42 protein-coding genes, 9 tRNA genes, 1 rRNA gene, 1 other RNA gene, 1 pseudogene, 1 riboswitch and 1 other annotated feature are annotated in these 51,889 nt (G+C 31.6%); of the genes and pseudogenes, 45 read left to right on the top strand and 9 right to left on the bottom strand.

The window, feature by feature from the left end:
- Positions 1–180: 180 nt before the first annotated feature.
- The 18 genes and pseudogenes from rrf to KPL50_RS21835 all read left to right on the top strand — a co-directional run bounded on the left by rrf (position 181) and on the right by KPL50_RS21835 (position 15,033).
- Positions 181–297: ribosomal RNA gene (gene rrf / locus KPL50_RS21920) — 5S ribosomal RNA — on the top strand.
- A 7-nt stretch (positions 298–304) separates the two neighbouring features.
- Positions 305–381 (top strand) — tRNA-Ile (locus tag KPL50_RS21915).
- Between the two features lie 3 nt (positions 382–384).
- Positions 385–460 (top strand) — tRNA-Ala (locus KPL50_RS21910).
- A gap of 136 nt (positions 461–596) precedes the next feature.
- Positions 597–1,091, top strand: coding sequence for an HDIG domain-containing metalloprotein (locus KPL50_RS21905; RefSeq protein WP_216300662.1), 495 nt, complete (start codon positions 597–599; stop codon positions 1,089–1,091).
- Positions 1,092–1,206: 115 nt separating this feature from the next.
- Entirely contained in the window at positions 1,207–1,722 is a 516-nt protein-coding gene (locus tag KPL50_RS21900) for a transcription repressor NadR (RefSeq protein ID WP_216300661.1), read from the top strand.
- Positions 1,723–1,787: 65 nt separating this feature from the next.
- A complete protein-coding gene (locus KPL50_RS21895) occupies positions 1,788–2,951 on the top strand; it encodes a DUF362 domain-containing protein (RefSeq protein ID WP_216300660.1) in 1,164 nt (387 codons plus the stop codon).
- A 5-nt stretch (positions 2,952–2,956) separates the two neighbouring features.
- Entirely contained in the window at positions 2,957–5,665 is a 2,709-nt protein-coding gene (locus tag KPL50_RS21890; protein WP_216300664.1) for a UPF0182 family protein, read from the top strand.
- A 268-nt stretch (positions 5,666–5,933) separates the two neighbouring features.
- Positions 5,934–8,153, top strand: a complete 2,220-nt coding sequence (locus KPL50_RS21885) for an ATP-binding protein (RefSeq protein ID WP_216300659.1) — start codon at positions 5,934–5,936, stop codon at positions 8,151–8,153.
- A 91-nt stretch (positions 8,154–8,244) separates the two neighbouring features.
- A complete protein-coding gene (locus KPL50_RS21880; RefSeq protein WP_216300658.1) occupies positions 8,245–9,642 on the top strand; it encodes an NAD(P)/FAD-dependent oxidoreductase in 1,398 nt (465 codons plus the stop codon).
- A 46-nt stretch (positions 9,643–9,688) separates the two neighbouring features.
- A pseudogene (locus tag KPL50_RS21875) lies at positions 9,689–9,937 on the top strand (DUF1667 domain-containing protein); the annotation flags it as partial.
- A 119-nt stretch (positions 9,938–10,056) separates the two neighbouring features.
- Positions 10,057–10,258, top strand: a binding site (T-box leader).
- Positions 10,259–10,362: 104 nt separating this feature from the next.
- Positions 10,363–11,646 (top strand): serine--tRNA ligase, encoded by a 1,284-nt coding sequence (gene serS / locus KPL50_RS21870; RefSeq protein WP_216300656.1) that lies wholly within the window; start codon positions 10,363–10,365, stop codon positions 11,644–11,646.
- Between the two features lie 240 nt (positions 11,647–11,886).
- Positions 11,887–11,977 (top strand) — tRNA-Ser (locus tag KPL50_RS21865).
- Between the two features lie 31 nt (positions 11,978–12,008).
- Positions 12,009–12,099, top strand: a tRNA-Ser gene (locus tag KPL50_RS21860).
- Between the two features lie 119 nt (positions 12,100–12,218).
- Positions 12,219–12,309: transfer RNA gene (locus KPL50_RS21855), tRNA-Ser, on the top strand.
- 30 nt (positions 12,310–12,339) lie between these two features.
- A tRNA-Ser gene (locus KPL50_RS21850) sits at positions 12,340–12,430 on the top strand.
- A 156-nt stretch (positions 12,431–12,586) separates the two neighbouring features.
- Positions 12,587–13,132 (top strand): GNAT family N-acetyltransferase, encoded by a 546-nt coding sequence (locus KPL50_RS21845; protein WP_216300655.1) that lies wholly within the window; start codon positions 12,587–12,589, stop codon positions 13,130–13,132.
- Positions 13,133–13,170: 38 nt separating this feature from the next.
- Positions 13,171–13,247, top strand: a tRNA-Arg gene (locus KPL50_RS21840).
- A 514-nt stretch (positions 13,248–13,761) separates the two neighbouring features.
- Positions 13,762–15,033, top strand: coding sequence for a RidA family protein (locus tag KPL50_RS21835; RefSeq protein ID WP_216300654.1), 1,272 nt, complete (start codon positions 13,762–13,764; stop codon positions 15,031–15,033).
- Between the two features lie 219 nt (positions 15,034–15,252).
- On the opposite strand, the gene KPL50_RS21830 is transcribed toward KPL50_RS21835, so the two are convergent.
- Positions 15,253–16,215 carry an alpha/beta hydrolase gene (locus KPL50_RS21830; RefSeq protein ID WP_216300653.1) on the bottom strand — a complete coding sequence of 321 codons (963 nt, stop codon included), beginning with the start codon at positions 16,213–16,215 and terminating at the stop codon, positions 15,253–15,255.
- A gap of 324 nt (positions 16,216–16,539) precedes the next feature.
- Positions 16,540–17,352: an alpha/beta fold hydrolase gene (locus KPL50_RS21825; RefSeq protein ID WP_216300652.1), complete on the bottom strand. Its 813-nt coding sequence runs from the start codon at positions 17,350–17,352 to the stop codon at positions 16,540–16,542.
- A gap of 191 nt (positions 17,353–17,543) precedes the next feature.
- On the opposite strand from KPL50_RS21825, the gene KPL50_RS21820 reads away from it, so the two are divergent.
- The 3 genes from KPL50_RS21820 to KPL50_RS21810 all read left to right on the top strand — a co-directional run bounded on the left by KPL50_RS21820 (position 17,544) and on the right by KPL50_RS21810 (position 19,636).
- On the top strand, positions 17,544–17,741 hold the full coding sequence (locus KPL50_RS21820; protein ID WP_216300651.1) for a hypothetical protein: 198 nt from the start codon (positions 17,544–17,546) through the stop codon (positions 17,739–17,741).
- A gap of 238 nt (positions 17,742–17,979) precedes the next feature.
- Entirely contained in the window at positions 17,980–18,843 is an 864-nt protein-coding gene (locus KPL50_RS21815; RefSeq protein WP_216300650.1) for a DegV family protein, read from the top strand.
- Between the two features lie 46 nt (positions 18,844–18,889).
- A complete protein-coding gene (locus KPL50_RS21810; protein ID WP_216300649.1) occupies positions 18,890–19,636 on the top strand; it encodes a lipoprotein in 747 nt (248 codons plus the stop codon).
- Between the two features lie 283 nt (positions 19,637–19,919).
- Here KPL50_RS21810 and KPL50_RS21805 read toward each other — a convergent pair whose 3' ends face one another.
- A complete protein-coding gene (locus KPL50_RS21805) occupies positions 19,920–21,197 on the bottom strand; it encodes an FAD-dependent oxidoreductase (RefSeq protein WP_216300648.1) in 1,278 nt (425 codons plus the stop codon).
- A gap of 681 nt (positions 21,198–21,878) precedes the next feature.
- Between KPL50_RS21805 and KPL50_RS21800 the strand changes: the two genes are divergently transcribed.
- Positions 21,879–23,318: a cell wall-binding repeat-containing protein gene (locus KPL50_RS21800; RefSeq protein WP_216300647.1), complete on the top strand. Its 1,440-nt coding sequence runs from the start codon at positions 21,879–21,881 to the stop codon at positions 23,316–23,318.
- A 151-nt stretch (positions 23,319–23,469) separates the two neighbouring features.
- Here KPL50_RS21800 and KPL50_RS21795 read toward each other — a convergent pair whose 3' ends face one another.
- The gene (locus tag KPL50_RS21795; RefSeq protein ID WP_216300646.1) at positions 23,470–23,637 is read right to left on the bottom strand and encodes a hypothetical protein; all 168 of its coding nucleotides are present in this window, start codon (positions 23,635–23,637) and stop codon (positions 23,470–23,472) included.
- Positions 23,638–23,964: 327 nt separating this feature from the next.
- On the opposite strand from KPL50_RS21795, the gene KPL50_RS21790 reads away from it, so the two are divergent.
- Positions 23,965–24,669: a phosphatase PAP2 family protein gene (locus KPL50_RS21790; RefSeq protein WP_216300645.1), complete on the top strand. Its 705-nt coding sequence runs from the start codon at positions 23,965–23,967 to the stop codon at positions 24,667–24,669.
- Between the two features lie 123 nt (positions 24,670–24,792).
- Here the strand turns inward: KPL50_RS21790 and thiC are convergent, their stop codons facing one another.
- A complete protein-coding gene (thiC, locus tag KPL50_RS21785; protein WP_216300644.1) occupies positions 24,793–26,106 on the bottom strand; it encodes a phosphomethylpyrimidine synthase ThiC in 1,314 nt (437 codons plus the stop codon).
- A gap of 70 nt (positions 26,107–26,176) precedes the next feature.
- Positions 26,177–26,285, bottom strand: a riboswitch (TPP riboswitch).
- Positions 26,286–26,441: 156 nt separating this feature from the next.
- On the opposite strand from thiC, the gene pdxS reads away from it, so the two are divergent.
- The 3 genes from pdxS (at position 26,442) to KPL50_RS21770 (ending at position 30,393) form a co-directional block, all read left to right on the top strand.
- Positions 26,442–27,311 carry a pyridoxal 5'-phosphate synthase lyase subunit PdxS gene (gene pdxS / locus KPL50_RS21780; RefSeq protein ID WP_216300643.1) on the top strand — a complete coding sequence of 290 codons (870 nt, stop codon included), beginning with the start codon at positions 26,442–26,444 and terminating at the stop codon, positions 27,309–27,311.
- Between the two features lie 4 nt (positions 27,312–27,315).
- On the top strand, positions 27,316–27,882 hold the full coding sequence (gene pdxT, locus KPL50_RS21775; RefSeq protein WP_216300642.1) for a pyridoxal 5'-phosphate synthase glutaminase subunit PdxT: 567 nt from the start codon (positions 27,316–27,318) through the stop codon (positions 27,880–27,882).
- Between the two features lie 243 nt (positions 27,883–28,125).
- Positions 28,126–30,393, top strand: coding sequence for a methyl-accepting chemotaxis protein (locus tag KPL50_RS21770; RefSeq protein ID WP_216300641.1), 2,268 nt, complete (start codon positions 28,126–28,128; stop codon positions 30,391–30,393).
- 20 nt (positions 30,394–30,413) lie between these two features.
- Here KPL50_RS21770 and KPL50_RS21765 read toward each other — a convergent pair whose 3' ends face one another.
- The 4 genes from KPL50_RS21765 to KPL50_RS21750 all read right to left on the bottom strand — a co-directional run bounded on the left by KPL50_RS21765 (position 30,414) and on the right by KPL50_RS21750 (position 34,839).
- Positions 30,414–31,298: a phosphatidylserine decarboxylase gene (locus KPL50_RS21765; protein ID WP_216300640.1), complete on the bottom strand. Its 885-nt coding sequence runs from the start codon at positions 31,296–31,298 to the stop codon at positions 30,414–30,416.
- 21 nt (positions 31,299–31,319) lie between these two features.
- Positions 31,320–32,921: an AarF/ABC1/UbiB kinase family protein gene (locus KPL50_RS21760; protein WP_216300639.1), complete on the bottom strand. Its 1,602-nt coding sequence runs from the start codon at positions 32,919–32,921 to the stop codon at positions 31,320–31,322.
- Between the two features lie 102 nt (positions 32,922–33,023).
- Positions 33,024–33,338 (bottom strand): phasin family protein, encoded by a 315-nt coding sequence (locus KPL50_RS21755; protein ID WP_216300638.1) that lies wholly within the window; start codon positions 33,336–33,338, stop codon positions 33,024–33,026.
- A 112-nt stretch (positions 33,339–33,450) separates the two neighbouring features.
- Entirely contained in the window at positions 33,451–34,839 is a 1,389-nt protein-coding gene (locus KPL50_RS21750) for a pyruvate carboxylase subunit B (RefSeq protein WP_216300637.1), read from the bottom strand.
- Between the two features lie 209 nt (positions 34,840–35,048).
- Between KPL50_RS21750 and KPL50_RS21745 the strand changes: the two genes are divergently transcribed.
- The 19 genes from KPL50_RS21745 (at position 35,049) to KPL50_RS21655 (ending at position 51,193) form a co-directional block, all read left to right on the top strand.
- Positions 35,049–35,125, top strand: a tRNA-Arg gene (locus tag KPL50_RS21745).
- Positions 35,126–35,317: 192 nt separating this feature from the next.
- The gene (locus KPL50_RS21740) at positions 35,318–35,992 is read left to right on the top strand and encodes a response regulator transcription factor (RefSeq protein WP_216300636.1); all 675 of its coding nucleotides are present in this window, start codon (positions 35,318–35,320) and stop codon (positions 35,990–35,992) included.
- Positions 35,993–36,042: 50 nt separating this feature from the next.
- Positions 36,043–37,020: a HAMP domain-containing sensor histidine kinase gene (locus tag KPL50_RS21735; RefSeq protein ID WP_216300635.1), complete on the top strand. Its 978-nt coding sequence runs from the start codon at positions 36,043–36,045 to the stop codon at positions 37,018–37,020.
- 279 nt (positions 37,021–37,299) lie between these two features.
- Entirely contained in the window at positions 37,300–38,070 is a 771-nt protein-coding gene (locus KPL50_RS21730) for an ABC transporter ATP-binding protein (RefSeq protein ID WP_216300634.1), read from the top strand.
- Positions 38,071–38,092: 22 nt separating this feature from the next.
- On the top strand, positions 38,093–40,021 hold the full coding sequence (locus KPL50_RS21725) for an ABC transporter permease (RefSeq protein WP_216300633.1): 1,929 nt from the start codon (positions 38,093–38,095) through the stop codon (positions 40,019–40,021).
- A 69-nt stretch (positions 40,022–40,090) separates the two neighbouring features.
- Positions 40,091–41,584, top strand: a complete 1,494-nt coding sequence (locus tag KPL50_RS21720; RefSeq protein ID WP_216300632.1) for a serine hydrolase — start codon at positions 40,091–40,093, stop codon at positions 41,582–41,584.
- A gap of 187 nt (positions 41,585–41,771) precedes the next feature.
- Entirely contained in the window at positions 41,772–42,212 is a 441-nt protein-coding gene (locus KPL50_RS21715) for a nucleoside deaminase (protein ID WP_375372955.1), read from the top strand.
- A gap of 20 nt (positions 42,213–42,232) precedes the next feature.
- Complete coding sequence (locus KPL50_RS21710; RefSeq protein ID WP_216300631.1) at positions 42,233–42,448, top strand: (2Fe-2S)-binding protein; 216 nt, start codon at positions 42,233–42,235, stop codon at positions 42,446–42,448.
- Positions 42,449–42,720: 272 nt separating this feature from the next.
- Positions 42,721–43,482 carry a DeoR/GlpR family DNA-binding transcription regulator gene (locus KPL50_RS21705; RefSeq protein WP_216300630.1) on the top strand — a complete coding sequence of 254 codons (762 nt, stop codon included), beginning with the start codon at positions 42,721–42,723 and terminating at the stop codon, positions 43,480–43,482.
- 16 nt (positions 43,483–43,498) lie between these two features.
- On the top strand, positions 43,499–44,437 hold the full coding sequence (gene pfkB, locus KPL50_RS21700; protein ID WP_216300629.1) for a 1-phosphofructokinase: 939 nt from the start codon (positions 43,499–43,501) through the stop codon (positions 44,435–44,437).
- Between the two features lie 204 nt (positions 44,438–44,641).
- Positions 44,642–44,908, top strand: a complete 267-nt coding sequence (locus KPL50_RS21695; protein ID WP_216300628.1) for an HPr family phosphocarrier protein — start codon at positions 44,642–44,644, stop codon at positions 44,906–44,908.
- 129 nt (positions 44,909–45,037) lie between these two features.
- Entirely contained in the window at positions 45,038–46,750 is a 1,713-nt protein-coding gene (gene ptsP / locus KPL50_RS21690) for a phosphoenolpyruvate--protein phosphotransferase (protein ID WP_216300627.1), read from the top strand.
- 246 nt (positions 46,751–46,996) lie between these two features.
- Positions 46,997–47,086, top strand: a tRNA-Ser gene (locus tag KPL50_RS21685).
- 3 nt (positions 47,087–47,089) lie between these two features.
- Positions 47,090–47,355, top strand: an RNA gene (gene ffs, locus KPL50_RS21680) — signal recognition particle sRNA large type.
- A gap of 290 nt (positions 47,356–47,645) precedes the next feature.
- Positions 47,646–49,262: a DNA polymerase III subunit gamma/tau gene (gene dnaX / locus KPL50_RS21675; protein ID WP_216300626.1), complete on the top strand. Its 1,617-nt coding sequence runs from the start codon at positions 47,646–47,648 to the stop codon at positions 49,260–49,262.
- 246 nt (positions 49,263–49,508) lie between these two features.
- On the top strand, positions 49,509–49,847 hold the full coding sequence (locus KPL50_RS21670; RefSeq protein ID WP_216300625.1) for a YbaB/EbfC family nucleoid-associated protein: 339 nt from the start codon (positions 49,509–49,511) through the stop codon (positions 49,845–49,847).
- Positions 49,848–49,889: 42 nt separating this feature from the next.
- The gene (gene recR, locus KPL50_RS21665; RefSeq protein WP_216300624.1) at positions 49,890–50,486 is read left to right on the top strand and encodes a recombination mediator RecR; all 597 of its coding nucleotides are present in this window, start codon (positions 49,890–49,892) and stop codon (positions 50,484–50,486) included.
- A 61-nt stretch (positions 50,487–50,547) separates the two neighbouring features.
- Entirely contained in the window at positions 50,548–50,826 is a 279-nt protein-coding gene (locus KPL50_RS21660; protein WP_216300623.1) for a DUF2508 family protein, read from the top strand.
- Positions 50,827–50,929: 103 nt separating this feature from the next.
- Entirely contained in the window at positions 50,930–51,193 is a 264-nt protein-coding gene (locus KPL50_RS21655) for a pro-sigmaK processing inhibitor BofA family protein (RefSeq protein WP_216300622.1), read from the top strand.
- Positions 51,194–51,889: the final 696 nt, after the last annotated feature.

Raw genomic sequence — 51,889 nt, 5'->3', positions numbered from 1 at the left:
TTAGAGGTGTAAGCATGGTAACATGTTCAGCTGACTAATACTAATAAGTCGAGGGCTTGACCTTAATATATATGAAGCGAAAAATTTCACTGTGCAATTTTGAGAGAATATCTCATAAAGTGTATTGACAAGTTAACTATAGCTTGATATACTCTTATAGTAAGGTTAATACCTTATAAATCTGGTGATTATGGCATGAAGGTAACACCCGTTCCCATACCGAACACGAAGGTTAAGCTTCAATGCGCTAATGGTACTGCAGGGGTGACCTTGTGGGAGAGTAGGTCGTCGCCAGGTCTTGTATGGATCTTTAGCTCAGTTGGTTAGAGCTACCGGCTCATAACCGGTCGGTCCGGGGTTCGAATCCCTGAAGGTCCACCATACGGGGATATAGCTCAGCTGGGAGAGCACCTGCCTTGCACGCAGGGGGTCAAGGGTTCGATTCCCTTTATCTCCACCAAAAAACAGTCCAATACGGACTGTTTTTTATTTTGCCATTAATTTTAAATTTAATTTTTTATGGATTTATTATATAAAAAGCATTACAATATAAAAGTAATAATTTATGATAATATAAATGTGAAAGGGGTTTGATGATGTCACTTTATAGAGTAAAACAGTTTTATAGGTCAATGGTTTCTAAAATTAATGATGAAGATATAGATTTTCTTAAAACGTATTTAGAAACTTATGAATTACAATTATTCCATCAACTACCTAATTATGAGCAAAAACACTGTATAAATGTAGCTATGGATGTAAAATCCACTTGTAATCAAAGAGCGTTACAATCAAAATATTTGATAAAAGTGGCGCTGTTACATGATATAGGTAAAATATATAGTAATATGAATCCGATAGATAAATCTATAATGGTTATAATGCATAATATAACAAATGGAAAAATTGAATTACATAAGAAGAATAAAAATGTTAATATGTACTATAATCATGGCGATATAGGATATAATTTATTAAGAAAGTATGGGTATGATGATAGGTTTTTGTTTTTAGTTAAAAATCATCATAATAGTAATATAACACAAGACACAGAATTGGAATTATTAAAAGAATGTGATAATAGAAATTAAGAAACTAGCAAATAGTTTCTTTTTTTATTATCATATTTTAGTACTTTAAAAAAGTATTTCTAATAATATATGAAAAGTGATAGAATATAATTAATATAAAAATTAGGAGGATAAAATGAATTCAAAGGAAAGAAGAGAATATATTAAAAACTTACTAATTAAAAGTAACACTACATATAAAGGGCAGTTCTTAGCAGAGGAATTGGGTGTAACAAGACAAGTTATAGTAAAAGATATTGCAATCACGAGAGCAGAGGGAGTAAATATAATTGCAACTCCAGAAGGGTATTTAATACCTAATGAAGAAAGTAATTATATAAAAAGAGTAATAGCGGTGGCACATAGCCGAGAAGATATATATAGTGAGCTTGAATGTATTGTTAAATTCGGTGGAGTAGTAGAGGATGTAACAGTAGAACACTCTTTATACGGCGAAATAAGAGCGATGCTCATGATAAAAACTTTAATAGATATTGAAAAATTTACAAATAAATTTAAAGAATTTAATGCGCAACCACTATCTGCATTAACTAATGGAGTACATTTGCATACCATAAAAGCAGATAATGAGGAAATTATAGAATGTATTATAAAAGAACTAAAGGATAAAAATTACTTAATTTCCGATTAATATACTTGTAGATAATATTATTTAAATTAAGCCTCAAATTAAATTATAACACAAGGAGGTAAATAATGGAAAATGTTGCACTTTTAAAATGTATGGAATATGATGTTGATTTAATAGAAAAAAAGTTACGACAGGGCTTTGAATTACTGGGTGGACATGAGTTTTTAACGAAATTAATAGCAAAGGATAGTAAGGTGCTTTTAAAGCCTAATATGTTAAGTATTGAAAATAAAGAATCCCCGGTAGTAACTCATTATGCTGTTTTTGAAGCAGTTATTAGAATTATAAAGGAATATTCTAATGATATCAGCTTTGGGGATTCGCCTGGTTTCGGAGATTCAAGAAAGGCAGCGGAACGCTCAGGTCTTATGGAAGTCGCTGATAGATATGGAGTTAAATTTGAAGATTTTAAGGAATCCGTGCATGTTAAATTAGACAATTCTATTTTATGTAAATCATGGAATATAGCTAAAGCTGCTTATGATGCAGACGTTGTAATATCCTTACCAAAACTGAAAACACATGCTATGGCATATTATACAGGGGCTGTAAAAAATCAGTTTGGCTGTATACCAGGAACACAAAAGGTAACTTGGCATACAAGAATGCCTGATGCAAATAATTTTTGCAAAATGCTACTAGATTTAAATACAGCTGTTGGAACTAAATTTGCTATATTAGACGGTATAATTGCTATGGAAGGTAATGGACCTAAAAGTGGAAATCCACATAAAATGAATACTTTAATTATGGGGGAATGTTTAACGGCGGTTGATTCTGTAGCAGTTAGGCTTATAGGCTATGATAACCCCTTGGATACACCTGTTTTAAAGCAGGCATATGATAGTAAATGGGGAGCAGTACTTCCAGGTGATATAAATATTTTTGGAGAAGAATTGGAAGCTATGAAAGCTAAAAATTTTGTACTTTGTAGAAAGGGCGGTAATTTCTACTTTATAAATCCAAGAGTAACTAATTTTCTAAGAGGAATGATAGCACCAAATCCCACACTTATTAAAGATAAATGTATAGGGTGTGGTAGGTGTGCTGAGGTATGTCCAGAAAATCCACGAGCAATTGAGATGATTAAAAAAGGAGACATATTAAATCCTAAATGGAATATGAATGAATGTATAAGATGTTTTTGTTGTCAGGAATTATGCCCAGTTGGTGCTATTGAAACAACATACTCAAATTTAGGTAAATTACTAAAATTAGATAAGAGGTGATTCTTATAAGAAAGAAGAAAACCATAGCTATTATATTGCTAATAATAATAGCTATCATAGCTTTTTTAGGTAATATAGTTAACTTACTTATAAATATACAATGGTTTAATGAAGTCAATTATTTATCAGTATATTTTACTCAATTAACATCAACTTTAAAATTAATGGTACCTACATTTGTAGTGTGCTATATTGCAATATGGACATATTATAAATTCTTTAAAAGTAGTATTGCAAGATATAAAAAGGTAGTTGAAGTGAATAAAAACAAAGAAAATTTGGAGCACAAAATTATTGTTTTAATAAATATTATAGTTTCTTCTATAATATCCATAAGCTTTGCATCAAATTATTGGTATAAAATACTCCAGTTTGCAAATGCTACAAGCTTTAACTCAGTGGACCCATTATTTAGAAAAGATATTTCCTTTTATATCTTCAAACTTCCATTAATTGAATCATTATATAGAACATTCATAAACTTATTAGCGTTGCTTGTAATAATTACGGTAATAACATATCTAATCCTAACTGCAAAGGATCATTTATTAAATTCTAATAAAAAAAATAAATTCTCTAAATTTAAAAATTTTAAAAGTGGAATAACTAAATTTGCAGGAAGACAACTTGCTATCGTATCTTCACTAATATTATTGCTAGTATCTTTGGGATACATGATAAAATCATGGAATTTAGTGTACTCACCAAGAGGAATGGTTTTTGGAGCCAGCTATACAGATGTACATGTAACGTTAAGGTTTTATCAAATAATAGCAGCGGCATCGTTTATAGCAGCAATAATCACCTTTATAAGCCTTATAACATATAAATCAAAACCAATGATTATATCTATTATTGTAATTATTACATTAATTTTTGGAGAAAATATAGTATCAACTTCAGTTCAAAAATTTAAAGTTCAATCAAATGAAAAAACTTTAGAAAAACCATATATTCAATATAATATAGATAATACAAGAAAAGCTTTTAATGTTGATAATATGCAAGAGGTACCATTTGAAATAAAAAATGATTTAACTAAAGAGGATATTGTTTCAAATAAAGATACTATAGATAATATAAAAATAAATTCTTTTAAACCAGCATTAGAATTTTATAATCAATTTCAGTACATGAGGTTTTACTATGGTTTTAACGATATAGATATTGATAGATACAAGATCAATGGTAAATATACTCAAGTATTTATTGCACCAAGAGAAATTAATTTAGATTCATTACAGGGCAATTCAAACACTTGGCAAAATAGACATCTAGTTTACACTCATGGATACGGCGTGGTTATGAGTAAAGTAAATTCCGTAACAAGTGAAGGGCAACCAGACTTTGTAATTAACAATATACCCTTAGAGAATAAAACTACTATAAAATTAGATAATCCTAGGATATATTTTGGTGAAAGGACAAATGATTATAGTATAGTTGATACAAAAATTGGAGAGTTAGATTACCCTAAGGGTGGAGAAAATCAAATGAATAATTACGAAGGAAGTGCGGGCATAAAGATGAGCATTGCAAACAAAATTTTGTTTGCAATAAGTAAAAAGAGTACTAAGTTTGTATTATCCAATGATATAACTGCCAGTAGTAAAATACTAATCAATAGGAATATAGTTGAAAGAGTAAATAAAATTGCTCCATTTTTAACATTTGATAGCGATCCATATATTGTAATAAACGATGGGAAACTATACTGGATTATAGATGCTTATACAACTTCAGATAAGTATCCGTTTTCACAACCACAAAATGGTGTAAATTATATTAGAAACTCAATTAAAGTTGTTATTGATGCGGTAGATGGAACCCCTAAATTTTATATAGTCGATAAAAATGATCCTATAGCAAATAGCTATTCAAAGATATTTCCAGAACTATTTGTGGATGCAGAGTCAATTCCAAGTGGTATAAAAGAACATTTTAGATATCCAGAAGGGTTATTTAATTTACAATGTAATACACTAAATAGATACCATGTAACTGATCCTGGTGTATTTTATAGCGGAGATGACGTATGGTCTGTAGCAACAAATCAAGGGAAGGTTGATGCTAAAAGCCAGATAAATGAGGCCTCTTACGTTATAATGAAATTACCAAACCAAAGCAAGGAAGAAATGATTTTACTTGAATACTTCAACACTAAAGGCCGAGATAACATGGTATCATTACTGGGAGCAAGGATGGATGGAGGTAATTATGGGAAAATAGTTTTATATAAATTCCCAACAAAACAGGTATATAGTCCTGTACAATTTAAACAAAAGATGAATCAGGACACAATAATATCGAAAGAATTATCGCTTTGGAATACACAAGGTTCAGAGGTTCAATTTGGAGAAACCACAATTATACCAATTAAAAATTCACTGCTATATGTAGAACCTATGTATTTGAGGGCTAAAGGGGAAAAAAGTATACCAGAGATGAAAAAGATTGTAGTGTCTTATGGTGAAAAAATAATTTTAGCGGATAATATAGAGTCAGCACTTTTGCAGATATTTAATTATACCGATAAAAATAATATATCAAAGCCAGAAGATAATTCAAATGTAGATACAGAAGCATATGAAAATATAAAAATAGCTAAAGGTTTATATAACAAGTCATTAGAAGCTCAAAAGAATGGTAATTGGGCCGAATATGGAATGTATATAAAGCAACTAGGAGATATACTAGATAAAATTATCAAGTAAAATATACCTAAATTTATTTGACATAATGGAACTATATTAAATAAATTATTCGTTTTTTACGTGATTTATTTAACACTATATCAGCATATAATGTTAACTTAGGGCATATACACTTGTATGTCCTTATTTTTATGGTATAATTTCATTTATTTTATGTATAAATGTATAGAACATAAAAATATCGTATAAAACAAAGGAAATTGAAATAAAATGTCGAATAACATTATATAAAGAGAGTATAGGAATATGAAGGTATGAGGGGTATATTATGAAATATATAAATAACAATTTGTATAGGGATGGTAAAAATTCATTATGTATAGGTACAGATGTTTTAAATATCAATAATTTACCTAAGATAATTAAAAAAAATATTTCCAATGCTCTTCTAAATGGAGAAAAAATTATATTTTTTACAGATGACATTTTTTATAAAGATATTGAAAAAAACTTTATAAGCCAGGAGCAGTGCATAAGGCATAATATAAATACAGGAAAATTTGAAATAAAAACATGTAATATTACTGTATTTGATTATGACAATAAAGAGTTTTTAGACATTATTGATATGATTTCTGATGTTAAACAGAAATTGATAATAATATGGTATTTTAAAAATGTAAGCAAAAGAGCTTACAAATTAGAAGCCATAATTAAGTGCGTTGAAAAAATAATAGAATGTTCAAATGATAATGTTTCTAATATGGTTTACATTGATAATAGTGTGCATAACTTTAATAATTTATATGGATTTGCTAATTTATTTGAAAGATTAATTATTATAGATAGAAATAGAGAAATGGAATTTAAAAATAAAGATGAAATAGAAAAAGCAATATGGATGCTTCAGTCTAATTCACAATTAAAATATCAGAATAAAAATTTAGTTTTATTTAATGATGTTTTTTCTAATATACCTAAAAGTACAGATGAGAATGAATTTAAGAAAATTATAATGACTAAAATTAAGGATGTATGTGATGTTGATTTTTGTATTTTACACAGTTCCTTTAAAGAACAAGAAAACATAACAGCTATAGATAGTTATTATGGCATCACGAAAAAGCATAAGTACTACTTAATTAACGACGCGGAAATAATTCAGTACCTTAATAAATTCAATCAAATTGCATTAAATGATAATATAGATATATTGTTGAATGTAAGTGAAATAATTGACCCAAAATTAGTAGCTAAATTCAAATTAATAGGGATAGTCAGCTATCTGGCTATTCCAGTAGGGTACTATGATATAGCTAAGGGAGTAATATGGATAGGTAGATATGAAAAAAATAGAGAATTATCTAAATATAATATAGATCACTTAAGATCAATATGTAAAACGGCTTTTTATTTGATTCAGGATCAAAAAAGGTTTTCTGATATGCAGAATAGACTAGTACAAAACGAAAGACTAAAAGCTATGGGTGAAATGGCTGCAGGAATAACCCATGATATTAATAATATACTTACACCAATTTTAGGTTCTGTTCAACTTTTAAAGGATACAATTCAGGAAAAGGAAAATTTCAAGTTACTTAGTGTTATAGAAATTTGTGCCTATGATGGAATGAATATAACTAACAAGGTTAAAAGATTAACCAAAAAATATAATGATGATGGTATTCAGATATTTAGTATAGATGGTGCAATTTCAGACGCAATAGATTTAACTAAAAGTAAGTGGTTAACTGAAAGTGTTTTTAAAGGGATAAAAATTAACATAATTAAATCATTGAAATCTAATGAAACAGTACAAGGAAATATAACAGAAATAAGAGAAGTATTTATAAACATAATAGCAAATGCAATAGATGCTATGCCTAGTGGTGGTAAAATAGAGGTTATTACAAAAAACAAGGCAAGTGTGGTTATTATAGAAATAAGAGATAATGGAGTTGGAATGAGTAGTGAAATTCAAAATAGGATATTAGAACCATTTTTCACAACCAAAGGTAATAATGGTTCAGGGCTTGGATTGAGTATTTCACATAATATAATACTTTCACATAAAGGTAGCATGAAAATTGAAAGTGAAGAAAATGTAGGAACCTCTTTTATTGTTAAATTGCCTATATGTGAAAATATAATTAAGGGTTATGAGGAAGTTTCAAGGAATGTAATTAATTTTAAGGGGAATATTCTTATTATTGATGATCAAGAGCAAATAAGAAATGTTGTTTCTAGTATGATAAAATCAATTGCAAAATGTAAAATAAAAACCTGTGGATGTGAAGGGTTAGATTCAGAATTTAAAAGGAGAAAATATGATATAATTGTTTGTGATTTTACTATGCCGAGTATTAATGGATTACAAGTTGCACAAAAAATTAAAGAAATAAATAAGGATACATATTTTTGCCTGATGACAGGTTGGGTTGGATCTTTTGACGGTCAAGAAATGAACAATGTTGATTTTGTTTTAAATAAGCCTATAAATAAAGATAGTTTAAAGCAAATGTTTTTTGATTATAATACAAACTTTTAATTTTTTTCACACATATGGTGCCTCTTATTAAAAAAAGGGATATAATAATAGAGTAAAGTAATAAAGTTTTGTTTTACGTTGGAGGATTACGATGGATTATGATGTACTTATTCTGGGTGGAGGTATAATAGGTTGTGCGGTGGCTTATGAAATCTCAAAATATAATCTTAATATAGCTGTAATTGAAAAAGATTATGATATAGCTGATGATGTAGCGTTAATAAACACTGCTATGATATATGATGGTGTTGAAAGTGAAGATACCTTAACTGCAAGGCTTGAACGTATGGGAAATAAAATGATGGATACTATAACAGCTAAATTTAATGTTCCATTTAAAAGGTGTGGTTCCCTAATAATTGCTCAAACCGATGAAGAGGCTGCAATGATTGAAAAGACATATAAAAGAGCAATAGATCGCGGCACAAAAGATGTATTAATTTTAGAATCTAAATACATATATGAAATGGAGCCAAATTTAAACGTTCATATAAAAAAAGGACTATATTCTAAAAATACAGGTGTGATTTGCCCATTTGACTTAGCCTTAGCTTATGGTGAAGTAGCCTTTGATAATGGTGTGAAATTTAAATTAGAAGAAGAAGTAATAGACATTCAAGAGATATCAAAAGGTTTCAGAGTTATTACTAATAAAAACAAATTTACCTGCAAAATGGTAATAAATACAACTCCTTCAGAGAATTACAGTATAGTAGATGAAAAAAAACTTGATGTAAATAATAATGAAGGAATATTAAAATATATACTTCTAGATAACAATGAAAAACAGCGATTCTCTCATGCATTGTTTATGTTTAACGCTAAGGGTGAGCGGATTTACACACTTCCAACCATGGAGGGAGATACCGTTGCAGCTATTAGTACAAAAGAGAATGTTAGTTATGATGAAGTAGTAGATAGGGTATCTAAAATAACAAGCGGTGTAGATAATATGGATGTTAAAATGTTTTTGGATTGGCCTTTTTTTGATGAACCTATGGTAATCGATGATAGTGGTATTGATAATGGACTTATTCAAATTAAAGGAAAACACTACGGGCAAATAACAATGACACCTGCTATAGCAAATATCGTATGTGAGAGTGTAGTTAGCAATATGCAATGTAAGCTGAAAAAAGATTTTAATGACAAGCGAAGAGAGTCTTATAAATTTAGAGAAATGTCTGATGAAGAAAGAAAAAGTATTATTAAAGTAGATAAAAAATATGGTAAAGTAATATGTGCATGTGAAAAAGTAACTGAAGGGGAAATAGTGGATGCTATACGGAGACCTCTAGGTGCGAGAACAGTAGAAGGAGTTAAAAGAAGAACTGGTGCTGCCTTTGGAAATTGTCAAGGGGCTCATTGCTTAAATAAAATTGTTTCTATTTTAGCAAGAGAAACAAACAAAAAAATGACGGAAATAGTTAAGGACTCAAAAAATTCTAATATTGTACTATATAGAATAAAAGAATTTGATAGTATGTAGGAGATGAGTTTGTTTGATAGAAGAAAATACTTATGATTTAAATAAAAATGATGAAATATTAACAACTTTGGTTAGAATAAAAGGTTCTAATTTATGCAATGTAGTTTCAGTAAAAAGTAGTAAGCCTATTAATAAGAAATTATGGATTGAATGTTCAAAAGCATTAAGTAGAATACACGTAGGACCACCTTTAAGAATAGGGGATGTAGTATGTAAGAATATACTTAATACAGGAATTGATATTATATGCACAAAAAATATTGAAGTAAATAGTATTGAAGAAAACAATCAATAAAGAAACTTTACTATAAAGTGACGTTCTAACTGGTCATGTTAAATATATATTGACTTTATAAAAAGTGTGATGTAAAATTATCCTTAAAATAATAGCGTAAGATTATAATTTAATAATGTATAAAACCTATGATGAGAATAGTAACAAAATATAGCGTTTAAGAGAGTCAGTGTTTGGTGTAAACTGATACCTTATATTTTGTGAATCCACCTTCGAGGGACTGTGAAAAGCAGTACGGTACAACCGTTATATTTGTTAAAGAGGATTAAATATTTATATTTAATCAAGTAGGGTGGCAACGCGGAGTCTTTCGTCCCTTTTTCATGGGGATGAAGACTCTTTTTTTATACTCAAAATTAGCTTAAGTATCACAATTAAGACTTGTGAATCAAAATAGTAAATAATAATAATAAGGAGGAATATTTATGTTAGATTTAAAAAGAATAAGAAATAATCCTGAAGAGATAAAAGCATTAATGGCAGATAGAGGGGAAAATTTTGATATATCAATAATTGATGAAGTTGTATCTCTTGATAAAAGAAGAAGAGATGTGTTGATGGAGGTTGAAGAACTAAAAAACAGAAGAAATACTGAATCTGCACTAATACCAAAACTTAAAAAAGATGGGCAAAATGTAGATGAAATTATGATTGAAATGAAAAAACTTTCAGATGAAATTAAAAATTTCGATATTGAGCTATCTGGGATAGATGAAAAAATTAAAAATATTATGTTAAGAATTCCAAACATTCCAAATGAAAATGTACCACAAGGTGATACAGAGGAAGATAATGTTGAAGTAAGAAGATGGGGACAGCCCAAAAACTTCGATTTTGAAACTAAAGCTCATTGGGATTTAGGAATAGACAATGATATTTTAGATTTTGAAAGAGGGGGAAAGATTACAGGTTCGAGATTTACAGTATATAAAGGGCAGGGAGCAAGACTTGAAAGAGCACTAATAAGTTACTTTTTAGATTGCCATGTAGATAAAAATGGATATACTGAAATATTACCTCCATACATGGTTAATAGGCAAAGTATGATAGGAACGGGTCAATTACCCAAATTCGAAGAAGATGCCTTTAAAGTGGCTGATACAGACTATTTTTTAATACCTACAGCTGAAGTACCCGTTACAAACATTTATAGAGATGAGATATTAAGTGGGCAAGAGTTACCTATAATGCACGTAGCCTATAGTGCGTGTTTTAGATCAGAAGCGGGATCTGCAGGAAGAGATACTAGAGGACTTATAAGGCAACATCAGTTTAATAAAGTGGAACTTCTTAAATTTACAAAGCCTGAGGATTCCTATGTAGAGCTTGAAAAGCTACTTTTAGATGCAGAGTCAGTATTACAAGGACTACAGCTACCATATAGAATAGTTAAGATATGTAAGGGTGATTTAGGATTTACAGCATCTTTTAAATATGATATTGAAGTTTGGATGCCAAGTTATAATAAGTATGTTGAAATATCAAGTTGTAGTAATTTTGAGGACTACCAAGCAAGGCGTGCAAATATAAGGTACAAAGAAGATAAAAAAGATAAGCCTAAGTATATCCACACACTAAATGGATCAGGAGTAGCAGTAGGAAGGGCCTTAGCTTCAGTGCTTGAAAATTATCAAAACGCGGATGGATCAGTAACTATTCCAGAGGCATTAGTGAAATATATGGGCGGAAAAACTATAATTTCAAAATAAATGGTTTATTTAATATACACATCAAAGAAAGTATAATTAAGTAGCTTCAATATTTATAACTTAGACATCTTTCTAAAAATAACTAGTTTATTTTTGGAGAGGTGTCTAAGTTTTTTATTTATTATAAAATGAAAAACTGAACATTTTATAATATTGTAATCTACAATATTGTAAAACAAACCACAATTATGTTGACAGAGAATATTTATGCTGATATAATAAAACTTGTCGCAAAGACTTGGAGGAATGGTCGAGTTGGTTTAAGGCACCAGTCTTGAAAACTGGCGTACGTGTGAGCGTACCGTGGGTTCGAACCCCACTTCCTCCTCCATTTTTTTTATAATCACATAAAATTAAGCCGTGGAGAAATACTCAAGTGGCTAAAGAGGCGCCCCTGCTAAGGGTGTAGACTGGGTAACCGGTGCGAGGGTTCAAATCCCTCTTTCTCCGCCAGAAACATCTAACGTTTGTTAGATGTTTTTTATTTTTTAAATGATAAAAGCAATATAATTCAACAAATACATTGACAGGCTATATATATGCTGATATAATAAAACTTGTCGTTAGGACATGGAGGAATGGTCGAGTTGGTTTAAGGCACCAGTCTTGAAAACTGGCGTACGTGTGAGCGTACCGTGGGTTCGAACCCCACTTCCTCCTCCATTTTTTTATAACTACATAAAATTAAGCCGTGGAGAAATACTCAAGTGGCTAAAGAGGCGCCCCTGCTAAGGGTGTAGACTGGGTAACCGGTGCGAGGGTTCAAATCCCTCTTTCTCCGCCAGAAACATCTAACATTTGTTAGGTGTTTTTTTTATTTTTACTCTTAAATTTTAGCATAATAAATTACAAAACAAGCTCACAATTTATTGAATTAAAGCTAAATAAAAGGTATAATTATGGTATTAAATAATATTAAAATTATAAATGAGGGGAAGATATGCTAAAAGGTAATAAAGTATTATTGAGAAGTGTTGAACGGCGAGATTTAAATATATTTTATGATATTTGGTGTGATGAAGATGTTAGAAAACTTGACGGAAATTTTATATTACCTCCATCTAAAGAAGATATATTAAACAATTTTAATAAATTTGTTAATATTGATAAAAAATATATCAGCATTGTAAATGAAAAAGGTGTAGTTGTAGGCTATATAACTTATAAAGAAATTAGTGGATGTAAGAATGTATACGTATTAGCAATAGCTATAGGTCAAAACTTCTGGAATAGAGGATATGGACAAGACTCTATAAAGACATTACTTAAATATTTATTCATGGATATGGCTGCACATAGAGTAGAACTAGAAGTACTAGATTTTAATTTAAGAGCAATTCAGTGTTATAAAAAATGTGGTTTTTTAGAAGAAGGAAAGAAGAGAAAGACTTGTTTTTCCTATGGAAATTATAGAGATGTAATCATTATGGGAATTCTTAGAGATGAATTTATAAATGGTAGTTTGCAAATAAATCTTTACTCCTAACATATTATATGTTAGTATTGTAATGATGTTTATCCTATGCGTTGGTAGCTCAGTTGGATAGAGTAGCTGGCTACGAACCAGTTGGTCGCAGGTTCGACTCCTGTCCGACGCACCATAGAAGCCCAGTAACTGTAATGGTTACTGGGCTATGTTTTTTTGAAAGACATACAAAAAAGAAATATACAGAAACCATATAGCAACATGAATGAAAATGAGTAAAAAAAATTGCGTTCTTACCCGGGTAAATCTTAGGTATACGTTATAGAAATGAGTTTTGAAATAACAGCCTTTACAGTGATGTAAAGCTGAAATCTAAGAAGTCAGCAGAGGTCATAGTAGCAGGAGGTTCTTTAAAACAATACTCATGATATAAATATTTATGAAGCGTTTACTTGAAATGGTTTAAAAAAACAGTTCTTCGTTAATATAGGGTTAAGAGAGTTGGATATATAAGATTATTAGCATTGGGGATTCTATGCGCAAACCCCTTTAAGTTTTTCTCGTGATTTCTCTTTATTTTTAAAATAATAATAGTACCTATTGACATTAGAGCTAGTCCAAGGTTTATAATTTACTTAGGTGAATTTTAATGATTCTATCAATAAATATTACAAAAGGGGAATACTATTATGATCGGCTATAACGCAGTATTAGCAAGAAATACGGAAAATGCTCCAAAAGGTATCGGTCCATATTCACAAACTGTAGCTTACTCTCATTACAATAATCTTTCAGCTCAATTACCTATCGATCCAAAATCTGGTAAATTGGTAGCTGGTGGTGTAAAAGAGCAGGCGAAGCAGTGTTTTAAAAATATCAAGGCAATTGTAGACAGCATCTACCATGTTATGAACGATGTTGTTAGAATCACTATATTTGTTAAGAATATCAAAGATATTGACGCTGTAGACGAAGTTTATAAAACATTCTTCACAAGCTATGTTCCTACACGTACGATAGTTGCAGTTGAAGCTTTGCCTATGGATGCTTTGGTGCAGATTGAAGCACTTGTTTCAAACGGTGAAGGTACAATTCCAAACGCACCACAAGCAGGAGACCTCATAAAGCTTACAAATAACACGGCAAATGCGCCAACAAGTGATCTATCTACACAAGTTGTAGCTTTTTCTCATTACAATAATATTTCAGCTCAATTACCTATTGATCCAAAGTCTGGTAGATTGGTAGTCGGCGGTGTAAAAGAGCAGACTGGACAGTGCTTAAAGAATATCAAGGCAATTTTAGAAAGTATCGATGTTCCTTTTGACGATATTGTTAAAATTAACATCTTCCTTAAAAACTTCTCGGATATTGAAGCCGTAAACGAAGTTTATACAACATTTTTCCCAGACTCAGCTATCGCAAGAGCTGTAGCATATGTACCTGCACGGACAACAGTTGCAGTTTCAGCGCTGCCTATGGATGCTTTGGTGCAAATTGAAGCAGTGGTGTCACACGGAGATGGTACACCACCACAACTTGTTGAAGACAGGCACGGACTAATTATAGAAGCAAACAATACGGAAAATGCACCAAAAAGTTCTCTATCTACACAAACTGTAGCTTTTTCTCATTACAATCATATTTCAGCTCAATTACCTTTAGACCCAAAAACTGGTGAAATGGTAGCTGGTGGTGTAAAAGAGCAGGCAAGGCAGTGCTTAAAAAATATCAAGGCAATTATAGAAAGTGTGGACCACGTTATGGATGATGTGGTTAAAGTAAATATATTTCTTAAAAACATCGCAGATATTGATGCAGTAGACGAAGCTTACAAAGCTTTCTTCCCAGGCGGTGTTCCTGCACGAAGAACAGTTGGCGTATCAGCTTTACCTAAAGATGCTTTAGTCCAAATCGATGTAGTTGTAGCAAATGCTGAAGGAACACCTCCAAGAGCATAACAGGCATTTGTTTGTAAATACAGTAACTATCAAAGTTACTTGTTAATGCCGACGGTGAACGTGAAATCACATATCCTAATAATAAGAAAAGGGAGCTGAAAATAGTTTTTCAGCTCCCTTTTTTTCAATGAATGTGGAGATTACATTAAGGGAATTGCAAAAGTCCCATTAAGAAAAAACAGTTGCCATAAATTCAATTTAATTGAAATAGGTAATTGTTTATGGTCTGCCGGCTTCCACGAATTTTTGGGCAATCATTTTCGGTTCAGTTTGGAAGGTTGTAAAGTGGTCCCCGTCGCCTTCAATGTATCGGTAAAAACCGAGGTGGCTGGATTGGTTCGTATGCCAAGCGAACGGTCCGGGCGGAAGCGCAATATCTTCCGTCAGATTAAGATAGCTTTTCGGAATTTGCAGGCTGTAGAACTTTTTCAGATTGAGTTTTTGGAACAAGGGACCCGCAGGTTCCGGCGTAATTTTGCTGTACATCTCTTTCGCTTCATTTAAGCTGGCCGTGTTTGCGAAGGCATCGCGGAACAGCGGAAACGGAAGCATAATCGTATTATTACTTGAAGCATCGGCCAGTTGTTTGAATGTTTCTTGAACAGGCGGCGGAAGTTGATCGTATAAGCTTTGTCCGTCCAGGGGAGCAAAAGCGTTAGCAAACACGAGACGATCAATTCGATCCGGAATTAGTTGGGCGACTGTCGCAACAACCGTTCCGCCGAAGCTATGTCCGAGTAGTACGATATGTTTTAAATCTTTTTTCTCGATATATTCGACGACGGCATTCGTGATCTGCTCGTGGGTTACGTTTTTATCTGTAAATACACCGTGACCTGGCAATTCCGGCACATAAACCGAATGGCCAAGCTTGCGAAGCTCGGCAGCGACTCCATCAAATTGGCTGACGTCAGCCCAGGAGCCGTGAATGATAACGAAGGTCAACTTCTCTTCCATGGGATATATCATGATATGTTTCTTAGGATACATGTCTTTTAAATCTTCATCAAGTTTTTGCATACTCCACATCATAGGATAAGAATATATCATTGGGTAATACATTTGAGGTAAATAGGGTATCTGTTTACTATAAAAAGGCATCTCTTTAAAAAACTCTTCATAGTCATCATCATGGTCATCTCTACCTTCATTATTATTTTTTCCATTATAATCGTAGTACACATATAGCCTCCTGTGTTTATTCACTTATATTATATGTTCCCTATTTGATGTTGTTACTGAGGTTATCTGATGAAGTGTAAAGTAGTAAAGACACCTAGTTGAAGTTTTTTAAAAGCCCCACCTTGAGCTCAAATTGGGGCTTCTTTTGGTTCAATATAACCTTTTGTAAATAATCATGAATGATACTTTACATACAATATTAAAGTTAGGCGAGATATTATTGAAACACGACATAAAAACACCGCAAATTCATTTCTGAATAATACGGTATTTAAATAATTATTAGTTTTAATATTTTTAAAAGGAATCTACAAACCAAAAATGTTATTCTTCAATAAATCGTGCTAATTCTTCATTGAATTTGTCTTTTTGGTCATAGAACGTAGCATGGCCACTAAATTCAAATGGTATAAGTTTTGAATTTCTAATTGCTTCTTTTTGAATTTTACCTAGTGGAAATGGAACAACCTTGTCATGTATGCCATGAATAATTAAAGTAGGAACATTTATTTTTTCAAGATCAGAAAACAGTACTTCATTTATCCAAGTATTTGCAATAGCCGCAGTTGCCCACCCTGCCGCCTGTAATCCCAATTGAAAGAACCAATCAGATAATGGTTCGGTTATATGCTGAAAGAAAAATATATCACCGAAATCGCGCAGCATTTTAGGACGATCAGTATATGTTCCCTGGATTATATCTTCAACAGCTTTTCTTGGCAACCCATAAGGAAAATTAGGACGCGGGATAACACTAGGAGCCGCTGCGGCAAAAAGAGCAAGTTTCGATACCCCATATTCTCTGTGCCTAGCCATGTATCTAATAGCAATTGCTCCCCCAGTGGAGTGTCCCGCAAGTGTAAAATTCTTTAATTTAAGTGCATCTACTACGCCTCGAACATCATCTGATAATCGATCGTAGTCATAGCCTGTGAAAGGTTTATCTGATTCACCAAATCCTCTCTGGTCTATACCAATACACCTATATCCCATTTTGGGTAGTTGATCAAACTGATATTCAAACAACTTATGACTTGCAGGCCAACCGTGAAGAAACAAAATTGTCTCCTTGCCCTCAGGTTTAAGATCCTCTACATAAATTTTTACGTTCGGTTCTACTTTAATATAGTATCCCATTTATAACCTCCAATAATTTAATAGATATTATAATAGTTTATTCACTTGAGCATAAATTTGTGAGCGATTGAGATGACCCTTAAATACATAATTATTTAGTCCTGCGACAAATCTGATTTTAGCCATCACATCTAATATTTACCTAGTTTAAAAACGCCACTATTCCACATAATAAAAAAAAGGAGGCTATTATGAATAAAAATAGTATAAAGCAATCAATTGATAAAATACCTAATACATTAGTTTCATACAGAGGATATTGTACTAAGTGTCCTGGAGGATGGGATGGAACGAGTTACAGTACTTATGGGGAATCATATGACGAAGTCAAAAACCATGAAAATACTTATCATCATGACGCTACTGTAATTACACATACGGGTATTTAAAACACTATTTACAAACAACTTTTGCATTAAAACCATTTTAATATTAAAATGGTTTTAATGTATATGTGAAAGTAAGACATGAGGAGCAGAAATGCTCTTTTTATTTTTTTATATCCAATTTAAGACAGTAATAGTATAATTAAATAAATGATTTATGTCGTACTCGTAGAATAAGCTGGAATAACTCACAAGTGTGAATGATATATGATACTAAATAAAATTTTATGGAGGTAAACTTATGAAAAAAATTATTTTATTAACAGAAAGCGGAGCTGATATGCCACTTGCCCTCGTGAAATTACATAATATCCAGGTAGTTCCTATGCATGTAATAATGGGCGATAAATCTTATGCAGACGGTTCAATAGCGGTAACAGAGGTGTATGATTATTATCAAAGAACTAAAAAAGTACCATCAACATCTGCAACAAATCCAGATGAATACCAGGATGTATTTAAAAGAATAATAGAAGAAAATCCTGGTTGCATTATTATTCATGTTGGATATTCATCGAAACCATCTTGCTCATACCAAAATTCAATCATTGCTTCAGAGGGAATGGAAAATGTATATCATGCTGATGCATTGAATGTTACTGGTGGTTTGGCAGCAATTGTTTTGAAAGCAGTTGAACTTATAGAAAAACATCCAGATATGCTGCCTAATGATTTAGTTGAAAATATTGAGAGTTATGCATCTAAAGCAAGAGTATCTTTTATCCCTGGTGATCTTGTATATTTAAAGGCAGGAGGACGTGTATCCAATGCCGCCTACTTGGGGGGAACCTTACTACAGCTGAAACCACTGATTGAAATTGTTAATGGAGAACTAGTTTCAAACCAAAAGTATCGTGGTAAAACAGGTAATATTGTAGAGAAATATATGAAGGAATATATTAACAAATACCATATGGATAAAGAACAGATTTATCTTATATATTCTTTGGGACTTGAAGAAAGCATAAAACAACGTATGGAACAAATTGCAAAAGAAGAAGGCTTTAAACAAATTATATGGATTCAAGCGGGATGCATGATTTCAGCTCATAGTGGTCCCGGAGCAATTGGAATAGCAGCATTTGAAAGCATGAGTTCCAAATGAAGGTTCCGGTTACAGAAATTATGTATTAAAAAAAGGGGAACGGAATATGAAAAAAATCATATCATTTATATTAGTTACATTAATGTTACTAGCTCTTGTAGGGTGTGGACAAAAAACTTCGACATTAGAAAAACAACAGGCAAGTGATAACCAAGTTAAAGAAAATAAAAAGACCACACAGGATAATTTAAAAACAGGTGAACAGGCTTATAAAATATATGGTGCGGGGGAGCTCGGTGATCTAAGCATTGGGATTGATTCGGGATATGAGGTTACAATACCTGCTTCATGGGAAATAGATAAAGAAGGTTCGGAGGGCAGAGGGTGTTTATTTTTTAAAGATACAAATCTTAATAATGTCACTTATACTGGAATAATGTATTCTAGTTATGATTATAGTAAAGGGGACAGTAGCAAAAAAAATGAATATTTAACAAATACAATAGAGAAAATGGATTATGCACAAAAGAATCAGTCTTTGTATAATTTTTTCATGGAAAAACCAGCGAATGATAGTAAATTATTAAGATATTCTTGGAGCTACAATTCGGATAAAGGCGGTAGATCAGTCTATGTTTATTATAGCTATATTTTTCTGGAATATGGTTATATTACCTTAGACTTCTCATATGAAGGTAAAACTAAAGAAGAGACAGCTTTAATAAGAGAACAATATCAAGAACAATTAAATAAAATAGTTTCAAGTATTGGTGTCGCCAGTGCTAAATCAATTAATGTTCATACTGATGAATTAGTAACACCAAAAAAGTATGTAGAATTGTTGAAAAAGTAAAAATCCCAAATTTACATTAGCTTTAATATTAAAATAAAATGTAAGCTAAATTAAAAATATAATTTTATTATAAAATATGGAATTTTTTAGATGAGCTAAGCATATTATATCTTATAGTGTACGAATGAAGTATGCGATAGTTAATAGTCATTTTCCTTAAGAGAATGGCTATTTTTTTATTCTTTTGTATAAATAACAGTAGCTACATAATGATTTTTTGCAATTATAGATTTTCTTTAAGTAAAAAGGTCAGACTTTCATGCTGACCTTTCAATTTCTTACTCTATATAAGTTTTGTATTAAATATATTAGTTAAATTTAAATTTTCTACTTTCTTCTTAATCTCATCTATATCCAATGTATAAAGTCCGAGTTCCTGCATTCTTTTAAAGTACTCTGCTCCCGCAAAGGTGTATCTGTTTCTTCTCCCTTCTTTAGTTTTAATTTTTTCATTTGCATAGGCGATTATGTCGCCAACGGCTAGTGACCTTGGTAATATCAAAAGAGGCAATCCTAAATAGTTTTTTATTGCATTATGTCCTGCCAAAGCCCCTGTTATCATGGCTTCTGTGTGGCCTATAAATAGACCAGCTTTCTCACCAGCACAGAATAAATTATCGAGACCTATAACCTTCATACTATCTTCTCTTGGAGCTATAGATACATATCGTATGGAGTTTCCCATACCCCCTGAATATGGGTCTACATATTTTGCGTTTTCAAATCCTTTAATTCCTCTTAACTTTTCTAAGGGATAATATGGAGTCATTAACTTAACATCACCTGTATCAATTAGGATAATATTTTCAGCAAACTCTTTTAGGGCATATTGCTGACATACCTTTAGTTTAAGTTTATCTAAATTCACATCTTCTTCTGGGACTTTTATAACAGCCACACCTGTTTCATCCAGTTCTTTTACAAGAACACTAGCTAAAGAACCTTTGGCGAGTTTACACGAACCGCTAAAGGCGCCATATATGCCTTCTTCTCGTTCGCCTTTTAAGTCTTCAATACCTGCTTTGCCACTAATGCTTACTCTTCCCCCAAAAGATGGACATCTCAAAACACACATTGCGCATCCATTTCCATATTTTAAGCAGTTATTCATTGGTCCTGCTGAACCTGTAGTTTCTATAAATACATCCGCTTCAACATAGTTCTTATCTGAGAGGTATATGCCTTTTATTTTATTGTCTTCTTTTTTAACGTCTACTACTCTTGTTATCATGTTTACTTCTATGTCCATAGCTTTTAAATATTTTCCAACTGCTGGCTCAATCTTGTTTAGATCGCATAGCCAGGCGTTTTTATGACCTGGAAAATCAATATTTTTATGTTTACTATTGTCATCAGTCAAATGTATAAAATCTCCTGACCCCAGTGCAATCATTTCCTCGGCAGCAGTGTACCTACCATTATTTCTCATTATGCCGCCTACATTACCTAGTCCCAAAAGCATATCTGTTTTTTCATATAGTACCACCTCAGCACCAGCTTTTTTTGCTGTAATTGCTGCGCTACAACCAGCCCATCCGCCACCAATTACTATAACCTTCAAAATATTAGCCTCCTTTACAATACATACTTTGGCTCTTCCACATTTTCAAGAGCAGCCTTAATTTTATATATGCTTTTTAATTCTATTGCAATAGTTAGCTTATTATTACTATTCGTTGATTTCATTAGAGTTAGGACAAATATTTTTTAGACAGTGTATATAAAATTTTACACCTCAGAGGTAGTCAGAATTTCGTTATAGGATAATAGAAGATAAGGTAATAGAACATGAAATTGTTAACCCTGCTTTTACGGTAATGAACTCCAATGAAGTATTTGGTTTTTGTACAGTTAAATTTATAGAGGAATTTAATGGATTTATGGTTAACACTTCAAATGAAATACAAAGAGCAAAAAATGATGTCCTGTAAAGTTTTTATGATTCATCATGATTCCATAGCGTTTATTCAGTAAAGCGTATCATACAAGGAAAACTAAAAGGTTCAATACTTCTAGGTTTTCTTTATTTTATAATACATATATGGTAAGGAAAAACATACCATAAGTATTTACAGGATAAGTGTTGATTTTGACTAGAAAACATGATATATTAACACGAGATTAATAAAGTGTTAACAAAACGTTAACAAAAGACAGCGACATTAATATTAAATATATATGAGTTTACTATTAAACCTGGAATTTAGTCTAGTAATAAATAAAGAAAGGGAGGCATTAAATTATGAGAATATTTATATCGAAAAAGAAATTATCTACATTAATAATGGCGGGTATGGTACTTACTATGGTCTTTACTATGGCTCCTAAAAATTCATTTGCAGCAAGTGGGGTAACCACTGCGCGACTTTTCGGAACAGATAGAATAGGAACCGCTATTGCTGTTTCAAAGGCTGGTTGGACAACAGCTGATACTGCTATCTTGGCTCCATCCGCAAATGCTAATTTAGTTGATGCGTTGGCAGCAGCTCCTTTGGCTGGAAAAACATCACCAATTTTATTGACAGAAAAAAATACACTTAACACAAATACTAAAACCGAGCTAATAAGATTAGGAGTGACAAAAGTTTTCGTAGTAGGAGCCATTAATCAAACTGTGGTTGACCAACTTAATGCAATGGGTAACATAACAGCTACAGCACTGAAGGGTGCCAATCGTACAGCAACAGCTGCTGCTATTGCTGCAAAATTAGTTAACCCTTCAGGGTCCTTTGTGGTTGGTTATGGAGCTCTTGCGGATGCTTTATCAGTAGCTTCCTATGCTGCAGCCAACAACTATTCTATTTTAGTAGCAAATGCCGATGGAAGTCTTCCAGCCTCAGAAGCTCCCTACAAGGGTACCAACGTTAAAATCATTGGTGGACCTACACTGGTAGCTAACATTGACGGCGCTACTCGCTATTATGGAGCAGATCGTTTTGAAACCAATAAAAATGTACTTAAAGCCTTTCAATATAACTATGATAAGGTCTACGTTGCAAATGGTACAAGCTCTCACCTGGTGGATTCTCTAATTGCATCATCTTTTGCAGCTAAATCAGGGTCTCCAATTGTCCTGGGTAATGGTAGTAGTTCTGCGGCGGCGCTTTATGTTTATGGAAAACTAGCCACAAGCTCTATTGTCACTGCACTGGGTGGAAGTACTGTAGTTTCTAAGGAAATGCTTGAGGGGGTTGCATATAATGCTCCTGTATTAGATCCACAGCAAAGCACAAGGCTTAATCCAGCTCCTCTAAATACAATTAAATCCATAAGCGTGAATGATTATATTGATAATTATACAGCACAAATTACTCTTAAGGAGATAATAAGAGGTGATGATGCTTGGACTATGATTGAAGGCGCAAATATGTTCAATAGCCCACCAAAGGATGGCTACGAATATATCTTAGCAAAAATAAATTTTGAATTAGTAGATATAGATAACGGAAAATCACTTGATATATATTCATTTGATTTCAGCTTGATCTCTTCTGAGGGAAAAGAATATGATTATGTAGGTGAGGTTATACCTAATCCACAACTTGATGCTAGCCTCTATAAAGGAGCAGTCAGTGAAGGATGGGCAGTTTATCAGGTACGTTTAGATGATGTAACGCCGACACTAACATATGGTCGTAATTATGACGGCACAGGTGGAGTTTGGTTTAAAGCCTATAATTAAGTTCCTTATTTAGAAGATGTTGTTATATTTCCAGATAAGAATTTAGAACAATTAATTAGAGCTGCTATCGGAAAGACTACTGGAGATATTTTAACAAGTGATTAGGTAAAACATATAAGAAACCCAGTAACCATTATAGTTACTGGGTTTTTTATTTTTTGATTTCTTTTCGATCGAAAGCAACATCAGCAACGTCACTAGTCATATTGGACAGGTTATACATAATAGACATTTCAGTATTTGAAACGCCACTACTGCCTTTATTAGCATCTAAATTATTAATTGAATATTTGGCCTTTCCTAACTTATTTTTATTCATTAGTCTTCTCCCTCATACAAAATTACACTGTATAATCAAGTGTATTATAGTTTACCCATTTTGTTAGAAAAGTATAATTGGATATTAATCTAAAAATATTAAGAAAGCCCGCAGATATAACCGCGTATTTACAAAAATTATAAGCGTAATAAACGAGAATTGCAGGATCCATTACATAAATTGGAAACAAGTGGACATTTTCTATTTGCTAATATATAATAGATTTATGTCGTACTGTGTCTTAATATGTCTAATTTTGTTTTGTGTATACAGATATTTATAAAATATGTTATTACAGATCATTTTAACTAATGTAGGAGGTCCAATATGAATATTTTCGATTCAACAATAATTAATTTTTTCAACAAGTTTTCTCAGCAATCCTTTGTATTTGATAATACCATGACATTTCTAGCAGATAACAACTTAGTAAAGGGAGGCATATTTGCTATAGTTATATGGTGGTTTTGGTTTAAAAAGAGTGAGGGTGAGGCAAATATACGAGAACACATTATTTCTATAATACTCAGTTGTTTTATTGCGATGATCTTAGCAAGGTTTCTTTCGGTTTTACTACCCTATAGAGAAAGGCCTCTCCATGAAGCTGCTTTAAATTTTGTGCTTCCCTATGGAATAAAGCCCACCGCCTTAACCAACTGGAGCTCATTTCCAAGTGATCACGCAGTATTATTCTTTACTCTGACAACTGGACTTTTATTCGTTTCAAAAAAACTTGGTATATTAGCATTTATTTATGCAACTATATTTATTGCATTTCCAAGAATATATTTGGGGTTTCATTACCCTACTGATATTATTTGTGGTGCTTTAATAGGAATTGCTATTGGATTAATAGCAAACCAACCTATTGTGTGTAATAAAATCTGTAAGCCAATTTTAAAATGGTCTGAAAAAATGCCAAGTCCTTTTTATGCACTATTTTTTCTGATAACTTATCAAATTTCAGATTTATTTAATAGCACAAGACAATTCATCCATTTCATTATAGAATCCTTAGAACATCTTATTTAACTATAAGCAGTAATAACAGTTAAATCCTGAAGCTAGAGCAATCTAACTTCAGGATTTATTTTTAAATGATTTACACATTAAAATGTAAATGTAGTGCTACAAATTGCTTAGAAGTAAATTAACCTATGAATCTTCTCTTAATATATTGAGATCCTTGCCCTGCATTATTTTATTCATAGTTCTCATGGAGCACATTTTACCACACATGGTGCAGCTATGTTCATGCTCCGGCATGGATTCTTTTCTATAGCGTCTAGCTTTTTCAGGATCAATAGCAAGTTCAAACATTCTATCCCAATTAAGGTTTTGCCTTGCGGTGCTCATTTCATTATCCCACTCGCGACTTCCGGTCACATTTTTACCTATATCCCCAGCATGAGCTGCAATCTTTGCAGCAATAATGCCTTCGCGAACATCATCAAGATTTGGAAGCCTTATATGTTCTGCTGGGGTTACATAGCAAAGGAAATCAGCTCCATAGCTTGCAGCCAAAGCGCCTCCTATGGCACTGGTAATATGGTCATAGCCTGGAGCAATATCTGTAACTATGGGTCCTAAAATATAAAAAGGTGCACCATGACATAATTTTTTTGCAAGTATTACATTTGCCTGGATTTCATTTATTGCCATATGTCCGGGTCCCTCTATAATTATTTGTACATTTCTTTCCCAGGCTCTTTTGGTTAATTCACCAAGCACCATTAGTTCATGAATTTGACAAGCGTCCGTGGCATCATTAATACAACCAGGTCTACAGGCATCACCAAGGCTTATAGTTAAATCATATTTTTCACATATATGTAATATATCATCGAAGTATTCATAAAATGGATTTTCCTTTTGATTTAATTCCATCCAAGCGTATAGAAGGGACCCTCCTCTTGATACTATATGAGTTATTCTTTTATTTCTCTTAAACACATTTGCAGTATCAATGTTTAAACCAGCATGAATTGTAACAAAGTCAACTCCATCTTTTGCATGTTTCTCTACTACATCTATAAATTCTTTAGCTGTAATGTCCTGTAATTCTTTATCGTAAAAACCTAAGGCATCATATATTGGCACAGTACCTACCATAGCACTAGAGTCCGCAATTAGTCTTTGTCTAAATTCTTCTGTTTTACCAAAGGAGCTTAAATCCATTATAGCTTCAGCTTTCATATCTATAGATAATTGCACTTTTTTCATTTCCTCATCAATATCATAGCAATCCTTTGAAATACCTAGATTTACATTGATTTTCGTTTTTAATCCTTCTCCAACTCCTTCTGGATTGAGTGCTTTATGATTTTTATTAGCGGGTATTGTCACTACACCTCTTGCTATTTTTTCTCTTAAAACCCCTTCATCCATATTTTCTTTTCTCGCTACTATTTCCATCTCTTTTGTTATAATGCCTTTTTTCGCAGCATCCATTTGAGTTGTATACATCATTTTATAATCTCCTTTTCAGTTAAATTATTTTAAATAAAAAAAGCAAGCTCATAAAGAGCTTGCAACAAAAAAAACGTTGTAAAAAAACTCCCTACGTTGGAATTATCCAAATCAGGTAATGAGGGTCAGAGATAAAGTCTCTTTCTCAGCTCATAATACGAGCTCCCCTTGTTTAATTTATTTAATTATTATTTCGCCCTCAGTATAGTTGTAAAACAACTTTATGTAAAGCTTTTTAAATTTCTAGTTACTTTTAAAGTGTATGGGTACATTATGAAAATTTAGAAACTTGTACTATACTTTGCCTTATAAATAATATTTAGGGAGGTTTTTTTATGGAAAGATATGAACTTAATAAAAATTTAGCTCAAATGTTAAAGGGCGGAGTAATCATGGACGTGGTGAATGTGCAGCAGGCAATCATTGCAGAGAAAGCTGGGGCTTGCGCGGTAATGGCACTAGAACGGGTACCCTCAGATATTAGAAAGCAAGGTGGAGTGGCTAGGATGTCTGATCCTAGAATGATTAAAGAAATAAAGGCAGCTGTAAGTATTCCAGTAATGGCTAAAGGTAGGATTGGACATTTTGTTGAAGCACAAATTCTGCAGGAAATAGGGGTAGATTTTATAGATGAAAGTGAAGTTTTGACTCCAGCAGATGAAGAGTATCATATAAATAAGTGGGATTTTAAGGTTCCCTATGTTTGTGGAGCGAGAAATTTAGGAGAGGCGCTAAGGAGAGTCGGAGAAGGTGCTGCAATGATAAGAACAAAAGGTGAAGCAGGCACTGGAAATGTAGTAGAAGCTGTTAGGCACATGAGGCGTATTATGTATGATATTAGAAAAGTAAAAAATGCTCCAAAAGAAGAATTAATGGCTCTAGCTAAAGATATGGGAGCACCAATTCATTTAATTGAATATGTATGGAAAAATGGTAAACTTCCTGTAGTAAATTTTGCTGCAGGTGGAATAGCAACGCCGGCCGATGCTGCATTAATGATGCAACTTGGAGCAGAAGGAGTTTTTGTAGGATCTGGAATATTTAAAGCGGAAAATCCTGAAGTAAGAGCAAAAGCTATAGTCCTTGCAACCACCTATTATAATGATCCTAAGGTTATAGCAGAAGTTTCAGAAAATCTGGGAGAAGCAATGAGTGGCCTAGAATTAAGTGAGATAAAAGAGAGATATGCAGAAAGAGGATGGTAAGAAAATGAAAATTGGAGTTTTATCACTTCAGGGGGGCGTAATAGAGCATATAAACCATATACATCAGATTGGGCATGAGGGAGTAGAGATTAAGAAACTTGAAGATATGAAGGATTTACAGGGAATAATTTTACCTGGTGGCGAGAGTACAACTATAGGGAAACTTTTACGGGAAAGAGAAATGATTTTGACTTTAAGAGAGAAAATCATTTCAGGAATTCCTGTGTGGGGAACCTGCGCTGGTATGATACTACTTGCTAAATATATTGAGGAATCCTCAGCTGAATATCTTAGTGTTATGGACATAAAAGTAAAGAGAAATGCATATGGAAGCCAAATAAATAGTTTTAAAAAGGATGTTGTAATAAATGAGATTTCAAGTGAGTCTATACCATTAGATTTTATTCGAGGACCATTAATCACAGAAGTTTTTAACGATGTTAAAATAATATGTACCGTTGGTGGTAAAATTGTAGCAGTAAAGCAAAAGAATATGTTTGCCACATCATTCCATCCGGAACTTACTGATAATTTAGAAGTTCATAGATATTTTGTGAATATGTGTAAATAAAACATATACACTAGTACTTATTTGACACTATGATCATATCAATTCATATAGACCACCCTAATTTTAAGAAAAACAATGTATTTTGTAATATATTATACTCATAATAGCGAAATATATAATATTATATAATTACAAATTACAGGTTATATGTTAATATATATAAAGAAATATTTTTTTTGATTATTCAAAAAATTTATTGAATGTTATTAAATTTCTGTTTAAAGATGAATTAGGGGGGACTTTATGGGGTTTAAATTTTGGAGTTTTAGAAAAAGGCATGAAAGTAAAGATGTTGTACAAAAGGAAAAGAAAATTTCCAAGCTATTTGAAACAATTAAGAGTAAAAATCTGAAGATGAAATCTTCTAAATTATTAAGCAACTCTAAAGAGGAAAACAAAATAGTAAAATCATTTAAAAGTGAAGCATCTAAAAAGTCTATAAAAAGTAATAATAAAAAAGGTATTTCTATTAGAAAGAAAATACCACTTCTTATGGGCACCTTGATAATTATATCCATGGTGACAACCTCTATTTTTACTTATAGAAAGTCATCAACTATAATATTTGATCAAAGTAAAGCTGAAATGATGGCTGTTAATAAAGAAGCAATAGAAATCATTTCCGTTATGATAGAAAAGCAGCAAGCACAGGTACAGGCCTTATGTAACACTAAGCAAATAATGGAAATTATGAAATTAAAGGATAAACCTGATGCAATTTCATTGGGGCAATATAAGAATGTGGTTAATGAAAATAATGACAAATTTTCTACATATATTTCTAATAATACAAATGTTGAAAGAGTTTTTTTAGTTGATATAAATGGAAAGATAGTATCAGATAGTGATAAAACATCTATAGGAAAAAATGTAGCAGACAAAGCTTACCATTCGATTAGCTCAAGTGGTGGACTAGCTATAAGTGAAACTATAAAATCAGAAATAACAGGAAATTCCGTTATGGTGTTTACAAGCCCTGTGGTAACTGAAGATAAATATGCCCAGACATTAGGATATGTAGCTGTATCTGTATATGCAGAGAGTTTTTCGAAGTATTTGAAAAATATAGGTGTATCTAATAGCAAATCAAGCTACGCTTATTTAGTTGATGAAAAGGGCAAAATGTTATACCACAAAACTAAAGAAAAGGTAGGAAAAGATGTTGAAAATGTAAATATAAAGGCTATAGTGGACAAAGCTGCAAAGGGGCAAAAAGTTGCAGCGGGAACTGACCAGTATACTTTTGAGGGAGTTAAAATGTTCTCCTCTTATGGAATTGTTCCAATTACAAACTGGACATTGGTTATTACTGGAGATGTGAATGAGATTAGGCAACCAGTGAATCAAATGACACAGGGAATTTTAATAATAGCAGCGTTTATAGGTATAGTTTCTATATTAATTGGTGTAGTTGCATCAAATATTATAGTAAATCCATTAACAAAGGTAACACTGCTAGTGGATAAAACTTCTAAATTAGATTTAAGCGAGGACAAGGGTATAGAAGATTTAATTAAGGCTAATGATGAAATTGGGACTATATCTAGAGCTATAGTTAATATGAGAAAGACGTTAAAAGATGTTATACTTGATTTAATTGAGGCTTCAGAAAATATAACTAGTAATGCCCTTACCGTTGAAGATCTTACCGATATATTAAAAGTGAAAGCAGAAGAAAGCTCTATTGAAACTGAAAGCTTATCAGCTGGAATGGAAGAAACAGCCGCTACAGCGGAGGAAATTTCTGCTTCTTCAGGAGAGATGAAAAATATGGTCAATACAATAGCCAAGAAAGCTTCAGAAGGATCTAATATAGCAGAAGCTATTGTTAAAAAGGCAATGGGTATTACTGTTTCTACTAATGGGTCTAAAAAAGATACGGATAAGATTTATAATGATGTAAAGAAGCAATTAGAAGTTGCAATAGCAGGATCAAGAGCAGTTGAGGAAATACATGGGCTAGCAACCTCTATATTGCATATAACTAGCCAGACTAATTTATTAGCACTAAATGCTGCTATTGAAGCTGCCAGGGCAGGAGAAGCAGGGAGAGGTTTTGCAGTAGTAGCAGATGAGGTTAGAAAGCTGGCAGAGCAATCTGGAGCTACAGCAGCTAACATCCAAAATGTAGTTAAAGTTGTAAATGATTCTGTAAAAAATTTATCTAGCTGTTCTACTAAAATGTTAGATTTCATGGATGAAGAGGTTTCTCTAAATTATGAGATTATTATGGGTACGGGAAAAGAATATATGGATGATGCAGAGAATTTTAATAAATTCATGAAGGAATTTGATGAAACAGCACAACATTTAAATGTATCAATAAGCGGAGTTACTACTGCAATAGATCAAGTAGCAGGTACTGTTAATGAGGGTGCTGAAGGAATATCTAGTATATCAAGCAAGGGCATTGATATAGTAAGTAAAATGGAAGAAATAAAAAGCACTACCAGTGGAAATAAAATTAGTGCGGAAAAATTAAAAGAGATAACATCAAAATTTAAAATTTAATAAAAAATAGGACTGAAAGATTATTTCAGTCCTATTTTTTCGCCTAAGATTACAGAGGTTTCAAAGCCTAATTGTGTTTGGGCAAGTAAATCCTCACTAATTCTTACAGCATTTTTTTTGAAAAATAGGATTACGGTGGAACCACCAAATTTGAAATATCCCTTTTCCTCTCCCTTTGTAACTTTAGAATCTGGAATATAATTTTGAATAATTGATCCTACGCAAGTAGCACCAACCTCCATATAAATGACATCTGAAAAATTATCTGAGTGAAATATACTCCACTCTCTTTTATTCTGACAAAATAGTTTTTTTACACTTTTTAAGGCAATGGGATTTACAGAATAATAATGACCACTAATTTTATTTGTATCGCTACATATTCCACTATCAATAAAATGAAACCTATGATAATCAGTTGGACATAATCTAAAAATTAGGCAAGTACCACCATGATACAAATTGTATATTTCATTATCCTCCACCAGTTCTTTAAGGGAATAAGTAAATCCTTTTATTTGAACTAAATTATTTAGGTCAATATTTTCATAAGCAGAAAGTTTGCCGTCACAAGGTGAAATTAAAACATTATCATTACTTGGGATTATTCGGGCATCTGGATTTAATGCTCTTACAAAAAAATCATTAAAAGATGAATACTTCTCAGGCGTCTTTTGGTACATAGACATATCAATATTAAAATCCTCAATAAAAGTATCAATTTTTTTACAACTTAATTTTGTGTCGCAGTAATAACCATATAATTTTGAAAAGAGCTTTTTCTTAAGTAGTAACTCAACTAGTCCTTTTCCTGAGGGAGAGCAGTAAGACCAATTCAAATACTTTTCACCAGCTACCTTTTCAATTTCATATTTATTTTCTTTTCTATTGTAATATTTAATCATAAAATACCTCGTCTTTATAATTTATAGTTTTCCAGATTTTATTATAGAAATTAATAACCAAAAGCCCATAAATGCAGCAGTTACAAAACCAGTTATACCAATAATTGATATATTATATATTTTAGGGCCTATATTGGAGTTTAAAATTGTAGAAGAACCTATGATCATAGAAGAGATAATAAGCCCAAAAACTAATCTGTTTATACCTTTATTTATTTCATTTATAGGAGTATTTAGATTTTTGTGCTCTAGCTGTAACTTAGCTCTCCCACTTATTAGACTATCAGATAACTCAATAATTTTTGAGGGAAGTCTAAAGGAATCTTTTACAAATCCATATGAATGGATAAGTAGTGTGTTAAGGTCTAAATTGGAAAAAAGCGAGAATTTATTATTAGCCTTAACATAGGGAATAGCAATATCTACTATTTTTATATCGGGAGCAATACTTGCAATAACCCCTTCTAAAATTACAAGACCTCTTATTAAAAGTGTTAAATCACGAGGCAATCGGATATTATTTTGTTTTGCTATGTCAAAAATTTCTGAGAGCATAACTGAAATCTGAATATTATTTAGTGAAACAGAAAGGTAATTAACAAGAAGGTAATCTAAATCCTCGTATAGTTTATTTCTATCTACATATCCTTTTTTTATTCCTATAGATAAGAGAGCTGAAATCATTTTGTTTATGTCATTAAAAGCCACTGCCGATATCATATCGTTTAGTGTGGCTTTTATAGAATTTGAGAGGCTTCCCATAATTCCAAAATCTATAAAGCAAATTTTACCTTCACATATGAATATATTTCCAGGGTGTGGATCACCGTGAAAAAAACCATCCTCTAGCACTTGCTTTAGATAAGACAATGCTAATTTTTTACCTAAATCATCAAGATCATAAGAACCGATCAAGAGTTTTTTCATATCGTCTACTTTAAAACCATAAACTCGTTCCATAGTTAAGACCCTAGTACTACATAATTCTTCAACCACATAAGGCACATATAAAAATGCGACATCTTTGTTGAAGGCTTTAAAATTATTTATATTTTTTGCTTCATTGTTAAAGTCAAGTTCAAGTTCTGTAATTAAAAGGATTTCATGTAAGGCTTCTTCTGGATCAATAAGTGCATCTGCAAATCTTGCCTTTGTAAATCTTATTATGCGAACTAGTATAGAGATATCGAGTTTCATCTTTTCGGCAATATCTGGTCTTTGTATTTTTACTACAACCTCTCTACCGTCTTTTAATATAGCTTTATGTACTTGAGAAATAGATGCTGAGGCTAGTGGCTTTTCATTAAATTTTTCAAAACACTCAGTTGTTGATATTGAAAATTCATCGAAAAATACTTTGTTTATAGTTTCAATATTTTCTGGAGCTACATTATCTTGAAGCTTTGAAAGTTCCGCTATATAATCTGGGGATAACAAATCTGGTCTTGTACTAAGTATTTGGCCGATTTTTATAAAAGTAGGACCAAGCTCTTCAAAGGCCTTCCTTAAATTTTCAGGGCGTTTATTTTGTTTGTTAAACCTAGAGTCTACAATATATCCAAAGCCATAGGAGCCAAGAACTTTAATAATTTCTCTAAATCGATTAACAGATTTTCGTCGCATTTTATACCTCACTTAAATCATCACTTGCGGTGCTGTAATGTGGTTAAAGTGAAAAGTCCTAGAGTTAATAGTAGGACTTTTCACTTTACCTGCAATACTTATTTATGGTAGGGTTATCTCTAAATGTGCTAACCTTTTATCTAGCTTTTCAATATCTTCTTTAGTTGCAAAGTTCATCTGTTTTAAGAGTAAAACCATATCTTCTTTCGTGAGCGGGCTGTGTTCTTTTTTGAAAGTCGGACTTTGATCTTTTTTTTCTTTTATATTTCTTTTAAGTTCTTCAGATAGATCTTTGCCCTCTTCTAAGGTTATCTTACCCTTTGTTACAAAATCATCTATTAGATTTGTAGCTTTTTCATAAGTGTAAGCCGCAGACCCAAGTCCAGCTAGGAAAAAATTTTTTATATCGTTATTCAATCAAAACACCTCCAAATAATAGTATATAATGTACATTATATACTATTTCCTGTATTAAAATACTAATAATAAATTAACACCCTCAATTTTTAATATTAAGGGTGTTAATTTATTATATAGGCTGACTTTCAGTTTCAATTCTTACTTGATCTACAGAGGGATTTTGTTTTTTATTTTTAATAAATTCTTCAGCAATTTGAGGAAAAGCTAGGTAGGACAATATATCCTCCTCGCTAGTAGTTAGATCCTTTAAATACTCTTTTGCATCTTCAAAGGCTGGTGCTAAAGTATCCGCAAATCTTCCAACTATAGGCTTTTCGCTGCCTAGTGCTTTTTCTAAAAGATCTGCATTGATTGCCCCAGGTGCTAGGCCGTATTCACCTCTGCAATAGGATTTAACTTCTTTTAATATCATTTTATATCTTTCGCCAGTTAAAATGTTCATTGTAGCTTGAGTACCAACCATCTGACTCATAGGAGTTACTAGTGGTGGGAATCCTAAGTCTTCTCGTACCCTAGGCACTTCAGCTAGAACTGCATCTAGTTTATCAATAGAGTTTTGCGCCTTAAGTTGTGAAATCATGTTAGAAAGCATTCCACCAGGAACTTGGTTAGTTAAACCTTCTGGCTGAGGAGTTAAGACTACAGGATCCAATAATCCAGAGGCTAAAACTTCTTTTTTTATAGGTTTGAAAAAATCATTTATGTATTTAAGTTTTGTTACATCTAGTCCAGTATCATACCCAGCAGTAACTAGTGCTTGATGCATAGTTTCTGTAGGTGGTTGAGAAGTTCCACTTGAGAAACTTGAAATAGCACAATCAATACCAGCAGCGCCAGCCTCGATTGCTTTATAGCAAGACATTTCAGCTAGCCCGTTTGTACAATGAGAATGGAGGTATATAGGTATTTTTACGGTTTCCACCATTGCCTTAACTACATCATAGGCAATGCTTGGCATAATTAGGCCTGCCATATCTTTAATGCATATAGAATCGGCACCCATTTCTTCAAGCTTTTTAGCAAGTTTTGCATAGTTACGAGTATCGTGAATAGGGCTTACAGTATAAACTATAGCACCTTGAGCATGTGCTCCTTGTTTTTTAGTTTCATCCATAGCAACTTTCATATTTGATAAATCATTTAGAGCATCAAATATCCTTACTATATCTATACCATGATATACAGACATTTTAATAAATCTTCTTACTACATCATCAGGATAATGTTTATATCCTAGTATATTTTGACCTCGAAGAAGCATTTGTAGTGGTGTTTTTGTAGCTATACTTTTTATTTTTTGAAGCCTTTCCCAGGGATCCTCATTTAAATATCTTAAACAAGAGTCAAAGGTGGCCCCTCCCCAACATTCTAATGAATGATAACCTGCATTATCTAAAGCTGGAAGAATAGGAGCAAAAGCTTCAAATTCGAGCCTTGTAGCAATCAAAGATTGGTTAGCATCCCTAAGCACTGTCTCTGTTATATGGATTTTTTTCATTTAATCACCCCATAATTTAATATCTTTTATTGATAGTTTAGCATATAAACTTGTAAAAATCATGCAATAAATCATTTATTTTTCAGAAAACATGGATTTGTCTTGCAATTCATATTTCATTTTAATAATTTTGTAAATTAAGGTTTTAAACATCCATAGGTTGACATACTTATAAAAGTGTAATACTATATTATAGTACAATTGAATTTGCACCCGTAGCTCAGTAGGATAGAGCGTCCCCCTCCTAAGGGGAAGGCCGGAGGTTCGACTCCTCTCGTGTGCACCACAAACTAGCAAAGTAATACTTTGCTAGTTTTTTTTATTTCCTTGGAAATTAAAAAAGTGACAATGATTTTTGAAAGAACATTATTTAGATTATTTTATAACTAGTTTATAAAACATTTACATTTTATACTGAAAATATATCATTTTATAGTACAATAAAAAGGAAAGTCCAAAATTAAAGTGAGGGTTTAGCATGTTTAAGGTAATGATTGTAGAAGATGATGCTCGGATAAAAGAAATATTGCTTGAAAATATAGGGAGATGGGGATTTGTTGGAAAAGCCGTGGATAACTTTAATGAAGTATTTGTAGAGTTTTCAAAATACGCTCCACATCTGATTCTTATGGATATAAACCTGCCATTCTTTGATGGATTTTACTGGTGTAATAAAATCAGGGAAATATCAAAGGTTCCTATTATATTTGTTTCTTCAAGAAGTAATAATATGGATGTAATAATGGCAATTAACATGGGCGGAGATGATTTTATTCAAAAGCCCTTTTCACTAGAAATATTAATGGCCAAAATAAACGCCTTGATAAGAAGAACTTATTCCTACGCAGATGCGCAGACAAATGTGCTCCAGTATAAAAATATTGTTTTAAATATGAAGGATAATAGCGTGTTTTTTAAAGATAAGAGAGTAGAACTTAGCAGAAATGAATTTAGCATTCTATACTTGCTTATGAAAAACAATGGCAATTTAATAAGCAGAGATAAAATTATGCGAAGTCTCTGGGAGGATGAAAGTTTTGTTGATGATAATACCCTTACAGTGAATATTAATAGATTGCGTAAAAAATTAGAGAATATTCAACTGGAAGATCTAATTAAAACAAAAAAAGGTCAAGGGTATATAATACTATGAAATTTAGAAATTTTTTAAGGGACAGGATATTTTTGATTTTGTTTTATTTTATGTTGATGTTATTTATTTCTTCCGTGGTGTATTTTAATAATGTAGTAAAAATAAGTATTGGAAATATAGCCTATATCAATATTGTAGGTTTTATTATGCTTATACTTTATTTAATATTTGAATATCTAAATAATAAAAAATATTATGATGTTATTAAGTATATTATAGAAAACCAGGAAGAAAATATTATTAATTCTTTGCCTAAATCATTAAATTATGAACAAAAGCTATATGGAGAACTTCTTATGAAGGTTAATGAAGAATTTAATTTGAAAATTGATGAATTATATGAAGGAAAAAAAGAAAATGTAGACTTTATAAACTCCTGGGTTCATGAGATAAAAACACCTATTTCTGTATGTAGATTGGTTATAGAAAGCAGTATGTATAAGTCTAAGGAGGAAACATTAAGTAACCTAGAGGATGAAATAGATCACATAGAGAATTATGTTGAACAAGCATTATACTATTCGCGATTAGACAGCTTTTCAAAGGACTATTTAATAAATGAAATAAATATGCATAGTTTGATTATTGGGGTTGTAAAAAAACATGCAAAGGAGTTTATAGGTAAAAAAATAAAAATAGAAATAAGTGACTTAGAATTTACTATAGACTCAGATAAAAAGTGGCTTTTCTTTATTCTGGATCAGATTTTATCAAATTCATTAAAATATACAGGTAGCAATGGACTTATAAAAATCAGTGGAATATTAAATTTAAGTGGAAAACAGCTTATTATTGAAGATAATGGAATTGGAATAAAAGCGGAGGATATTCAAAGGGTTTTTGATAAAGGCTTTACTGGATATAACGGCCGAGGGGATTTTAAAGCTACAGGCATGGGGCTCTATTTATCAAAAAGTCTTGCCACAAAGCTTGGTCATCACATAACTATTGAATCTAAACCTTCTGAATTTACTAGGGTAACAGTTCATTTTCCAAAGCTTATAGATTATTACAGGGTTACAAGCTAAAAATATGGTTTGTAGCCCTATTTTTTTAAAACTTACAACAATGTAAGTTTAAAGGTCACTTTGTAACCTTATACAATGGATTGAATACTTGATTTGTTATAAGATTTAATTGTAAGAAGCGAAGATGATGATTTAACGACAGTTCAGAAGGGAATTCCCCCACTTCTATAAGTGGGGGTACTATACTACAACAAAAAGAAAACTTCAGTGGGAGTCTAAATCTCCTTCTGAAGTCGTTAATTACAGCTCCGCAGGAGATGATTTAAGGAGGAAGTAAAAATGGAAAATGTATTAGTTGCTAGAAATTTAAAAAAGGTATATGGCTCAAGGGGTAATGTTTATACTGCTCTAAATGATATAAATCTTGAGATAAAAGAGGGAGAGTTTATTGGAATAATGGGTCCCTCAGGTGCGGGGAAAACTACATTGTTAAACATTATATCAACTATAGATAAACCAACGTCAGGAGTAGTAACTATTGATAGTGAAGATCTTGCAAAAATGAATGAAGACAAGTTAGCCTCTTTTAGAAGAGATAAATTAGGTTTTATATTTCAAGATTTCAATTTGCTTGATACTTTAACTTTAAAAGAAAATGTGGTACTTCCATTAGCTCTTGCTAGAGTAGACATAAAAGATATTGAAGCACGGGCGAGTATTATAGGGACTACTTTAGGTATAAAGGATATATATAATAAATATCCCTATGAGGTATCCGGTGGACAAAAACAAAGAGCAGCAGCGGCCAGAGCTATTATTACTAAACCAAAACTTATATTAGCGGATGAACCTACAGGGGCCTTGGATTCTAAATCCTCCACGGAACTTCTGCAGACTTTAAGTGATTTAAACGAGGCCCAGAAAGCCACTATTATGATGGTAACTCATGATGCTTTTGCTGCAAGCTATTGCAAACGGATAATATTTATAAAAGATGGTTCCCTATTTACGGAGATTGTGAAAGGTACAACGACGCGGAAAGATTTTTTTAGAAAGATACTTGATGTATTGACTGCCCTAGGCGGAAACTTAAATGAAATAACAATTTAACTTAGAAAGGAGGGAATCGCATATGACTTTATTCAATATTACATTTAGAAATATTAAAAGAAACTTTCATAACTATTTAATATATTTTGTATCCATGGTGTTTTGTATAATGATTTATTATACCTTTACCTCAATTCAATACAATAAGCAGGTTGCAGACTTAGCAGCTGAGTCCATGAAAGTAAGTACAGCTTTTGGTGCTGCGTCTATTGTAATAGCAGTATTTGTAGCCATGTTTATATGGTACTCAAATTCTTTTTTTACTAAAAAAAGAAAAAAAGAAGTAGCGTTATACTCAATGCTGGGAGTTAAGAAAAAGCAGATAGGAAGAATGCTATTTTATGAGAATATCGTAATGGGAGCACTGGCCCTTGCATGCGGTATACTAATAGGAACCTTATTTTCAAAGCTATTTGTAATGATTTTAATTCATATTATGAGCTTTGATGTAAATGTTGAATTTGCTATATCTATAAAGGCTATTATTAATACAATTATAGTATTTTTAGTGATATTTATTGTAGCGTCTTTGCACTCCTATAGATTAATTTATAGATTTCAGCTTATAGAATTGTTTAAATCCGAGAAAGTAGCACAAAAGCAGCCAAAAGCTTCACTATTATTAGCCATACTTTCAATACTTTTTATTGGAACAGGTTATTATCTGGCACTAAATTATAAATTTGATAATTATTTTAAATTGATAGTTATTCTAGTTAGCACAGTGATTGGAACTTATATGTTTTTCTCTTCCTTTATAGTATTTATAGTTAAACTTTCTAAGAAAAATAAGATTAAATACTTTAGAGGTTTAAACATGATAGCCACATCTCAACTTTTATATAGAATAAAAGCTAATGGAAGGTCCCTAGCTACTATTGCGGTGCTTAGTGCTACCACTATTACTGCCATGGGAACTGCAACATCGCTTTATTATAATCAAATAAATAATATTAATAGACTAACACCTTTTAGTTATGACTATAAAAGTACTGAAAAAAGTATAGATGAACAAATTAAGCAAATCATAAACAAGTATCCGAGTAATAAAATAAAAAGTTCTATTAGTAGCGAATTTATGATTATAGACAGTAAATGGCCAGATATATCAAAGATGAAAATGAATCCAACAAAGGATTCAAAATCCTTTGTTATATCAGAAAGTACCATGAAGCAATTATCAAAAGCAAGAGGACTAGATTATAATATATCTTTAAACTCAGATGAAGTACTTTTTTTTATGATTATGTATTCAGACAAGGTAATGGAAAATCCAGTTGGCAAGAATATAGAACTTAAAATAAAAGACAAAAAAGTACCATTAAAAATAAAAGATTTTAAAGAAGGGCTTTTAACTAATCAACTTTTTATAAATGGCGTATATATGCAGGATACTGTAGTTGTAACGGATGAGGCTTACAATAAATTATATGATAAAGATAAGGCTGTAAAAAGGACATTTATAAATATTGAAAATCAAAGAGAAAGTAAAGACCTTACAGGAGAAATAGAAAAAACCTTAGGTAGTAATGAAGATCTATCATCATATTATGGGTATTATAGGAGTACTATGACTAATATGGGTATTATAATATTTTTAGCTTCATTTATAGGCTTTGTATTTTTGATATGTACTGGAAGTATAATATTTTTCAAACAGCTCTCGGAGGCTAGTGAGGATAAGGATAGATACGATATCCTAAAGAAAATAGGTGTAAAAAAATCAGAAATAAGAATATCTATAGCAAAGCAAATGGCTTTTATATTCGCGCTGCCTTTATTAGTTGGAATAACACATAGCATTATTGCGCTAACAATTTTGCAAATTATACTTAGCTCAAGTTTAGTATACCCCGTTCTTATAACCGTAGGAATATATACTCTAATTTATTTAATATATTATATATTAACGGTTAATTCTTATTGCAAAATAGTAGATGCAAAGGCATAGAGGTAGCTGCTAAGAAAAATATATAGAAATTACTTAGATAACTTAGAAGGAAATTGCGAGGGGAAAATCATGAATAGGCTAATAGGAAGATTTATATTAGGAATAGTAGGATTAGTTATGTCGGTTAATTTGCTAGGGAACAGTAATATAGCTATTGCATCAAATAAAACTCCAGATAATAGAAGTCTAGATGTATTTAAAAATAAGTTGGACAAGTTAGTGCCGGAACTACAAAAACGTTATGGAGTGCCAGGAACAGCTATAGGTATAATTCAAGATGGAGAGATTAAATATGTATTAAACTATGGATTAGAAGATAAAAAGAAAGATAAAGCTATAAGTGATGATACGGTATTTCAAGCAGCATCTATGTCAAAAAGCTTGACAGCTTGGGGCGTTATGAAATTAGTAGAGGAAGGGGAAATATCCCTTGATCACCCTGCTGAGAAATATCTGACTCGATGGCATCTGTCAGATTCTAAATATGATAAGGATAAGGTCACTATAAAACAATTGCTAAGTCATACAGCAGGACTAACAGTTCATGGTTACTTAGGAATAGAGCCAGGCAAAGAAATGCCTACAATAGAGGAATCTCTATCAGGAAATGGATTATTTAATGTACCATTAGAAATAACTATGTTACCAGGAAATGACGTTAGCTATTCAGGCGGTGGATATACATTGCTACAGCTAATTATAGAAGAAGTAACAGGGAAGACTTTTGATCAGTACATGGAGAAAGAAATATTAAAGCCATTAGAAATGGAAAATAGTTCATTTAGTAATAATTTTTTAGCTGGTAATATGTCAAAGGGATACGGATATTTTGAACAAGAAATTCCAAACTATGATTTTACTGAGAAGGCAGCAGCAGGTCTTAAAACTACTGTGCCAGATTTTCTAAAGTTTATGTTAGCTAGTATTGATGGAATTAATGTTGAGGGTAAAGGAAAAAATATTTTAAAAAGTAAAACTATAGATTTAATACATAAATCAGTACTATTAGATTCTGCAATAGGAGTTTTCTCAAAAAAACTATCCGATGGTAGTGAACTTTTATATCATAGTGGTGATAATAGGGGATGGCATGCTGTTTATGGTCTTATTCCACAAAAAAAAGATGGAATTGTTATATTTACAAACAGTGATAATGGAATAGACTTGAGACAAGATATATATAATTTTTGGATAGAATATGAAACAGGAACATTACCTGATCAATATTATGCTATGGAGAAATCTAGGAATACCAATTTTGTTGTAGCGGCGATGCTAGGAGTTATGCTTGTAATATATATTTTATCATTTGTTGTAAGCTTAAAACATGGTAAGAGAGTCTTCATTTTAAAAAAAGAAGACAAGTTATTATTCAAATTGTTTGTAAGACTCTTCATTCCATTATCTTTAGGAAGCGTTATATACTATGTATTATATGAAATGAATATACTTCAACTTCAAGGTGGAACCAAGAATATCGCTAGTATAATTTTAGTATGGATAATAGCTATATTTATAACTGGATTTTTTTCGAAAAATATAAAGGAGAATAAAAGTTATTGAATAGATCTATTAGTAATCTAATGCCATTAAATAATATAACTCTTTATTTTTATACTTAAACTATAGATATGATATATTTATAATATGAGCCGGGTATAAATATATTGAAAGTCCAATAGTTAAGAAGTATACTAATTATTAAAGAATAATCATTAAAGAATAATCATTAAACAATAAAGGAGTTAACATGATAAAAGATTTTATGCTTGAATCATTAGAAGAAGCGAAAAGATCATTATTTTTAAATGAAGTACCTGTAGGTGCAGTTATAGTTAAAGACAACAAAATAATTGCTAGAGCACACAACCTACGCGAAACCCTTCAAGATGCAACTGCTCATGCAGAGATTTTAGCTATAAAAAAAGCCTGTGACGTCTTAGGCACTTGGAGATTAACTGGATGTGATATGTACGTAACACTAGAGCCTTGTCCTATGTGTGCAGGAGCTATATTACAGTCTAGGATAAGTAAATTATATATAGGAATATTTGATCCTAGCGTAGGGGCTTGTGGTTCAGTTATAAATCTTATTCAAAATGATGCATTAAATCACTGGACAGAAATAAATTGGTTATATAACGCGGAATGTGGAAATTTATTGACTAATTTTTTTAAAGATAAAAGATAAAGTGAAAGGAGATAAATGTAATGGATGGGAATATAAATAATGAAATAATGGATAAACTTACAAAGGTATGTTTATGTAAGGCTATACCAAGATCTACAATAAAAAAGGCTATTCAAAATGGCGCAACAACTGTAGAAGAGGTTCAAAAAGCTACAGGAGCAGGGACAGGTGGGTGCAAAGGTCATAGGTGTACTCCTAAGATAGAGGAACTCTTAAAAAGTCAATTGGAGAACTAGTCACATAGGTTAAGAAATATATATTAAAAATTGATTATATATAGTAAAAGCGAAGCCAAGTGGTTTCGTTTTTGTTTTTTTGAAGATTATTTATTGTAACATGGCTTAAACTATAAAATAAAAGTAAAATTAGCATAAAAAAATATTTTTTATGTATTGACAACGATATCATAATATACTAAAATGAACACAAACGAAAGCAAATGAAACTAAAACAAATACAAAACAACATCATTGTTATTCCAAATATGATAAAAGGAAGTTTTTGAATTATGTTTGCCGAGGAAAGAAAATCAAAAATATTAGATAGTTTAAGTAAAAATGGAAAAGTAAAAGTATGCGATTTATCTAAGATTTATGAAGTGTCGGAAGTTACCATTAGACGTGACCTTCAAGAATTAGAAGAGTCGGATCTTATAAAAAGGGTACATGGTGGAGCAGTATTAAATGATAATACTAAATTTGAACCTACTTTTACAGATAAAATAGATAAGTTTTATGATGAAAAAGAATCTGTAGGAAAGCTTGCAGCAGACATGATAGTAGATGGGGAGACAATAGTTTTAGATGCAGGTACCACTACCCTTAATATTGCGAGGCACATAACTGCTAAAAACATAACGGTGTTAACGAATTCTGTGGATATAGCTTTTGAGCTTTCTAAAAAACAGAATGTGGAGGTAATTGTTACTGGAGGTACATTGCGATGGGAAACTAGAGCATTGGTAGGACCTGTAGCAGATAATACCTTTAAAAATTTCAGAGTAGACAAAGCTTTTATAGGAGCTAATGGTGTATGTATTACTAATGGAATTACCACACCAAATATTATAGAAGCGAGCACTAAAAGAGAAATGATAAAAATAGCCAGGAAAATTATAGTAGTATGTGACCATACTAAGTTTAACAAAGTTTCCTTTGCTAAAATTGTTGACTTAGATAGTATTGATATAATTATTACAGACAATCAATTAGATGATGAATTAGTAGAAAAATTTGAAGAAAAAGATGTAAAAATTATAAAAGCAAAATAAATTTGGGGGGATAAAAATGATAATAACAGTGACTTTAAACCCAGCCTTAGACAAAACCATTGAAATAGACGGATTTAAAATTGATACTGTTAATAGAATTGTGGCGACAAGAGTTGATGCTGGGGGCAAGGGTATCAATGTATCTAAGGTTATTAAGGAATTAAAGTATAAAAGCATAGCCTTAGGTTTTTTAGGCGGAAGCAGTGGAACTCAAATAAAAAATTATTTGGATGGTTTAAATATTGACAATAAATTTTTAACTGTAAAAGGAGAAACTAGGACCAATATAAAAATCTTTGACAAGGTTTTTAATACACATACGGATATAAATGAAAATGGACCTAGTTTAGGGCAACTAGATATAACTAATATAAAAGAAAAAATCATGGAATATTGTAATGGCGATTCTATAGTAGTTCTTTCAGGTAGCGTACCAAGTGGAGTAAGCACTTCCATTTATGCTGACATAATAAAAAATATAAAAACCAAGGGTGGTAAGGTTATCTTAGATGCGGAAGGTGAACTGCTAATGAAAGGAATTAAAGCTGGTCCATATATGGTAAAACCCAATATTGATGAACTTGAAAAAGCCTTTGATATAAGCATTAATAACGAAGATGAAGTTATTGAAACTGCAAAAAAAATATTGGAGTATGGGGTAAAATATGTAGTGATTTCATTGGGTGCAGAGGGATCCATATTCATTAGTGGCAATAAGATAGCAAAAGTAAAGGGAGTAAAGGTAGAAGTTAAGAGTACAGTAGGGGCTGGTGATTCTATGGTTGCAGCTTTGGCTGTAGCAGTTCAGGAAGACTATAGTTTTGAAGAAGCTATGAAACTAGCCTGTGCAACAAGTACAGCTAATGTAATGACTGAAGGAACTCAAACCGGTAGATTCGTTGATATAGAGAGACTTAAAAATGAAATAACTATAAATTATATAACGGAAGGATGATTATTAAAAAAGGATATTATTGTTAAAGAAGATGCTGGTAATAAAGTATCATATTAGTATTGCTAAATAATTCATTACTTCACGGAGGTACATTAATGAATTTAATCATTGTTTATACACGCACAATAGGGTAAAATATATGTGTATGATTTAAAAAAAATAAATTGGTTTGAGATTAATTTATGATAAAAAGGAGATGTCTTTATGTACGAAGCAGAAATTGTATTGATGAATGAGCAAGGTTTGCATGCAAGACCAGCAAGCATTGTGGCGAAAAAAGCATCTAAGTTTACCTCACATATAACTTTAATTAAGGACGGAAAAGAGTATAATGCAAAAAGTATAATAAATATATTAAGTATGGCAGCTTCAAAAGGTGATAAAATTAAGATTGTAGCGTCTGGAGACGATGAAGCAAAGGCAGTAGAAGAATTGAAAATAGTAATTGAGAAAGAGATCGTAGAGCTTTAAAAAGAGGTTTTAGAACTTTTACAAGTAGTGATTTATAAAAAATCAGACATAAAGTAAACTTCACTCCTAGGCTAGTAAATACTTAAATTTGCTGCAAGGAGTGAATTTCGCTTATAAGGAGGTAATTTGATGAAGGGTATTGGAGTTTCACCAGGAATAGTAATAGGAAAAGTATTATTAAAAGAAGAAAAGAAAATTATTATAGAGAAAAAAGATATTAAGAGTTGTGAAGAGGAAATTAAAAGATATAAGTTGGCTATGGAAAATAGCAAGAGTGAAATCCAGGACATATATAATAATGTGTTAAAGAACATAGGTGAAAAAGAAGCTACTATATTTGAAGCTCATTTAATGATACTTGAAGATCCAGAAATGCTTGAGCAAATCGAGAAAAACATTCAAGATAATAAAGTTAATGCTGAGTGGGCATTAAAAGAGATTTCAGAAATGTTCGTAGCTATGTTTGATGCTATGGATAATGAATACATGAAAGAAAGAGCAGCAGACATAAAGGACGTAACATCGAGACTTATGAAAAAATTGCTAAATATTGAAGAGGTTAACTTTGGACAATTAGCTAATGAAGTTATAATTGTAGCTCATGATTTAACCCCATCTGACACATCACAAATAGACAAAAAAAAGGTTTTAGGTTTTATAACAGAAATTGGTGGAAGAACTTCACACTCGGCTATAATGGCTAGAACTTTAGAAATACCTGCAATAGTTGCAGTAAAAGATATAACCCATAACGTTAAAAATGGAGATTTTATCGTTTTTGATGGTGAAGAAGGACTAATATATGTTAATCCAGAAGAAAAAATAATAAAACTTTATCAAGAAAAAAAAGAAGAATACAATAAAGCTCAAAAAGAGTTAGATTTATTAATAGGAAAAGAAAGCATCACCACAGATGGAATAACAGTAGAATTATCTGCAAATATTGGAACTCCAAAGGACCTAGAGAGTGTTTTAAATAATGATGCTGAAGGCATAGGCTTATATAGATCTGAGTTTTTATATATGGATAGGACATCAGCACCAACTGAGCAGGAACAGTATGAAGCCTACAAGGAAGTTGCCGAGAAAATGAAAAATAAACCTGTGGTTATAAGAACACTAGATGTTGGTGGAGATAAGGAGTTAGATTATTTAAAGCTTCCGAAAGAGATGAATCCTTTTTTAGGATATAGAGCCATACGAGTTTGTTTAGATAAGGTAGATATTTTTAAAACTCAACTAAGAGCTATACTAAGAGCGAGTGCCTATGGAAATATTAAAATAATGTTTCCGATGATTTCGAGTATTGAAGAATTAAGAGCAGCAAAGGTTATTTTAGAAGAAGTGAAAAATGAATTGCACAGTGAAAATATAGCATTTGATGAAAAACTAGAGGTAGGAATTATGGTGGAAATACCTGCGGCGGCTATTATTTCTGATTTATTTGCTAAAGAGGTAGACTTTTTTAGTATAGGAACTAATGATCTTATTCAATACACAACTGCAGTTGATAGAATGAATGAAAAAATATCTCATTTGTATAACCCATTTCATCCTGCATTACTAAGACTTGTAAAAATGGTTATAGATAGTGCTCATAAGGAAAATAAATGGGTAGGTATGTGTGGAGAAGTAGCAGGGGATCCTAAGATAATTCCTATTTTGATTGGAATGGGACTTGATGAATTTAGCATGAGCCCTATATCTATCTTAAAAGCGAGAGGGATTATTAGAAATATATCTCAAAGTGAAATGAAAATTTTAGCTAATCAAGTTATTAACTTACCAACAGCTAAGGAAGTTGAAAGCTTTATAGACAAAAATATAAATGTAAAACATTAAATAAAGGCTTTTTAATAAATAGGGAAATCTAAAATTCTAGATTTCCCTATTTGTTTATTACATAAAAATGAAACTTTTTAGAGGTATGCTTCAGTTAATTATAAAAGGAAGTCCATAAAATAATTTCAGTGCTTGGGATAACTTTCAAGGACATTTAAATAAAAAACTATTGAAATTACTAATTATTAATAGTATAATTAGTTTTGTTGCACTACTTTAGTGTTAACGAAGCACAAAATACTTTATGGAGAGATGTCCGAGTGGCTTAAGGAGCACGCCTGGAAAGCGTGTGTAGGGGCAACTCTACCGAGGGTTCGAATCCCTCTCTTTCCGCCATTTCCGTACTAGCTGGGGAGTCAGCGGTGCCCTATAACCTGCAACCCGCTACAGCAGGGGTGAATTCCTCGCCTAGGTTATAAAATGTGTGGTCTGACCTATATAAGTGGTGTTGAGAGCTGGGCCCCACGCAATGGAAACTCATGAACCCCGTCAGGTCCGGAAGGAAGCAGCGGTAAGTGAATCTTTCCATGTGCCGTGGATCAACCTGGTTTGAGCTAACTGTATAGGTAACGCGCATAGTTTATTAATCGAAGCGAGGTGTACGGTCTACATAAGAATTATAAGATGCCTATAAGGCGTCTTTTTTTATTTACCTATGAATTATAAAATTACAATAAACGGATAACATATATATGGATTGAGTTATAATTAATACGTATATATATAAACAGTAATAGTCGTATGTGATTTTGTTTTTTTTATAAAAATAAACTAATAATTTGATTTAAATGATATAATTATTTATGGAATGAATACAAAATTTTATATTTGTGTTTAAAAATTCATAAAGATTTTTAATAGAAATAAATACTATTATTTAAAAGAGGTGAAATTTGTGGCATATAAGGCTTTATATAGAGAATGGAGACCAAAAACTTTTCAAGATGTAGTAGGTCAGGAGCATGTTACTATAACCTTAAAAAATCAAATAAATAATCAGCGGATAGCCCATGCATATCTATTATGTGGTACAAGGGGAACTGGAAAAACCTCAACAGCTAAAATCCTTGCAAAAGCAGTTAATTGCACAAATTCGGATCATGGAGAGCCTTGCAATGCTTGCGAAATGTGTGTCAAGATAAATTCAGGAACAGCAATAGATGTTACTGAGATAGATGCAGCATCCCATAATGGAGTAGATAATATCCGCGATATAATTGAAGATGTTCAGTATCCGCCGCAGGAAGCTAAGTATAAAGTTTATATTATAGATGAGGTTCATATGTTATCAATAGGAGCGGTTAATGCTTTCTTAAAGACCCTGGAGGAGCCACCAAGCAACATAATGTTTATATTAGCTACAACGGATCCTCAAAAACTGCCAATAACAATACTATCCAGATGCCAAAGATTTGACTTTAAAAGAATAAAAAGTGCAGATATATTTGAAAGACTTAGAAAGATTGTTACGGAGCAAGGCGTTTTTGTGGAAGATGATAGTTTGAAATTAATATCAAGAGTTTCTGATGGAGCTATGAGAGATGCCTTAAGTATTTTAGATCAAGCCATATCAATGAATGAAGGCAAGGTAGAATATGATAGTGTTATAGATATGTTAGGTCTTGTAACCTCTGAGAGTATTACAATACTTTCAGATAGCATAATAGACAGAAATATTGAAGGTGCAATAAAGACTATAAATGAAATAGTTCTTAGTGGTAAGGATATATATGTATTTATAAGAGATATGACTACTCATATGAGAAATCTACTCATGGCTAAAGTAAGTGAAGATGTAGAAGAGATTTTAGATATGTCTAGCGAAAACATAACCATTTTAAAAAAACAAGCAGCTAAAATAAGAGTAGAAGAAATTATGAGGAATATAAAGATACTACAAGATGCAGAAGAACAAGCTAAATGGAGCAAACAAAACAGAATTTATTTAGAACTTGCAGTTATTAAAATGTGCAAAATAGAATATGATACCTCAAAAGAAGTGCTATTAGCTAGATTAAACAAATTGGAAGAAATAATAAAGCAAGGAAAGATAATGGTAGCTTGTGAAAGTATAGCACCTAGTATTTCTGTGAAGAATGATGGAAAAAAAGAAAATAAGACAAACAAAAAAGCACAAATAAGACCAGTACAAACTCATAACCCTAACTCTACATTAACCGTAGAAACCGTTAAAAAGTCCTTTAAGGATATACTAGATATGTTTAAAGCGCGAAGACATATGGTTATCTATGCCTCTTTAATGACAGGCGAAATTGCTTCTTGCCGGGGGGGCGTAATAGAGCTAAGTTACGAAAAACAATATGCATTTAATAAAATTAGACTAGATAAAGAAGAAAATAGAAATATAATAGAAGAAATATTTTCTGAATCATTAAAAGAACCAGTAAAAATAAAATATACTGTAGAATCTGATGAAAAAGAAGTCAGATCACCAGAAGACATATTAATAGAAACATTTGGAGAAGATCTTGTGGAAATACTAGATGAATAGATCTATAATAATAGATTAATGGGGCTAGGTTACTATATTGATAGTATTTATAAAAATATTTACTATTTTAATGGAAATTATTATAGATATTAGTATATAATAATATAGAAAAGTTATTAATAAGTAGCAATATATATCCTTTTAGATTATAAATATTTAAATTAAATTAATTTTTTTGTTATGAATCTAGAGGATATAAATATAATAATATTAAGGTAAATAACTAATAAATAGGAGGTAACTATTATGGCAAAAGGTGGATTTCCAGGTATGGGTGGAAATATGAATAGTCTAATGAAACAAGCTCAAAAATTTCAACAACAAATGGAAGAAATGCAAAAGGATTTAGGTGATAAAAGATTTGAGGCATCTGTTGGTGGTGGAGCAGTAACTGCAATAGCTAATGGAAAGAGACAACTTGTTGAAGTAAAGATAAAACCAGAAGTAGTAGATCCAGATGATGTTGAAATGCTTGAAGATTTAATTATGAGTGCTTGTAATGAAGCACTAAAAAAAGCAGAAGATGAAACAAGTAGTGAAATGGGTAAATTAACAGGCGGGTTAAACATGCCAGGAATGTTCTAATAAACAGTAGAGTAAAAGCTACATTGTTATGAGGTGAATAAATTGGATTTTTATCCAGTGGCAATAGAAAAACTTATAGAAGAATTTGCAAAGCTCCCTGGCATAGGGCGAAAAACAGCTCAGAGGCTTGCATTGTTTGTGCTAAATCTCCCGAGGGAAGAAGTAGAGGAGTTTGCGGGTGCACTGGTTAAAGCTCGTGGAACATTGAAATACTGCTCTATATGTGGTTGTTTTACAGATACAGATCCATGCGCAATTTGTTCTAACCCAAATAGGGATAAGAGTATGATATGCGTGGTTGAAAATCCAAAAGATATTATTACCATGGAAAGGGTAAGAGAATTTAATGGAGTTTATCATGTTCTTCATGGAACAATATCCCCAATGTCTGGGAGAGGTCCTGAAGATATAAAATTAAGAGAACTTATAAGAAGAATTAATGGAGAAGTTCACGAAGTAATAGTAGCAACTAATCCAAACATAGAGGGCGAAGCTACGGCTATGTATATATCTAAAATATTAAAACCACTAGGTGCAAAAGTTACAAGGATCGCACATGGTATTCCAGTTGGTGGAGATTTAGAATATACAGATGAAGTAACTCTTTCTAAAGCTATGGAGGGAAGAAAAGAAATATAGAATAATACTCCTATTTTATGTCAAGAATTTAAAAAAGATATAAAATAGGAGGTTTTTTATTATGAATAGAAAAAAAATAATTGAGATATTATTTTCAAATCTAAAATATACTCAAGAGCATAAAGATATTATTATGCAACTAGAAGAAGCTAAGCTTCAATGGGAAATTGCAAAAAAATGCTTTGCAATGGTAGATGACCCAAAACTTGTAGATTATGCAATATATAGAGAAGACCAATGTAAAGCTAAATACATATATTTTTTACTAGAAGCTAAAAGAAAAGGCGTTACTATAGATGCGAGTTACATGATAGAAGAATTAAATACTATTAATGTATAATTTTTTTGGAAAATTAATAATATATTAGATAGTTGTGAAATATATTATTAATAAAACATAATAAATAAGAGTTAACTTTAGATTAATGTAGGGGGAGTTGGATATGGAAGTTGTATTATATTTCTTAGTTGCTATAGTTGCCATGGTAATTTTGGTAAAGCTCTTTTCTTGGCCATTAAAAATATTAGGTAAGTTAATATTGAACGGAGCTTTGGGTGTCTTACTTTTACTACTTGTTAATTTTATAGGAGGGTCTATGGGGATTGAACAAATAATTATCCCTATAAATGCTATATCTGCTCTTATTGCAGGATTTTTAGGAGTACCAGGAGTGATATTTTTAATAATTCTTAATAATTTAATGTAATATTACTTATAATAAAGCTGAGTTATATCAATAATGAATTTATAATAGATTAAGACACATTCAGATAAGTAACTAGTCAGTGTACTAGTTACTTATCTGAATGTGTCTTATAATTTTTATTTTCTATAAAAAAGTAATATAAATAGTATATTTATGAGCTATTAATGAGAATACTTACTTTATATGAAAATTATATTAAGTATATACTTACCAGTGATAGCAAGGAAAGAAAATAACTATCCTGGTGTATCAGTATAAGCTACAGGGAGATAAAGTTTAAAAATTCAAGAATACGCCACCTGTTTTATTTTAATTACTTTAAACTAAACTATACGAGAAATATTTTATGATAAGATATTAAATGTCGCTGATGACAAGTAACGACATATTAAAAGTAAAGTTAACAATTTTGTGAAAGTCATTAAAAAACATTTAAAAACAAGTTGACAATAGCGAAGTAAACTGATAGAATAGTAGAAGTCGTCGCATGATGACAATTAAAATTGGTCTTTGAAAATTAAACAGAGAAATAGGTAAAATAGCGAAATAATATTTCGTTAGACCAGTTAATTACTTTAGATAAAGAAGTAATTTTAGTCGTAAGACTAAAAAGTATGTAATGAGCTTGCGTAACAACTTAACAGTTGTCGCAGATTATTCATTTCAAATAAAAAGTGTAAACTTTTAAATTGAGAG

Source organism: Clostridium sp. CF012 (assembly GCF_018861755.1).
Taxonomy (GTDB): Bacteria; Bacillota; Clostridia; order Clostridiales; family Clostridiaceae; genus Clostridium_AD.
Note: the sequence above shows the minus strand (reverse complement) of the source record. Positions and strands in the feature narration are given on the sequence as shown.

Excerpts from the sequence above, each read along its gene's own strand:
- KPL50_RS21880 (WP_216300658.1), top strand. The coding sequence starts at position 8,245 with ATGGATTATGATGTACTTATTCTGGGTGGAGGTATAATAGGTTGTGCG.
- KPL50_RS21655 (WP_216300622.1), top strand. The coding sequence starts at position 50,930 with ATGGAAGTTGTATTATATTTCTTAGTTGCTATAGTTGCCATGGTAATT.
- KPL50_RS21750 (WP_216300637.1), bottom strand. The coding sequence starts at position 34,839 with ATGAAAAAAATCCATATAACAGAGACAGTGCTTAGGGATGCTAACCAA.
- KPL50_RS21800 (WP_216300647.1), top strand. The coding sequence starts at position 21,879 with ATGAGAATATTTATATCGAAAAAGAAATTATCTACATTAATAATGGCG.
- KPL50_RS21795 (WP_216300646.1), bottom strand. The coding sequence starts at position 23,637 with ATGAATAAAAATAAGTTAGGAAAGGCCAAATATTCAATTAATAATTTA.
- KPL50_RS21820 (WP_216300651.1), top strand. The coding sequence starts at position 17,544 with ATGAATAAAAATAGTATAAAGCAATCAATTGATAAAATACCTAATACA.
- KPL50_RS21710 (WP_216300631.1), top strand. The coding sequence starts at position 42,233 with ATGGATGGGAATATAAATAATGAAATAATGGATAAACTTACAAAGGTA.
- thiC (WP_216300644.1), bottom strand. The coding sequence starts at position 26,106 with ATGATGTATACAACTCAAATGGATGCTGCGAAAAAAGGCATTATAACA.
- KPL50_RS21825 (WP_216300652.1), bottom strand. The coding sequence starts at position 17,352 with ATGGGATACTATATTAAAGTAGAACCGAACGTAAAAATTTATGTAGAG.
- KPL50_RS21735 (WP_216300635.1), top strand. The coding sequence starts at position 36,043 with ATGTTGATGTTATTTATTTCTTCCGTGGTGTATTTTAATAATGTAGTA.
- pfkB (WP_216300629.1), top strand. The coding sequence starts at position 43,499 with ATGATAATAACAGTGACTTTAAACCCAGCCTTAGACAAAACCATTGAA.
- serS (WP_216300656.1), top strand. The coding sequence starts at position 10,363 with ATGTTAGATTTAAAAAGAATAAGAAATAATCCTGAAGAGATAAAAGCA.
- KPL50_RS21790 (WP_216300645.1), top strand. The coding sequence starts at position 23,965 with ATGAATATTTTCGATTCAACAATAATTAATTTTTTCAACAAGTTTTCT.
- pdxS (WP_216300643.1), top strand. The coding sequence starts at position 26,442 with ATGGAAAGATATGAACTTAATAAAAATTTAGCTCAAATGTTAAAGGGC.
- KPL50_RS21725 (WP_216300633.1), top strand. The coding sequence starts at position 38,093 with ATGACTTTATTCAATATTACATTTAGAAATATTAAAAGAAACTTTCAT.
- KPL50_RS21720 (WP_216300632.1), top strand. The coding sequence starts at position 40,091 with ATGAATAGGCTAATAGGAAGATTTATATTAGGAATAGTAGGATTAGTT.
- KPL50_RS21810 (WP_216300649.1), top strand. The coding sequence starts at position 18,890 with ATGAAAAAAATCATATCATTTATATTAGTTACATTAATGTTACTAGCT.
- KPL50_RS21740 (WP_216300636.1), top strand. The coding sequence starts at position 35,318 with ATGTTTAAGGTAATGATTGTAGAAGATGATGCTCGGATAAAAGAAATA.
- KPL50_RS21895 (WP_216300660.1), top strand. The coding sequence starts at position 1,788 with ATGGAAAATGTTGCACTTTTAAAATGTATGGAATATGATGTTGATTTA.
- KPL50_RS21730 (WP_216300634.1), top strand. The coding sequence starts at position 37,300 with ATGGAAAATGTATTAGTTGCTAGAAATTTAAAAAAGGTATATGGCTCA.
- pdxT (WP_216300642.1), top strand. The coding sequence starts at position 27,316 with ATGAAAATTGGAGTTTTATCACTTCAGGGGGGCGTAATAGAGCATATA.
- KPL50_RS21695 (WP_216300628.1), top strand. The coding sequence starts at position 44,642 with ATGTACGAAGCAGAAATTGTATTGATGAATGAGCAAGGTTTGCATGCA.
- KPL50_RS21900 (WP_216300661.1), top strand. The coding sequence starts at position 1,207 with ATGAATTCAAAGGAAAGAAGAGAATATATTAAAAACTTACTAATTAAA.
- KPL50_RS21705 (WP_216300630.1), top strand. The coding sequence starts at position 42,721 with ATGTTTGCCGAGGAAAGAAAATCAAAAATATTAGATAGTTTAAGTAAA.
- KPL50_RS21815 (WP_216300650.1), top strand. The coding sequence starts at position 17,980 with ATGAAAAAAATTATTTTATTAACAGAAAGCGGAGCTGATATGCCACTT.
- KPL50_RS21835 (WP_216300654.1), top strand. The coding sequence starts at position 13,762 with ATGATCGGCTATAACGCAGTATTAGCAAGAAATACGGAAAATGCTCCA.
- KPL50_RS21765 (WP_216300640.1), bottom strand. The coding sequence starts at position 31,298 with ATGATTAAATATTACAATAGAAAAGAAAATAAATATGAAATTGAAAAG.
- KPL50_RS21760 (WP_216300639.1), bottom strand. The coding sequence starts at position 32,921 with ATGCGACGAAAATCTGTTAATCGATTTAGAGAAATTATTAAAGTTCTT.
- KPL50_RS21715 (WP_375372955.1), top strand. The coding sequence starts at position 41,772 with ATGATAAAAGATTTTATGCTTGAATCATTAGAAGAAGCGAAAAGATCA.
- ptsP (WP_216300627.1), top strand. The coding sequence starts at position 45,038 with ATGAAGGGTATTGGAGTTTCACCAGGAATAGTAATAGGAAAAGTATTA.
- KPL50_RS21670 (WP_216300625.1), top strand. The coding sequence starts at position 49,509 with ATGGCAAAAGGTGGATTTCCAGGTATGGGTGGAAATATGAATAGTCTA.
- KPL50_RS21660 (WP_216300623.1), top strand. The coding sequence starts at position 50,548 with ATGAATAGAAAAAAAATAATTGAGATATTATTTTCAAATCTAAAATAT.
- KPL50_RS21885 (WP_216300659.1), top strand. The coding sequence starts at position 5,934 with ATGAAATATATAAATAACAATTTGTATAGGGATGGTAAAAATTCATTA.
- KPL50_RS21770 (WP_216300641.1), top strand. The coding sequence starts at position 28,126 with ATGGGGTTTAAATTTTGGAGTTTTAGAAAAAGGCATGAAAGTAAAGAT.
- KPL50_RS21845 (WP_216300655.1), top strand. The coding sequence starts at position 12,587 with ATGCTAAAAGGTAATAAAGTATTATTGAGAAGTGTTGAACGGCGAGAT.
- KPL50_RS21905 (WP_216300662.1), top strand. The coding sequence starts at position 597 with ATGTCACTTTATAGAGTAAAACAGTTTTATAGGTCAATGGTTTCTAAA.